We start from the raw sequence: 57,340 nt of genomic DNA on the forward strand, positions 1-57,340 counted from the left end.
GCACGCGCTTGCCTGACGACACGCTCTGTGACTCGTCATCCAGCAACACGTGCACACTGCCCAACGCCTCGCGCACCACACGTCGATCAAACGCCGTGTAAAGGCGCCCGGCCGCGTCGCGAATGGATGCCTCGGGGGTTACCCGCCAACTCAAATACAAGGTGCCGCCAGGCCGCAACAGTTCGCGCAGGCGCCGGGTGGCGGGGGCGATCTGCTCGTCGGGCAGGTGCATGATCACGGTTTCGCACAACACGTTCTGAAAGCTGCCGGCCTGCAAGTTGGCGAGCTCAGGCAAGGCCGCCAGGGCGAAGCGTTGGTCGGGGTGCAGGGTGCGGGCCTGGGTCAGCAGGCCGGTGCTGGCTTCCACGCCCAAGGCCTCGAACCCCTGGGCGGTCAGCCACGCCAGGTCGCGGCCACTGCCGCAGCCCACGTCCACCGTGGGGCCGGGGCTGAAATGGCGCAGCAACAGGGCGTACATGTCGCTGGGCGGCGCCTGGTGGTTCCACTCGCGGGCATAGTCGGGGGCGCGCTGGTCGTAGGCGTCAAGGGTTTTCGGGTCCACGGTGGGTTCCTGGAAAGGCGGCATGCCTTGACTCTAGACACCGTGGCAGCACCCAGCGTTCGCGGCCATTCAGGCCGTCAATGCCCAGCCCGATTCCAGCGGTGGCAGGCCGTGGTGCGCACGGGCGCGATCACAGTTTTCGTTGTGCTCGCCGTTCTCCCACGACGCCTCGAACTCGCGGCAGGTGCTGGAGCGCTGTTCATACATGGTGCAGCCCACCGAGCAGCCAATCTCGCCCGCCAGGCTGGTGCAGCGTGCCGGCTTGCGGTCGGTGCCGATCATGGCCACATGGTTGTGGCTGACCTGCACCGTCAATTCATCAGGTACCAGCCCGCCCACCGAGACACATTCGCCCCAATAGAAAGACACACGAAAAAACGCGCAGCAGGCGCCGCAACTCACGCAAGGGTTGTTATCAGACATGATTGAGGATGAATTCGATACGGGCGGCGACCTCAGGACGAGGACCACAACCGAGCGCCTATTCTAGGCATCGCCGCGCCGTTGAGAAGGGGGTAGGCGGGGGGTTGAGCAAATATAATTGTGTGGCTTTATGACCGATTTTGTGGGTGGCAGGGCGACAAATTGCCGCCCCTTGGAGCCCGGCGCTTCAGCGGCTGGCGGCGAGGCGTTGACGCTTGAGGTCACGCTCGGTCAACCAGCCGAAAATCAGCCCCAGCGAACCCCACATCACCAACTGGATGCCCAGTGTGGCCAGGCGGAACTGCCACAGCTGTTCGGCAGGGAAGCTGTCGGGCACCTCGTTCACCGGCGGGAACACCGAACCGCCCAGGTTCATCACCAGCACGTACAGGGCGATGCCTACCAGCGCCGCCGTCCAGGCGCCATGGCGGGGCAGCAGGTTACGGGCGAAATTGATCGCGATCACCATGGCCACCACGGACAGGGCTACCATCAGCAGGAACAGGTGGGTGCGCTCACGCAACGTGTCCAGGCTGCCGACCGACGGTGGGTTGGCGGGGTACTTCAATTCCGGCACCACAATCACGGCCACAAATGCCGCCAGCGCCAGCAACGCCGCAAGGCCCCGCGGGCCCAGGCGGCTGCGGCCCAGGCAGTTGGCGAACGCCAGGGCGAACAGCGCGCCCATGCCGGCGCTGTACACCAGCACACCGCTGATCAGGCTGATGCCGCTCTGCACCTCTCGGCCCACCAACTCCGGTGCCGGGCCTTGATCCAGTTGCTCTTCAAAGGCAAAAGCCTGGTCAACCTGGGGCTCGCCCACGTACTTTGCGAAGCTGAAGGCAAGAAAGCCGGCGACGATACCGACGAACATGCCGCGCAGGAGCAGGGATCCGATCATGAAGGTGCTCGTGTGGTGAAGAGGGTGTCCGCGAGTGTAAACCGGCATTGAGTCATTGCGTGGGGGCTGAGTTTTTTGTCATAAAGCCCGTAGGCCTGGCTTGAGATCACTGTTGAAGAAGCATCTAGCGGAGGTAACCCATGTACACCCACATCCAACTAGGCGCCCGCGACCTGCCGCGTCTGGCGGCCTTCTACGACGCGGTGCTCCATGAACTGGGCCTGGAGCGCATGCCCGACGAGGACGACGGCGGCCCGCCCGGCGCCGGGTGGCAGGTGCCAGGCCGGCGCTGGCCGCAGTTTTTCGTGCAGGAACCCATCAACGGCCTGCCGGCCACCTGGGGCAATGGCGTGCAGGTGAGTTTCGCCGCCGCCAGCCCCGCCCAGGTTGATGCGGCCTGGCACACGGCCCTGCAGATGGGCGGCCACGACGAAGGCCCGCCGGGGCCACGGCCGCAGTATTCAGCGGACTACTACGGGGCCTACTGCCGCGACCCGGAAGGCAACAAACTCTGCTTCGTTCACGCCGACGGCCTGTAGCCGCCACTGTTTTGCGTCAGATTTTGCAGGCGCTGCCGCCTGGCTGCGAAAAGGTCTGCAGGGCCTTCGGCGGTGGCTTGTGGATCGCGGGCCCGCAGTGCGCGCCTTCACAGCCTGGCGGCAGCTCCGGCATCCGAATGGTGTGGGAGATGGCCAGGCTGTAAAGCCGAGGTGTTAAGGCGTGTTGCTCACGCCCCGGTGCAGGTCGGCGGTCATGCGTTCGCCGGCATAGGCCTGGGCCTGCGCCGATTTCTCCACCAGCGGCCCCAGGCCAAAAAACTCATGGGTCACGCCGCTGTACACCCGGCGTTCCACGTTGACCCCGGCTGCCTTGAGCGCCGTTTCCATCAACGCACCATCGTCACGCAGGGGGTCGATTTCGGCGTTGATCAGGGTCACCGGCGGCAACCCCTGAAGGTTGGCGTGCAACACATCCAGGCGCGGATCCTGCTTCTGCGAAGGGTCACTGAGCAACTGGTTGAGGAACCACGGCATCATCGCCGCGTTCAGCGGCTTGGCATGTGCGTATTTGCTGTAGGACTCGGTGTCGCTGCCGGTCTGTGTGACCGGGTAGATGGCCAGCACGTGCTTGGGCGCTGCCAGGCCTTGCTCATGGGCGGCAATGGCGGTGGCCAGGGCCAGGTTACCGCCGGCGCTTTCACCGGCCAGGCCCAGGTGCTGCGGGTCGCCGCCCACGGCCCTGGCGTAATGGGTCAGCCAGCGGTACACCGCCACACCGTCATCGACGGCGGCAGGGAAGCGGTCTTCCGGCGCGCGGCGATAGTCGATGGACACCACCACCGCATCGGTCAGTTTCGCCAGGCTGCGTGCGCTGCTGTCGTAAGCCTTGCGGTCGGCCAGCACCCAGCCACCGCCGTGGAAGTACAGAATCACCGGTTTGTAGGTGCCCCCTTCGGGGGTATAGACCGTGGCCGGGATTTGCCCGGCGGCGCCCGGCACGGTGCGGTCATAGGCGGTGACGCCCGGCACCCACGTGGCCGGGTCAGTGTCCCGGCCCTGGTCGGCCAGCACGGCCTTGGCGGCGTCTGCCAGGGTGGGCTGCAGGCGGGCCGTGTCGACGTCGAGGTTTTCGATCGGTTGCGGGTTGAGGCTGGCCAGTTTGTCCAGCACCAGGCCCATGTCGGCGTCCGGGCGCAGGTTGGCGGCTTCGGCCTGGGCCAACTGCTCCGGGGTCAGGGCGGGAGGTGAGCTTGCACACGCGGCCAATACCAGTGGCAACAGCAGGACGAGAGGTTTAATCATTGGATCGGGCCTGAAAAAGTGAGTGGTTCCACTATAGGCCAGATTTCCGGTGGTTATTATGCAGCGCACGCCGTTGCGCGCTTGTTGGTTTGCTGGCCGCCCCTTGAACAGGATGACCGTCATGACCACAGAACCCGCTTTCATTCACCCCAATACTCGCTTCGTATCCCAACGCCTGCCCAATTGGCTGGCCGCGCTGGACGAGCCGGCCATCAACGCCATGGGGGCCAGCCTGCTCAGTGAGCAGTACACCGGCGCAAGTACCCAGGCAGCCTGGTTTACCCGCGCCAGTGCCGACCAGCAGCAGGCATTGCTGGCCAGCCAGCAGGCCCGGGCCACTGCCCGGCTGGCGTTGGCAGAGGTGTTCAAGGATTTCCAGGGCGTGCTGGCCTTCGCCGAGCCCCGGCTCAAGGCGCACCTCAAGCAACAGATGAACCAGGACCTGGATGTGCACGGCACGGTGCTGGCCCACGTGGTGGAGCACACCTCTTGGCTGGGTTTGCAGCGTCGGTACACGCCAGTCAACCGCACGTTGTTGATGGCAGCCCTGCATAACTTCAACGCTGACCAGGCCTTCGGCATCAACAGCGGCGTGGCTGAACGAGGCAGCGTAGCCGTTGACTACGTGCCGCGCGCCGAGGCAGACCTGCAGCGGCCGCTGAACAGCGACGGCAGCACGTTGGACGCCAACGAGTTGGCGCCGATTGACGATGACTACCCACTGCTGCGCTTCCAGCGGGGGAAAACACTGGCCATCCGCCCGCAGGACTTTGCCCGCGAGTGCCGCACCCTGGACCTGGGCGGCCAATACCAGCGTTACTTGCACGACCGGTTACTGTCGCCGGTCAATAAAACCCGGGTGCGCGATGCGCTGATGGCCGCCCGCCAGGCCGAGCTGCGCTGCCTGCGCCAGGTTGCGCTGCTCAAGGGCGACATCGATGCGGCCACGTTCGCCATGATCGGCCAGTTGCTGGATGACCAGCCATTGACCCTGGCGGGCCAGCCGATGCAGGCCGTGACCCTGGAAATGTTGTACGCCGTGCCCCATGAGGTGGTGCTGTTCGTGCCCACGTCCTCTGCGGACCCACAGCAGCCCTGTATCGCCTGGATAGCCGGCGACAGCCATGCACCGCTGTGCCAGTACCGCCATCGTGGCGCGTTCATGGCCAGCCTGGTGACGCGCCTGCGCGTGCCGGCCTACTGCAACGAGTTCATGGATCGCATCAGCCTGGCCGAGCGCCAGGACTTCCATGCACGGCTCACCGCCCAGCTGGCGCTGGACACTCCGGCCATGATGGCCAACACCCGGGCCATGGGCGCTCAGGTGCTGGCGCACTTGCACGCGCGTCACATTGGCTGGCTGCAAAGCCAGGCCCTGTGCGTGGCCATCTCAACCGAGCAGGTCGACCGGCTGGCCACCCTCGATCGGTGGTTGGGGCTGCTGGACACCGGGGTCAACCTGCTGAATCTTGCCGCGATGTTCATTCCGGCGCTGGGGCCGGTAATGTTGCCCATTATCACCGCCCAGGCCATGAATGAGCTTTACCATGGCCTGGCCGACCTGGCCGACCACCAGGTGGAGGCCGCCTGGTCGCACCTGGGCGGGCTGGCGTTGAACATCGTGCTGGGCGTGGTGGCCCACCAGAGCCTGAAAGCGTATGGCAGCGTCGACCCCTTTGTCGACGACCTGCTGCAAGTGCAGATGCCGGATGGCCAGCCCCGCCTCTGGCACGCGGACATCACGGCGTATGCGGCTGACCTGGCGCTTGACCCTGCCTGGCGCGCCGACGCCCAGGGCCTGTATGACGTTCAGGGCAGCCACTACGTGGCCTTGGATGGCAAGCTGTACCTGACGCGAGTGGATGCGCTGAGTGCAGAGCGGGTGATTGTGCGGCCCGACGGCCCCGCAGGCTTTGCGCCGGCGTTGCGCAGCAATGGTCGTGGAAGTTGGTTGCATCAGGGCGAACAACCCCTGACCTGGCCGCGCAACCGCCTGTTGCGGCGCCTCTCGCCCGCAGCATCAGGCTTGAGCGACGCTGCCATGGAACACGTGCTCGACATCGCCGGCATAGACGAAGCGGTGGTGCGCCAGGCCGTCAGCGACCTGGTGCCAGCGCCACTGGAACTGACCGACACCCTGGCGCGGCTGGGGGATGCACAGCAGCTGGAGCGCTTGATCGCCAGTGTACGCAGGGGCGAGCGTTGGGCCGAAGCGTGGCCGATGCCGGTCGAGCAATGGGTGGAACACCCGCGGTGGCCGCCGTCACTGGTGCTTGAGGTGTTCGAGGGCGCCGAACCCTGGGGCGTGTCCACGGTGTACGGCGACCGGGCCCAGGCGGGCGCGCGCTGGGTGGCCGTGGTGCGCGCCGACCTGGCCAGTGCCGACCGCATGGGGCAGGTCCTCGACGCCATTGGTGAGCGCGCGTGCGATGAACTCACAGGCGGCCCGGCCGCCAGTGGGCGTGCAGCGCGGGTGGAGAGCCTGCAGCAGGTATTTGCCGATCACTTGCACAGCCGTCGCGCGGTGGTGTTCCAACAAGCGACTCACCTGTCCGCGATGCCCCTCCCTGCGCAGGCGGCAGCGTTGCCTCGCGACTTCCCCAGCCTGGACGGCGCCCAAGTGCGTACGTTGCTTGAGGGCGCCACCGGCGAAGAGCTCGAACGCCTGAGCGCGGGGCGCGTGCCGTTGCGCATGGCTGAGGAGGCCCGCGTACTTCTGCGTACGCGGCGCATCAACCGTGCCATTGCCGGCTTGTATCAACCGGCGCTGGCCAATGCCGACAGCGAAAAACTGCGGACGGTGTGGGGGCATGCGCCGGCATCGGTGCTCGTCGATCGAGAGCAGGCGGCGGCGCTCCTTGGCATCAAGATCCCTGCCCGGCCTGGGTTTCACAGCCCAGTGCGGGTGGGCCAGCGCATCGGTTACCCGCTCAGTGGCCGAGGGGCGACGCAAGCGTTTACCGACAAGCTGGTGTTTGAGGTGAGGTTGCTGTTCCCAACGCTCGATCTGGTAGAGATTGAGCAACTGGTGCAGGACATGAACCTGGCCGAGGGCGGTGTGCGCAAATGGTTGAGCGAACGGCTGCAGGAGCAACAGGCGCAACGCAAGCGCCTGGATCAATGGGTTGCCGCTGGGGACAAGCAGTACGGCCGGGGCACGGCCAATGCGCAGAACCGCCGCAGCGTGCGCGAGGCCATCAAGCACGCCTTGCGACGGGTATCTGCCCGCGTCACAACCCATGACGGCCAGCGCATAGGTTTCGAGCTGGACTTGAGTGGCTTGCGCTTGGACGATCTCCCTGACTTGAGCGCCGACTTCAGCCATGTGAAAAGCCTCAGGCTGAACCTCACCGACCTTGCGCAGGCCCCGGAAGCATTCCTCAGCAACTTCCACGCCTTGCGCCACTTGGACATGAGTAACAACCGCCTCACTGCGCTACCCGAGGCGCTTGCGCACATGAAGGGCCTGACACGGCTGCGCATGGCCAACAACCGTATCGTCTGGGGCCCTGCCTGCGCACGGGTGCTGGAACAGCTGACCAGCCTGCGTGAGTTGCGCTTGAGCTTCAACCCGTTGGGCACTGCACCAGAGGTCGGGCACTTGCAGCACCTGCACGGCATTGTGCTGAACCATGCGCAACTGCAGCATTACCCACAAAGCGTGTTGAGCCTGCCCGCGCTGGAAGTGCTGGACCTGCGCAACAATGCCATCGTGGCGCTGCCCGCTGCCGTGCTGGAGCCTGGGGGAGACAACGCGGCGATTGTCGAACGCATCAACCGTGATACCCACCTTGAAGGCAACCCATTGTCGGCCGAGACGCTGGCGGCACTGCGCACACATCGCAGGGTGTATGGCAACGCCTTTGGCGTTGGCCCGTTGCTTGACGGTGTGGTGAGTACGCCGGGCAGCGAAGGGGCCGTACGCTGGTTGCAGCAACTGGCTGCGGGCCGTCGTGACGGCCTGCTGGTGAGCTGGAACGCCTTGCAGGCTGAGCCTGGTTCGCAGGCGTTTTTCGACGTGATTGAGCAACTGCGCAATGCTCGCGACTTTCAAACGGCGGCCGCCTATCCTGAACTGCGCGAGCGTGTGTGGAACATGGTCGAGGCCGCATCTGAGCACAGTCAACTGCGCGAGGAGTTGTTCGACGCGGCCGCCCACGACATGACCTGTTCGGACGGGGCAACGTTGATGTTCAGCCAATTGCAGGTGCGTACCCTGGTATTCCAGGCGTCCGGGGCCGCGGCGGGCCCGGCGCGACAAGCATCGCTGCTGGCGTTGGCGAAAGGCCTTTTCCGCCTGGACGAGGTGGAGAAGGCGGCCTTTGCCAACGTCGCCTCGCGGCCTGCTGGCGTCGACATTGCCGAAGTGCAGCTGATCTATCGAACCCGCCTGGCCACTGTGTTGGAGTTGCCCGGGCAACCCCGTGGCATGCGCTTTGCGCCAACCGCCGGTGTCAGCGAGCAACGCCTGAAGGCCACGGAGCAAACGATTCTGGCCATGGAGGGCAGCCAGGCCATGATCGAATCGGTGGCCAGCCGTGATTTCTGGATCAACCACCTGCGCCAGGACCCCGCCAACCGGGCACGGTTCGACGCTCACGACGCCACTTACTACAACCTGCTCGCCGCCTTGGAGGCCGATGGCGCCAGCGGTGCGTTCAACAGTGCCGCCTATGCGCGCAAGCTTGAGCAGTTGACCACCCGGCGCAGGGCCGCCGAACGGCGGTTGGTGATGGCATTGACCCAGGCGGTGTTCCGCGCCGAGGTGGAGGTGACCGAACTCTGAGGCAGAAAACAAAACACCCCGCCGAGGCGGGGTGTCTTGTGGTTCACGCGGCAATCAACCGATCAGTTGAAAGCCGGCGTGTTGCACCAGGTCCAGCAACGGCTGCGGGTACACGCCCAGGGCGAACGCCAGGATGGCGATGGCCAGCAGCATCACGCCGCCGGTGCGCTGTTCCCAGTTGAACGGCGCATCGTGACGACGCAGGGTTGGCTCGATCAGGTACAGGGTGACCATTACGCGCAGGTAGTAGAACACGCCGATGGCGCTGCCGATCACCAGGGCGCCGGTCAGCCACCACAGTTGCGACTGCACGCCGGTGGCGATGATGTAGAACTTGCCGATGAAGCCCGCCGTCAGCGGGATACCGGCCAGCGACAGCATCATCACGGTCAGTACTGCGGTGAGGTACGGACGGCGCCAGAACAGGCCACGGTATTCGTACAGGGCGTCGGCGTCGCGGCCGTTGTAGGGCGACGACATCAGGGTGATCACACCAAAGGCACCTAGGCTGGTGATCACGTAGGTCACCAGGTACACGCCGATGGCTTCCAGCGCCAGGCCCTTGCTGGCCACCAGGGCGATCAGCAGGTAACCGAAGTGGGCGATGGAGCTGAAACCCAGCAGGCGCTTGAGGTTGGTCTGGGTCACTGCCAACAGGTTGCCAATCAGTATCGACGCCACCGCAATCACTTCCAGCACGGTGGTCAGCACGCCGCTGCTGGCCGCAGGGGAGAGCTGGAACAGACGCACCACCACCGCAAACACCGCCACCTTGCTGGCCGTGGCCAGGAAGGCCGCCACCGGCGCCGGGGCGCCTTCGTAGACGTCCGGGGTCCACAGGTGGAAAGGCACCAGCGACAGTTTGAACGCCAGGCCCACGAACATCATGCCCAGGCCCAGCGAGGCCAGGCTGCTCGGCTTGCCGGTGGCGGCCAGGGCGCGGCCGATTTCAGCGAACTGCAAGCTACCGGCATCGGCGTACAGCAAGGCCATGCCGAACAGCAGGAAGGCGGAACCGGCGGCCGACAGCACCATGTACTTGATGCCGGCTTCCAGCGACCGCTTGTTGAAGAACGCGTAGGCGATCAGCCCGTAGGTGGGTACCGACAGCAGTTCCAGGCCAATGAACAGGCTCGACAGATGCTGCGCAGCCACCAGGACCATGCCGCCGGCGGCGGCCATCAGGATCAGCAGGTACAGCTCTTCGCGGTTGCCCGGGTAGCCCGAGCCGCCGTCACCCAGGTAGGCGTGAGCCAAGGTCACGCAGGCCAGCGTGGCCACCAGGATCAAGGCAATGTACAGGCAGGCGAAGTGGTCGATCTGCAACAGGGAGGTGACGCTGATGGGCGACACCTTGAGGGCCGGCAACACCGACAGCAGGGCAATGTTAAGCCCGGCTACCGACAGCAGGAAGGTTTGCGAGTGATTGCGCCGCCAGGCGATCGCCAGCATCACCACCACAACGGTGAGGCTGGTGATCAGCAGCGGTGCAAGCGCGATAAAGTGTTGAAGGGTCAGGTCCATAGCGCTCTTACCGGGCCGAAGCGAGTTGAGTGAAAGCGGTGCCGAACCACTGCTGCACACCGGCCATGGTAGCGGCCGAGGTGTCCAGGAAGGGTTGCGGGTAGACGCCAAGCAGGATGATCAGGACCGCCAGGCCCAGCACCATGATCAGTTCGCGGTTGTCCATGCCGGCCAGTACCGCGTCGGACTTGGACGGGCCGAAGTAGGCACGGTGGATCATGATCAGCGAGTACACCGAACCGAACACCAGGCCTGAGGTGGCGATGATGATCACCACCGGCGCCACGGGGAAGCTGCCCAGCAGGATCAGGAACTCGCCGACGAAGTTGCCGGTGCCTGGCAGGCCCAGGGAGGCGGCTGCGAAGAACAGGCTGATGGCTGGCAGGTAGGCGATGCGCGACCACAGGCCGCCCATCTCGCGCATGTCACGGGTGTGCAGGCGCTCGTACAACTGGCCGCTGAGGATAAACAGGGCCGCCGCCGACAGGCCGTGGGCCAGCATCTGGATCACCGCGCCTTGCAGCGCCTGTTGCGAACCTGAGTAGATGCCGATTAGCACAAAGCCCATGTGCGAGACGCTGGAGAACGCGATCAGGCGCTTGATGTCGGTCTGCGCGAAGGCCAGGAAGGCGCCGTAGAAGATACCCACCAGGCCCAGGGTCATGGCAATCGGCGCGAACTCGGCCGAGGCATGGGGAAACAGTGGCAGGGCGAAACGCAGCAGGCCATAGGCCGCCGTCTTCAACAGGATACCGGCCAGGTCCACGGAACCGGCGGTTGGCGCCTGGGCGTGGGCGTCGGGCAGCCAGGAGTGGAATGGCACCACCGGCAGCTTCACCGCGAAGGCGATGAAGAAGCCCAGCATCAGGATGTATTCAACCCCGTGCGGCAGCTTGGCTTTGAGCAGGTCGGCGTAGTTGAAGGTCAGCACGCCGGTGTTGTTGTAGTTGAACAACACCAGGCCCAGGATCGCCACCAGCATGATCAGGCCGCTGGCCTGGGTGAAGATGAAGAACTTGGTCGCCGCGTAGATCCGGGTCTTCTTGCCGTCTGCCGAGCTGTGACCCCAGAGCGCGATGAGGAAGTACATCGGCACCAGCATCATTTCCCAGAAGAAGAAGAACAGGAACAGGTCCAGGGACAGGAACACCCCGACCACGCCGCCCAGGATCCACATCAGGTTGAGGTGGAAGAAGCCGACGTGGCGCTGGATCTCTTTCCAGGAACACAGTACCGAGAGCACACCGAGCAGGCCGGTGAGCAAGATCATCAGCAAACTCAGGCCGTCCAGGCCCAGGTGCACGCTGATGCCGAAGCGCTCGATCCACTGGACCTTGAACTCGTAGGCCCACACCGGGGTGGAACCCGGGGCAGGGGACAGGTGGTAGTCGCCGTGGGCCCACAGCCAAAGGCCGATGGCAAGTTCCAGGGACATGGTCAGCAACGCGATCCAGCGTGGCAGGGTGGCGCCGTGACGCTCACCCAGCCAGCACAGAAGGCCGCCGATAAAGGGGATCAGGATCAGCCAGGGCAAAATCATGACGGGCTCAATTCCTTTCGCAAAGTCGCAAGGTTCATAGTCAGACCGACGCCATCACAACGGCGCCCAGTACCAGTACGGCACCGGCGGCGATGGAGGCGGCATACCAGCGCAGCTGGCCCGTTTCGGTGCGGCTCATGGCGCTGTTGCCGCCTTTTGCCAAGCGCGGGATCAGGCCAATGGTCTGGTCCACCGGGTCCTTGCGCAGCATATGGCTGATGGCAAGGTACGGTTTGACGAACAGTTTGTCGTAGATCCAGTCGAAGCCCCAGGCGGCGAACCACCAGGCCGACAGCACGCGGCCAGGGCCGCTGTTGGCAATGGCGGTGGCCACGCGGCGCTTGCCCAGGAACAGCAGGGCCGCCAGCAGGATACCGGCCAGGGCAATGGCGCCCGAGGCAATTTCCAGGCTGTGCTTGGCTTCGCCGCCGGCATGGCCCACGCTTTCCGGCAGCACGCCGGCCAGTGGTGGGTGAATCCAGGCGCCAACGAAAGTCGACAGCACGATCAGCACGCTCAGCGGCAGCCAGTGGGAGATCCCGTGACCAGGGTGGGCGTCGGTCTTGGCTTCACCGTGGAAGGCGATGAAAATCAGGCGGAAGGTGTAGATCGAGGTCATGAACGCGCCCACCAGGCCTGCGTACAGCAGGTAGGTGTGGCCGCTGGCGAAGGCTTCCCAGAGGATCTCGTCCTTGGAGTAGAAGCCCACGGTCAGGATCGGCAGGGCGGACAGCGCCGCGCCGCCGACGATGAAGCAGGCGTAGGCCAGCGGCAGCTTCTTCCACAGGCCGCCCATCTTGAAGATGTTCTGCTCGTGGTGGCAGCCCACGATCACCGCACCCGAGGCCAGGAACAGCAGGGCCTTGAAGAAGGCGTGGGTCATCAGGTGAAAGATCGCGCCTTCCCAGGCGCCTACGCCCAAGGCCAGGAACATGTAGCCGATCTGGCTCATGGTGGAGTAGGCGAGGATACGCTTGATGTCGGTCTGCACCAGCGCGGCGAACCCGGCCAGTACCAGGGTCACGCCGCCGACGATGCCTACCAGGTGCAGGATGTCCGGCGCCAGGGCGAACAGGCCGTGGGTTCGGGCAATCAGGTACACACCGGCGGTTACCATGGTGGCGGCGTGGATCAGTGCCGATACCGGGGTAGGGCCGGCCATGGCGTCTGCCAGCCAGGTTTGCAGCGGCAGCTGGGCCGATTTACCGACCGCGCCGCCCAGCAGCATCAGGGTGGCGGCAACGATCCAGAAGTCGCCGGCCTTGAAGTGCTCGGGTGCACGCACCATCAGTTCCTGGATGTTCAACGTACCCAGTTGCTGGAACAGGATGAACAGGCCGATGGCCATGAACACGTCGCCGATGCGGGTGACAATGAAGGCTTTCAGGGCCGCGTTGCCGTTGTTGCGGTTGCTGTAGTAGAAACCGATCAACAGGTAGCTGCACAGGCCCACGCCTTCCCAGCCGAAGTACAGGAACAACAGGTTATCGGCCAGTACCAGGAACAGCATGCTGGCGATGAACAGGTTGGTGTACGAGAAGAAGCGCGAGTAGCCTTCTTCACCGCGCATGTACCAGGACGCGAACAGGTGGATCAGGAAGCCCACGCCTACCACCACGCCCAGCATGGTCACGGACAGGCCGTCCACGTACAGGGCGAAGTTGGGTTCAAAGCCGTCCACCGACATCCAGCGCCACAGCACCAGGGTGTAGTGGCCCGCTTCAGGTGGCGAGACGTTGAACTGCCAGATGACCCAGGCGGCGACAATGGCCGACAGGCCAATGGAGCCGACGCCGATCAGGGCCGAGAGGTTTTCGGAAAAGCGCCCGCGCGAGAACGACAGCAGCAGGAAGCCGATCAGGGGAAATACGAAGGTCAGGAAGATTAGGTTCATCCGCGCATCTCACTGGCAGCGTCGATATCAAGCGTGTGGAAGCGGCGGTACAGCTGCAGCAGAATCGCCAGGCCAATGCTGGCCTCGGCGGCTGCCAGGGTGATGACCAGGATGAACATGATCTGTCCATCCGGCTGCGCCCAGCGTGCACCGGCCACGACGAAGGCCAGCGCAGTGGCGTTCATCATGATTTCCAGGCTCATCAATACGAAGAGAATGTTGCGGCGTACCAGCACGCCCATCAGGCCCAGGCAGAACAGCACACCGGCGACTGCGAGACCATGTTCCAGGGGAATCGATGACATGAGTTACTCCTTCGCCTCGTTGCGGCCCAGGTGGAAGGCGGTGACCACGGCTGCCAGCAGCAGCATGGAGGCCAGTTCGACCACCAGCAGGTAAGGGCCGAACAGGCTCACGCCCACGGCCTTGGCGTCCACGGTGTGCAGGCCGATGGCCGCGCCTGAAGGCTCGCTGAACAACACATACAACAGTTCGAACAGCAGCATGCCGGCCAGGAAGATAGGGCCGGCCCAGATGCCCGGCTTGAACCAGCCGCGCTCTTGCAGCACCGAGGCCGGGCCCAGGTTGAGCATCATCACCACGAACACGAACAGCACCATGATGGCGCCGGCGTAGACGATCACTTCCAGCACCCCGGCGAACGGCGCGCCGAGGCTGAAGAAGGTCATGGACACGGCGATCAGCGAAATGATCAGGTAAAGCAGCGCGTGCACGGGGTTGGTATTGGTGATCACCCTGAAGGTGGACACCACGGCAACTCCGGCTGCGAAATAGAAAGCGAATTCCATCTTTCTTCCTTAAGGGAGCAAGCTCTTCACGTTGATCGGCTCGGCTTCGTTTTGCGCGGCGCCTTTCGGCTTGCCGGCAACGGCCATCCCTGCAACGCGATAGAAGTTGTAATCAGGGTTCTTGCCGGGGCCGGAGATCAGCAGATCTTCTTTCTCGTACACCAGGTCCTGACGTTTGAACTCGGCCATTTCGAAATCCGGGGTCAGCTGGATCGCGGTGGTCGGGCAGGCTTCCTCGCAGAGGCCGCAGAATATGCAGCGCGAGAAGTTGATGCGGAAGAAGTCCGGGTACCAGCGACCGTCTTCGGTTTCGGCTTTCTGCAGCGAGATGCAGCCTACCGGGCACGCCACGGCGCACAGGTTGCAGGCCACGCAGCGTTCTTCGCCATCGGGGTCGCGGGTCAGCACGATGCGGCCGCGGTAGCGCGGCGGCAGGTACACGGCTTCTTCGGGGTATTGCAGGGTGTCACGCTTGCGGAAGCCATGGCCGAAAACCATCACCAGGCTGCGCAGCTGGGTACCAGTACCCTTAATGACGTCACCAATATATTTGAACATGGGTCAAATCCTCACTGGGCCGCAACAGCTGGCGTGTTCAACAACACGATCGCAGCGGTCACCAGCAAATTGATCAGGGTCAGCGGCAAGCAGAATTTCCAGCTGAAATCCATCACCTGGTCATACCGTGGGCGCGGGATAGAGGCGCGCAGCAGGATGAAGAGCATGATGAAGAACGCGGTCTTCAGGGCAAACCACAGGAACGACAGTTGCGGCAGGATGTTGAACGGGCCATGCCAGCCACCGAAGAACAGGGTTACCAGCAGCGCCGAGATCATGATGATGCCGATGTACTCGCCCACGAAGAACATGCCCCATTTCATGCCGGCGTATTCAATGTGGTAGCCGTCGGCCAGTTCCTGTTCCGCTTCTGGCTGGTCGAAGGGGTGACGGTGAGTCACGGCCACGCCGGCGACGAAGAAGGTGCAGAAGCCGAAGAACTGCGGAATGATGAACCACAGGTGCTGGGACTGGTATTCAACGATGTCGCGCATGTTGAACGAGCCCACCTGCACCACGATGCCCATCAGCGCCAGGCCCATGAACACTTCGTACGACACGGTCTGCGCCGACGCCCGCAGGCTGCCCAGCAGGGCGTACTTGTTGTTCGACGACCAGCCGGCGAACAGCACCGCATACACCGACAGGCCGGCCATGGCAAAGAAGAACAGCAGGCCGATGTTAAGGTCGGCGATGCCCCAGGTCGGGGTGATCGGGATGATCGCGAAGGCGATCAGCAAGGCACTCATGGCCACCACAGGCGCCAGGGTAAAGATCACCCGGTCGACGAAAGGCGGGTTCCAGTCTTCCTTGAAAAACATCTTCAGCATGTCGGCGGCGATCTGGAACATGCCGAACGGGCCGACACGGTTCGGACCGTAGCGGTCCTGCCACCAGCCCAGCAGGCGACGTTCCACGAAGCTGAGCAACGCGCCGCACACCACCACGGCCAGCATGATCACCAAGGCCTTCACGACAGCAATGATGATGTCGATCACTTCAGGGGTGAACCAGGTCATTGTGCTGCCTCCTGCAGGCCGTCAACGGTGGCGCCAGCGAAAGCGGGCGGAATGCCGGCCAGGCCGGCGGGCAGGGCAACCAGGCCCGCACCCAGTTCATCGTTGATGCGCAGCGGCAGGCGCAGGGCCACGCCGGCCACGTTCAGGCTCAGCAGCGCGCCGTCGTTGACGCCCAGGCGGTCGGCTTCCGACTTGGCCACGCTGACGTAGGCGGCCGGGATGCGCTCCTGTACGGGAGCGGCACGCGAGGAGTTTTCCTCGGAGCCGAACAGGTGGTGCACAGGCACGGCGGTCCAGGTGCCACGGGCCGGGGCGAAGGCGCCCGGGATGGCGCTGAACCAGTTCAGGCTGTCACCCTGGGTTTCGATCAGGCGGGTGCCCGGGTCGCCTGCGCGCAGGTGACCGCCCACTTCGTCCTGGAACTTGTTCCAGGCCTGTGGCGAGTTCCAGCCCGGCGACCAGGCGAACGGCACCTGTTGGCGCGGTTCGACGGAGCCCGAGTAACCTTCCATGGAGAAGGCAAACGCGGTGTCCTTGTCCTGGGAAGTACGTGGCTCGTGCACGCTGATGTTGGCGCGCATGGCGGTACGGCCGCTGTAACGCAGCGGTTCACGGGCAAGCTTGAGGCCTTTGACGCGGAAGGTTGCCGACGGCGCGGCGTCAACGATGCGCGCCAGGGCCGGCTTGCTGTTGGCCACGGCCTGGGTCACCTGGTCCAGCTGAGTGTAATCGACCTGTCGGTCCAAAAGCGTGCTGCGCAGGGCATGCAACCAGCGCCAGCCTTCGTGGATGATGTTGCTGGCCTCAAGGTAGGCCGGGTCGAACACCTGGAAGAAGCGCTGGGCGCGGCCTTCCTGGCTGACCAGGGTGCCGTCGCCTTCGGCGAAGCTGGCCGCTGGCAGTACCAGGTGGGCGCGCTCGGCGGTGGCGGTCATCTGGTGGTCGGCGACGATCACCACCTTGGCGGCGGCCAGGGCCGCATCGACCTTGGCGGCTGGCAGGCGGGTGTACAGGTCGTTTTCCAGGATCACCAGGGCGTCGGCGCGGCCGTCGATCACCGCGTCCAGGGCCGCGTCCACCGATTCGCCACCGAGCATGGCCAGGCCCAGGCTGTTGGCCTCGGGCACGATCAGGCTCAGGGAGCCTTGCTTGCCGGCCAGGGCCAGGGCCTTGGCGATGTTGCCGGCGGCTTCGATCAGGGCGTTGCTGCCCAGCGAGGTGCCGGACACGATCAGCGGGCGCTTGGCCTTGAGCAAGGCGTCGGCGATGCGCTGGGCCAGCTCCAGGGCTTCGGCGTCCAGCCCGACAACGGCCGGGGCGCTGGCGTCCAGGGCGTGAGCCACGGCAAAGCCGATGCGCGCCAGGTCTTCAGGCGCTGCGTGCACGCACTCTTGGGCCACGTCATCGAGCTTGGTGTCGGTGAGGCTGGCGATGAACAACGGGTGCAGCGCGTGCTGACCGATGTTCTTCACTGCGGCGTCCAGCCATGGCTGCACGCGCATGCCGTCGGCCATTTCCTCGGCCTTGCCCTTGACCGACTGGCGCAAGGCCAGGGCCATGCGTGCGGCGGTTTGGGTCAAGTCCTCGCCCAACACGAACACGGCGTCGTGGTCTTCCACGTCGCGCAGGCTCGGGATTGGCAGTGGGCTGTTTTTCAGCACGTCCAGCACCCGGCGGATACGGCCCAGCTCGGCGGCTTCGATACCGCTGTAGAAGTGCTCGCCACCCACCAATTCAAGGAGCGCGAAGTTGCTTTCCAGGCTGGCGCGCGGCGAACCGATGCCGACGATGTTGCGCCCGCGCAGCAGTTCGGCGGCCTTGTCCAAGGCAGCGTCCAGGCCCAGCTTCTGCTGGCCCAGCAATGGCTGGCGAGGGCGGTCCTTGCGGTTCACGTAGCCGTAGCCGAAACGGCCGCGGTCACACAGGAAGTAGTGGTTCACCGAACCGTTGTAGCGGTTCTCTACGCGGCGCAGTTCGCCGTAGCGTTCGCCGGGGCTGATGTTGCAACCGCTGCTGCAACCGTGGCAGATGCTGGGGGCGAACTGCATGTCCCACTTGCGGTTGTAGCGCTCGGAGTGGGTCTTGTCGGTGAACACCCCGGTAGGGCAGACCTCGGTGAGGTTGCCCGAGAACTCGCTTTCCAGCACGCCGTCTTCAACGCGACCGAAGTACACGTTGTCGTGGGCGCCGTACACGCCCAGGTCAGTGCCGCCGGCGTAGTCCTTATAGAAACGTACGCAGCGGTAGCAGGCGATGCAGCGGTTCATCTCGTGTGCGATGAACGGGCCCAGCTCCTGGTTCTGGTGCGTGCGCTTGGTGAAGCGGTAGCGACGCTCGTTGTGACCGGTCATCACGGTCATGTCCTGCAGGTGGCAGTGACCGCCTTCCTCGCACACGGGGCAGTCGTGCGGGTGGTTGGTCATCAGCCATTCGACGACGCTGGCGCGGAACGCCTTGGACTCTTCGTCTTCGATGGAGATCCAGGTGTTGTCGGTGGCTGGGGTCATGCACGACATGACGATGCGACCGCGGGTGTCGTTCTCGTCGGTGTATTGCTTCACCGCGCACTGGCGACAGGCACCGACGCTACCGAGTGCGGGGTGCCAGCAGAAGTAAGGGATGTCGAGGCCAAGCGACAGACAGGCCTGTAACAGGTTGTCTGCGCCATCGACTTCGAGCGCTTTGCCGTCTACGTGGATAGTGGCCATGGTTCAAAGTTCTTCGTTGGCCCGCGTGGGCGGGCGTGGCTAATGGAAAGCTGTGTGCTGGCCGGACGCTCGTCACAGGCGGACCTGTGGCAGGGCAAGGGGCTAGCGGCCGGTGGCACGGACCACCGGCTGTTGAATCTTGTCAGGCGCCGACGGTGATCGGGCGCGCCAGGTCCGGGCGCAGGCCACTGCTGTTGGCAGCGATACCGGCCTCGAATTCCGGGCGGAAATACTTGATCGCGCTGCCCAAGGGCTCCACGGCACCGGGTGCGTGGGCACAGAAGGTCTTGCCTGGGCCGAGGAAACCCACCAGGCCCAGCAGCGTCTCGATGTCGCCTTGCTGGCCCTGGCCATTTTCCAGGGCGCGCAGCAGCTTCACGCTCCACGGCAGGCCGTCGCGGCACGGGGTGCAGAAGCCGCACGATTCGCGGGAAAAGAACTCTTCCATGTTGCGCAGCAGCGACACCATGTTGACCTTGTCGTCCACGGCCATGGCCAGGCCCGTACCCATGCGGGTGCCGACCTTGCCGATGCCGCCGGCGTACATTTGCGCGTCCAGGTGCTCGGGCAGCAGGAAGCCGGTACCGGCGCCGCCAGGCTGCCAGCACTTGAGCGTGAAGCCGTCGCGCATGCCGCCGGCGTAGTCTTCGAACAGCTCGCGGGCCTGGATGCCGAACGGCAGCTCCCACAGGCCCGGGTTCTTGACCTTGCCGCTGAAGCCCATCAGCTTGGTGCCGTGGTCTTCGCTGCCTTCACGGGCCAGGGACTTGTACCAGTCCACGCCGTTGCCGACGATGGCCGGCACGTTGCACAGGGTCTCGACGTTGTTCACGCAGGTAGGCTTGCCCCACACGCCCACGGCGGCCGGGAACGGCGGCTTGGAGCGCGGGTTGGCGCGGCGGCCTTCCAGGGAGTTGATCAGCGCGGTTTCTTCACCGCAGATGTAGCGGCCGGCACCGGTGTGCACGAACAGCTCGAAATCAAAGCCTGTGCCCAGGATGTTCTTGCCCAAGAGGCCTGCGGCCTTGGCTTCCTGCACGGCACGGTTGAGGTGCTTGGCGGCGGTGACGTACTCGCCGCGCAGGAAGATGTAGCCGCGGTAGGCTTTCAGCGCGCGCGCACTGATGAGCATGCCTTCGATCAGCAGATGGGGCAGTTGCTCCATCAGCATGCGGTCTTTCCAGGTGTTGGGCTCCATTTCATCCGCGTTGCACAGCAGGTAGCGGATGTTCATGGATTCGTCTTTGGGCATCAGGCCCCATTTGACGCCGGTGGGGAAACCCGCACCGCCACGACCCTTGAGGCCGGAGTCTTTCACGGTCTGGACGATGTCGTCCTGGGACAGGTCGGCGAAGGCTTTTTTCGCCGCCGCATAGCCGTCCTTGGCCACGTACTCGTCGAACCATACCGGCTCGCCATCGTCACGCAGGCGCCAGGTCAGCGGGTGGGTCTCTGCGGTGCGCGCGATGCGGTTGGCAGGCCCGAAGGAAGTCAGGGTCATACGTAGCCCTCCAGCAGTGTGGCAACGCCGGCTGGCTGTACGTCACCAAAGGTGTCGTCGTCGATCATCAGCGCCGGGGCCTTGTCGCAGTTACCCAGGCAGCACACCGGCAAAAGGGTGAAACGCCCGTCCGCGGTGGTCTGGCCCAGGCCGATGCCCAGTTTGCTCTGGATCTCGCTGACCACCGACTCGTGGCCACCGATGTAGCAGACCATGCTGTCGCACACGCGAATAATGTGGCGGCCCACGGGCTGGCGGAAGATCTGGCTGTAGAAGGTGGCCACGCCTTCGACGTCGCTGGCCGGAATGCCGAGCATCTCGCCAATGGCGTACAGGGCGCCGTCGGGCACCCAGCCACGTTCCTTCTGGACGATCTTCAGGGCTTCGATGGACGCCGCGCGCGGGTCCTCGTAGTGGTGCAGCTCGTGCTCGATGGCCGAGCGCTCGGTTTCGCTCAGGGCGAAACGGTCAGTCTGGATAAGCGTGCTGTTCATGCTTAGCGGTCCACGTCGGCCATAACGAAGTCGATACTACCCAGGTACGCGATCAAGTCCGCGACCATGCTGCCTTTGATCACCGAAGGGATCTGCTGCAGGTGCGGGTAGCTTGGGGTGCGAATCCGGGTACGGTAGCTCATGGTGCCGCCGTCGCTCGTCAGGTAATAGCTGTTGATGCCCTTGGTCGCTTCGATCATCTGGAAGGATTCGTTGGCCGGCATCACCGGGCCCCACGAAACCTGCAGGAAGTGCGTGATCAAGGTTTCGATGTGCTGCAGCGTGCGCTCTTTAGGCGGCGGCGTGGTCAGCGGGTGATCCGCCTTGTACGGGCCTTCGGGCATGTTGCGCATGCACTGGTCGATGATCTTGATGCTCTGGCGCATTTCTTCCACGCGCACCATGCAGCGGTCGTAGGCATCGCCGTTGTGAGCCAGCGGCACTTCGAACTCGAAGTTCTCGTAGCCCGAGTACGGGCGCGCCTTGCGCAGGTCGAAGTCGCAACCGGTGGAACGCAGGCCGGCACCGGTGACACCCCATTCCAGGGCTTCCTTGGTGTTGTAGGCGGCCACGCCCACGGTACGGCCCTTGAGGATGCTGTTCTGCAGGGCGGCCTTGGTGTATTCGTCCAGGCGCTTGGGCAGCCATTCGACGAAGTCCTTGACCAGCTTGTCCCAGCCGCGTGGCAGGTCGTGGGCCACGCCACCAATGCGGTACCAGGCCGGGTGCAGGCGGAAACCGGTGATGGCTTCAATCACCGTGTAGGCCTTCTGGCGGTCGGTGAAGGTGAAGAACACCGGGGTCATGGCGCCCACGTCCTGGATGTAGGTGCCCAGGAACAGCAGGTGGCTGGTGATACGGAAGAACTCGGCCATCATGATGCGGATGGTGTCGACCTTCTGCGGCACCTTGATGCCGGCCAGCTTCTCTACAGCCAGCACGTAGGGCAGGTTGTTCATCACCCCGCCCAGGTAGTCGATGCGGTCGGTGTAGGGGATGAAGCTGTGCCACGACTGGCGCTCGGCCATCTTCTCGGCACCACGGTGGTGGTAGCCGATGTCAGGCACGCAGTCGACGATCTCTTCACCGTCCAGCTGCAGGATGATGCGGAACGCACCGTGGGCCGAAGGGTGGTTGGGGCCCAGGTTGAGGAACATGTAGTCCTCGTTGGTGCCCGAACGTTTCATGCCCCAGTCTTCCGGCTTGAAGCGCGCGGACTCTTCTTCCAGCTGCTGCTTGGCCAGGGTCAGGCTGAACGGGTCGAACTCGGTGGCGCGCGCCGGGTAGTCCTTGCGCAGCGGGTGACCCTCCCAGGTGGGCGGCATCATGATGCGCGACAGGTGTGGGTGGCCCTGGAAGGTGATGCCGAACATGTCCCAGACTTCACGCTCGTACCAGTTGGCGTTGGGCCAGATACCGGTGATGGTGGGCAGGTTCAGGTCGCCTTCGTGCAGCGCCACCTTGATCATCACGTCGCTGTTCCGCTCCACCGACATCAGGTGGTAGAACACGGTGAAATCGGCGCCCGGCAAGCCGCGGCGCTGGGTGCGCAGGCGCTCGTCCACGCCATGCAGGTCATACAGCATGGAATAAGGCTTGGGCACGTTGCGCAGGAAGCTCATCACTTCCTTGAGCTTGGCGCGTTCGATCCACAGCACCGGCATGCCGGTGCGGGTTTCCTGGGCCACGAAGGCCTCGGGACCGAAGCGCTGGTTCAGTTCAACGACCACGTCCTGGTCGTCAGCCTTGTAAGGCGGGATATATAGAGCGGTGTCCGCTGTCATGGTCTCGGTCGCTATTCGTCAACGTACAGAATGAAGCCAGGGTTCTTTGTGGCGGTGCTGCCGGGTAAAGAGCTGGATCAGACTTCGTCGGGGCTGCGCAGGTTGGTCACGGCAATGCGTTGCTCGCGGCGCTGTTCCTTTTGCGACGGCATCTCGGCGCGGTAAACGCCTTGATCACCGACCACCCAGGACAACGGGCGACGCTCTTGGCCAATCGATTCCTGCAACAGCATCAGGCCTTGCAGGAAGGCCTCTGGGCGCGGCGGGCAGCCGGGCACGTAAACGTCCACGGGGAGGAATTTATCGACCCCCTGAACGACCGAGTAAATGTCGTACATGCCACCGGAGTTGGCGCACGAGCCCATGGAGATCACCCACTTGGGTTCCAGCATCTGCTCATACAGGCGCTGGATGATCGGCGCCATCTTGATGAAGCAGGTGCCGGCGATGACCATGAAGTCGGCCTGGCGTGGCGATGCCCGGATCACTTCCGCGCCAAAGCGGGCGATGTCGTGGGGCGCGGTGAAGGCGGTGGTCATTTCCACGTAGCAGCACGACAGACCGAAGTTGTACGGCCACAGGGAGTTTTTACGCCCCCAATTGACTGCACCGCTCAGTACGTCTTCGAGCTTGCCCATGAAAATGTTTTTGTGGACCTGATCCTCTAGCGGATCGGAAACGGTTTCCCGTTCGCCGATAGGATATTGGTCGTTGGGTGCATCCGGGTCGATTCTGGTGAGATTGTATTGCATTGCCAAAGCCTCATTGTTTCAGCTTCGCTTGCCGCTTACGGCGACCTTCGGGAGCCCAATCGAGCGCCCCTACTCGCCAAAGGTAGACAAGACCTGCCAACAGAATTGCTATGAAAACGAGTGCTTCGACGAATCCGGCCCAGCCGCTTTCGCGTACCGACACAGACCATGCAAAGAGAAAGAGGGCTTCGATATCGAAGATCACGAACAGCATCGCGACCAGATAGAATTTGGCGGAAAGGCGCAGGCGGGCGCTGCCGACCGGCAGCATGCCGGATTCGAATGGTTCGTTCTTGCTGCGGCCCCAGGCCTTGCTGCCCAGCAGGGCTGACAGCCCCAGCATGAAGGCACAGAGCCCGGCGACACCCAAAAGGAAGATGGCAAAGCCCCAGTTGTGGGCCATGAGTCCTGTCGAATCGGGCATGCTGGAATCCTTAACGGAGAGCAAATGTCTCGGTACTTGAAAAGTAGTAAAGCAGTGACGATATGTCGCAGCTGAATCTATCGCGCTGATTTTATGGGTAAAGCGTTGGCAAGTAAATTTTCTGCTGCAAATTTATTCGTAGGATTAAGCACATACACTCCTTGCAGGTACCTGCGGGGCCCATGGGGCGGGGGTTTCAGGGTGTTTTATTTATAACGTTGTTACACCCGTTTGGAGGTTCTTTTAATGTGTAATGATAATTAATATCATTTAAAGGGTTCCAATTCGTGTCAACCCTGTGGTGCGCGTTAACCAACTCGTACGTTCTACGCTATTTTCCCTCTATATAAGTTGGCGTGGATCAAGACTTTGGTTGTAGAAGCGTAGTCGATGTGGGGCGGGGTGGAGGGGTGATTGGGATTGAGGTGGGGGTGGGAGGTGCATGCCGTTGTTTTTTTGGTGCTCTTGAGATCGAGCGCCGCCCGCGCGGCGCTTCGCGGGCAGAGCCCACTCCCACGTTTGTTTCGGGCCAGTTATTCCTGTGCCATCACCTGGTCCGCCTTGATTGTCCACTGCAGATCTGTGCTGGTGCGACCAGGCGCACCACCAATCTACAGCGGGGCACGTTGCAACCAACGTGGGAGCGGGCTCTGCCCGCGAAGCGCCGCGCGGGCGGCGCGCGATCTCAAGAGCGCCAGAAAACTCAAGGCGGGCGCATCTGAATCCCCTCGGTCACCCTCATGGCACACAAAAAGGCCACCTGCGTGGGGTGGCCTTTTTCATTACCGCGTCTGCCTCACATCAATGAAACTGCTCTTCCTCGGTCGAACCCGTCAGCGCCGTCACCGACGAGCTGCCGCCCTGAATCACAGTAGTCATGTCGTCGAAGTAGCCGGTGCCCACTTCCTGCTGGTGCGCCACGAAGGTGTAGCCCTTGGCGGCGTCGGCAAATTCCTGCTCCTGCAGTTTCACGTAGGCGGTCATGTCGTTGCGGGCGTAGTCGTGCGCCAGGTTGAACATGCTGTGCCACATGTTGTGGATGCCCGCCAGGGTGATGAACTGGTGCTTGTAGCCCATGGCCGACAGTTCGCGCTGGAACTTGGCGATGGTGGCGTCGTCCAGGTTCTTCTTCCAGTTGAAGGACGGCGAGCAGTTGTACGACAGCAGCTGATCCGGGTATTCCTTCTTGATGGCCTCGGCGAAGCGGCGAGCCTCATCCAGGTCCGGCTTGGCGGTTTCACACCAGATCAGGTCGGCGTACGGCGCGTAGGCCAGGCCGCGAGCGATGGCTTGGTCCAGGCCGGCGCGCACCTTGTAGAAGCCTTCCTGGGTGCGGGTGCCGGTCACGAACGGCTGGTCGTACGGGTCGCAGTCCGAGGTCAGCAGGTCGGCGGCGTTGGCGTCGGTGCGGGCCAGGATGATGGTCGGCACACCGGCAACGTCAGCGGCCAGGCGAGCAGCGGTCAGCTTCTGCACGGCTTCCTGGGTCGGCACCAGTACCTTGCCACCCATGTGGCCGCATTTCTTCACCGAGGCCAGCTGGTCTTCGAAGTGAACGCCAGCGGCACCGGCCTCGATCATGCTTTTCATCAGCTCGTAGGCGTTGAGCACGCCGCCGAAACCGGCTTCAGCGTCGGCCACGATCGGTGCGAAGTAGTCGATGTAGCCATCGTCGCCCGGGTTCTTGCCGGCTTTCCACTGGATCTGGTCGGCGCGGCGGAACGAGTTGTTGATGCGCTTGACCACGGTAGGCACCGAGTCCACCGGGTACAGCGACTGGTCAGGGTACATGGATTCGGCCGAGTTGTTGTCGGCGGCAACCTGCCAGCCCGACAGGTAAATGGCCTGAATGCCAGCCTTGACCTGTTGCACGGCCTGGCCGCCGGTGAGGGCACCCATGCAGTTGACGAAGTCCTTGTCCGGACGGAAGGACGGCTTGGCGCCCTGGGTCACCAGGTTCCAGAGCTTCTCGGCGCCCTGGCGGGCGAAGGTGTGCTCAGGCTGGACCGAACCACGCAGACGTACAACGTCGGCAGCGGAGTAGTTGCGGGTTACACCTTTCCAGCGCGGGTTTTCTGCCCAGTCTTTTTCAAGGGCAGCAATTTGTTGTTCGCGTGTCAGTGCCATGGAGATAAACCTCGTCGCATAGGTTTGGATGAAAAATTCTCGCTCCGCCGGCGCTGTCCTTAGAGAAACACCTTTGTGGCGCTCGCAGATCAGAAGCTTAGAAGGCCTGTAACGGGCTTGGCGGAGAAGGCGACGATCGAACGGTTGTTCGAAGGAGGGAGTGGCAGGTTGGCCAGGCATGGCCTGGGCGCGAACACCCACCGATCGTGGCGGTGGTGCGAGCGTACAGGGGGTGCCGTGTTGCCAGATGCGCTTCCGTCCCTCGGGACAACTTCTTCGTTCCAGTCGCAATCTCGTCAGGCTGCCTTGTGGGCGTTACAGACACGAATCGGCTCAGGTGGGTAGGTTAGAGTCCGGTCCGAAGGCCCTTTCCAGGGCCCCTGATTAGCGGGAGCGAGGCCATCATGCCTCGACGAAATTGTGTCGTCAAATGTTTTGTAGTGCTTTTTTCTATCACTACATATTTGATCGATAGCGACTCATCAGTCAGTTTCAGGGGCTTTGGTCGACGACTTGCGAGTCGGTTTTACGACTGCCAGGTCAGTCGTTCAGTCCAGGGGGTCCACTTTTACTCGCAACGTCATGTCGCTACGCCCCTGAGTGGACCAATTACGGGTGTATCCGTTCTGATTGAGCTGGGTTTGCTCGTTGGTGCCGGCCAAAGTGATCCATTCGCCCAGCCGCCCACTGACCTGTGTGTCGGTGCTTTGCACGTTCACTACATCCTGACGTTCCTGGCTGATCCGGTCATTGTTTGTACTGATGCTCAGGTGAACGGTTTCACCGGTGACGCTGGCGGTCACGTAGAAGCCCTGCGTGACGTTCTTGTACTGGGTTTGGGTTTGCAGGCCGCCGTAGCTGTCGGTCTGGGCGCTGGTGAAGGGCACGCTCTGACCGACCTGGATCAGCGCGGGGGTGCCTTCGGTGGCTTGCACCTGCTGGACGCCGCCGGTGCGGTTGGTGGTGCCGTAGGTGATGACACGGGTCTGGGCGCCGCCGTTGCTGCCATTCATGGTGTAGCCGCCGGCGTCACCGTTGTTGCTGTCACTGGTGTCGACGCTGATCATCAGGCGGCGAGCGGCCACGTCGAGCTGGGTGATCAGGGCACGCAGTTGCTGGATCTTGTCGGGGTCGGCATTGACGATCAACTGGTTGCCGTAGGCGCTGACCTTGCCGTCGCGGCCGATGAAGTTCTGCGCCACGGGCAGCAGGTCATCGCTGGTGCGGTTGTTCAGCTGGACGATTTCAGTGGCGGCACTGGCGGTGAAGGATGCCAGCAGGGTGAGGGCGGCGAGCAGGGGGCGTAACGGCATGTCCGGGGTCTCCATCATTGGAGTGGACATTATGGCGCAGGATGGCACCAGATGGATCTATACCACCTTCTTCGCGGGCAGAGCCCGCTCCCACCATGGTGTGTCGATCACCGGTGGGAGCGGGCTTTGCCCGCGAAAAGGTAGAGCAAATGTCAGCTTGAGCGCACCATGTCCACGTGCGGGATGCCTGCTTCGAGGAATTCTTCGCTCACCACCTTGAAGCCGTGGCGCTCGTAGAACGCTGTGGCGTGCACCTGTGCGCTCAGGCTTTGCTGCTTGACGTCTTGATGCTCGGCCTGCGCGATGGCGGCTTGCAGCAGGGCGTCGCCCACTTTCAGGCCGCGCCAGTCCTTGAGCACCGACACCCGGCCAATCTGCCCGTCGGGCAGCAGGCGGGCGGTGCCGATGGCGTAGTCGCCCTCGCAGGCCAGGAAGTGCACGGCGTCGTGGTCGTCGGCATCGAACTCAAGCTCCGGGGGTACCGATTGCTCGGCAATGAACACGGCCTCGCGGATACGTCGAATGTCGGCGATGTCCTTGTGCCAATCTGCAACGCGTACGCGAATCTTATTCATCGTCGGCAAACCCCAGACTTCCCTGTTTCACCAGCTCGCAGATCAGTGTACGACCTTGTTCGTCGATCATCCATGGGCCCAGGTTTTCGATGTGCAGGGCGTCGGCCGAGCAGATCAGCTTCAGCAGGTCGCGCATCTCGCCCGGCAACAGGCGGCTCTGGCCGCTGGCGAACAGCAGCAGGTCATCGCCCACTTCCGACCAGGCCATACGCGCGCTGGGGTTGCGGATCAGGATAACGCCGTCTTCCAGGCCGCCCAGCAGGTCGTCTTCTTCCAGATCTTCGCCCGCCACCAGTTCCGGGTAGCGCGGCTCGGTCATGAACTGACCGAACCAGGTCAGCAGCAGGCGCTCGTCGTTCATGTGCTCGTTGAGCAGCTTTTTCAGACGGTCCAGGGCATCGTGCTGGATCTGGTTGGGGTCGCTGACCGGCTGGGCGTCGGCGTCGGTGTAACGCTCTTCGTCGGGCAGGAACTGGGTGAGGAAGTCGGTGAAGTGGGTCAGCACTTCAGCGGCGCTTGGCGCGCGGAAGCCTACCGAGTAGGTCATGCACTCGTCCACGGCCACGCCGTAGTGGGCCAGGCGCGGCGGCAGGTAGAGCATGTCGCCCGGCTCCAGGGTCCACTCGTCGGTTTGTTCGAAGTTGGCCAGGATGCGCAGGTCGGCGTGTTCGATCAGCGGGCTGTCGGAGTCACACATCTGACCCACTTTCCAGTTGCGCTGGCCGTGGCCTTGCAGCAGGAACACGTCGTAGTTGTCGAAGTGCGCGCCCACGCTGCCGCCTGGGGCTGCGTAGCTGATCATCACGTCATCGATGCGCCAGCTGGGCAGGAAGCGGAAGTGTTGCAGCAGGTCGGCCACTTCCGGCACGAACTGGTCCACGGCCTGTACCAGCAGGGTCCAGTCTTGCGCGGGCAGTTGGCTGAACGCGTCCTCTTCGAACGGGCCGCGGCGCATTTCCCATGGGCGCTCGCCATTCTCGATGACGATGCGCGATTCAACTTCTTCTTCCAGCGCCAGGCCAGCCAGCTCGTCGGGGCTGATCGGGTTGTCGAAATCGGTGAAGGCCTGACGGACCAGCAGGGGCTTTTTCTGCCAGTAGTCGCGTAGGAATTCGCGTGCAGTCAAGCCGCCCAGAAGTTGAAGAGGAGTATCAGGATTCATGTGTAACCTATTGAATGGTTGCGCTTTTATGTCACGAATAAAAACGCCCGGCTGAGCCGGGCGTCAGAGCGACGGGCTAGGCGTCAGACGCGCTTGGCCTGGGCTGCGGCGTTACCGATGTAGGAAGCCGGGGTCAGCTTCTTCAGTTCCGCGCGGGCCTCGGCCGGCATGTCCAGGCCGTCGATGAAAGTTTGCAGCGCTTCTGGGCTGATGCCCTTGCCGCGAGTCAACTCTTTCAGTTTTTCATACGGGTTTTCGATGTTGTAGCGACGCATCACGGTCTGGATCGGCTCAGCCAGGACTTCCCAGCAGGCGTTCAGGTCGTCGGCGATGCGCACCTCGTTCAACTCCAGCTTGCTGATGCCCTTCAGGCTCGCCTCGTAGGCGATCACGCTGTGGGCGAAACCAACGCCCAGGTTGCGCAGCACGGTGGAGTCGGTGAGGTCACGCTGCCAGCGCGAAACCGGCAGTTTGCTGGCCAGGTGCTGGAACAGTGCGTTGGCGATGCCCAGGTTGCCTTCGGAGTTTTCGAAGTCGATTGGGTTGACCTTGTGCGGCATGGTCGAGGAACCGATTTCGCCGGCAATGGTGCGCTGCTTGAAGTAGCCCAGCGAGATGTAGCCCCAGATATCGCGATCGAAGTCGATCAGGATGGTGTTGAAGCGGGCGATGGCGTCGAACAGCTCGGCAATGTAGTCGTGCGGCTCGATCTGGGTGGTGTAGGGGTTGAAGCCCAGGCCCAGTTCGTCTTCGATGAAGGCGCGGGCGTTCTCTTCCCAGTCGATGTCGGCATAGGCGGACAGGTGGGCGTTGTAGTTGCCCACGGCGCCGTTGATCTTGCCCAGCAACGGCACGGCGGCTACTTGGGCGATCTGACGCTCCAGACGGTAGACGACGTTGGCCAGTTCCTTGCCCAGGGTGGTCGGCGATGCCGGCTGGCCGTGGGTGCGCGACAGCATCGGCACGTCGGCGAAGCGGTGGGCCAGTTCACGGATGTTCTCGGCGATCTGGCGCATCAGCGGCAGCAGCACCGTGTCACGGCCTTCGCGCAGCATCAGGGCGTGGGACAGGTTGTTGATGTCCTCGCTGGTGCAGGCGAAGTGGATGAACTCGCTGACCTTGGCCAGTTCTGGCAGCTTGGCAGCCTGCTCTTTGAGCAGGTACTCGATGGCCTTGACGTCGTGGTTGGTGGTGCGCTCGATCTCTTTCACACGCTCGGCGTGTTCCAGGGCGAAGTCATCAGCCAGGGCGTTGAGGATAGCGTTGGCTTGGGCGGAAAACGCCGGCACTTCGCCGATTTGCGGGTGAGCAGCCAGGCGCTGGAGCCAGCGCACCTCGACCAGGGCGCGGAAACGGATCAGGCCGTATTCGCTGAAAATAGGGCGCAGGGCCTGGGTTTTGCCGGCGTAGCGGCCGTCAACAGGGGAAACCGCAGTGAGCGAAGAAAGCTGCATGGGGTGTTCTCGGACAGTCGGGCAACGAAATGGGGCGCGTATCATACATGAAAATTCACTGCAGGTCGGCAGCCCAGCGCCGACCGCGCCCGTGAGGTGACGAGCGTTAACCGCGCATCATCGGATAAAGTTCCTTGAGCAGCTTGCGCCGGCTGAAAACCAGTTGCCAGCGGTGACCGCCCAATTGCCGCCATAAGCGCGCCGAACGGATGCCGGCCAGCAGCAACGCGCGTATTTTCGCGGCATTGCTGGGTTGCTGCAGGTTGCGCATGTCGCCCTGCACCTGGATACGCTGGCGCAAGGTGCTCAGGGTGTCCTGGTACAGCGCGCCACTGGCGGCGATAACGTTCTCGTGGGTAATGCCGAAATGTTCTACCTGTGACTGGATTTGCGGCAGGCGCCGACCGATCACGTCCAGCAGGTCGTCGCGCTTGCTCAGTTGGCGTTCCAGGTTGAGCATCGACAGCGCATAGCGCAGCGGTTCGCGCTGCAGGCTGGCCGGGTCGCGCTCCAGGGCGCTGACCATGGCGCGGTAGCCGTCGCGCAGGTTCAGGTCGTCACCGCCGAACACCTCCAGGGTGTCCTTGGGGTCGCGAATCAGCAGGCTGCCGAGCATGCAGCCCATGGCCGCCTCGGCGCTCTGGCCGGTCTTGGCGATGCGGTCTACCAGCACGGCGGCCTGGAACACGCCGCCCAGGGCAATCAATTGCTCCTGAATGGGGTTCATGCAGCGGCGCCTTTGCTGGTCCACGGCTCGGCAATTTCAATGACGCCGCCGCCCAGGCAGATTTCATCGTCATAGAACACCACGGACTGGCCGGGGGTGACGGCGCGCTGTGGTTCGTCGAACACCGCGCGGTAACCGCTGGCGGTCTGTTCCAGGGTGCAGCCCTGGTCGCCTTGGCGGTAACGCACCTTGGCGGTCAGGCGGCGCGGGCTGCTCAGGTCGATGGGGTTGACCCACCAGATTTCCGACGCCAGCAGGGCGCGGGAGAACAACCACGGGTGATCATTGCCCTGGCCCACGACGAGCACATTGCGTTCCAGGTCCTTTTCCAGCACGTACCACGGCTCGTCGCTGGCGTCCTTCAAGCCGCCAATGCCCAGGCCCTGGCGCTGTCCGATGGTGTGGTACATCAGGCCATGGTGACGGCCGATGACTTCGCCTTCGGTGGTCTGGATCTCGCCGGGCTGGGCGGGCAGGTACTGCTTGAGGAAGTCGCTGAAACGGCGCTCGCCAATGAAGCAGATACCGGTGGAATCCTTCTTCTTGGCGGTGGCCAGGCCGTGTTTCTCGGCGATGGCGCGCACTTCCGGCTTTTCCAGCTCGCCCACCGGGAACAGGGTGCGGGCAATCTGTTCACCGCCCACGGCGTGCAGGAAGTAGCTCTGGTCTTTGTTCGGGTCCAGGCCCTTGAGCAGTTCGGTGCGGTTGTGGATGTCGCGGCGGCGCACGTAATGGCCGGTGGCGATCAGGTCAGCACCCAGCGACAGGGCGTAGTCCAGGAAGGCCTTGAACTTGATTTCACGGTTGCAGAGGATGTCCGGGTTCGGCGTGCGGCCGGCCTTGTACTCTTCCAGGAAATGTTCGAAGACGTTGTCCCAGTATTCGGCGGCGAAGTTGGCCGTATGCAGCTTGATGCCGATGCGGTCGCACACGGCCTGGGCGTCGGCCAGGTCTTCGCGGGCGGTGCAGTAGTCGGTGCCGTCGTCTTCTTCCCAGTTCTTCATGAACAGGCCTTCCACCTGGTACCCCTGTTCGAGCAGCAGGAGGGCGGACACGGAAGAGTCAACGCCGCCGGACATGCCGACGATAACGCGCTGGGTTTCAGGGGCAGCAGCTGAATCACGCATAGGAATTGAGTGTGTGTCTGGGAAAAGCACGGGATTCTACCACCAAGCGCCACGCCGCGCTCGCCGATTGGTTGCGCGGTGCCTGCGACGCAGCGCCGGGGGGCGTAGGTAGTCGTCAGGCTGCGTCCGGCCGTTACGCGCGTTTTCAGTTGCGAATCAGGGAAAGGCTGTGCAGCGGGTGTTCGAGGTAATCATCGATGCATTGCAGCAGTAGCTCACTGCGCCAGCGGCCTTTCTGCTCGATGATCTCGTCACGCGTGAGCCATTGCGGCCCGATGATGCCGTGGTCCAGTGTGCGCTCCGGGTCGTGGTGCAGCGGTTTGCCGGCGAAGCACACCCTCTGATAGGTCACGCCGTTGCTCGGCGCGGTGTACAGGTAGATGCCGATCACGCCGGTCAGCTCGACGTCATAGCCGGTTTCTTCCAGGGTTTCGCGGATCGCGGCTTCGATCAGGCTTTCGTCGGGTTCCAGGTGCCCGGCGGGCTGGTTGAGCACGGCGCGGCCGCCCTTGAGTTCTTCTACCAGCAGGAAGCGGCCGTTGTCTTCGATGACCGTGGCGACGGTGACGTGGGGGATCCAGGGGCGCATGGGCCCTCCTTTTAGTCGGGAGCTTTGAGCGGCAGCTTGTAGCTTACAGCTTGCCGCTAAAAAAAAGCCCCAGCATAGGCTGGGGGCTTTTTTTGGCTTCCAGGCTTACTTCAGCGACGCGATCGCGGCGTTCAAGGTAGCGCTTGGGCGCATGACCTTGGCGGCCAGTTCGGCGTTGGCGTGGTAGTAGCCAGCAATGTCCACTGGCTTGCCTTGCACGGCGTTCAGTTCGGCGACGATGGTCGCTTCCTGTTCGGTCAGTACGGCGGCCAGCGGGGCGAAGCGGGCTTGCAGGGCCGAGTCATCGGTCTGCGCGGCCAGGGCCTGGGCCCAGTACAGTGCCAAGTAGAAGTGGCTGCCGCGGTTGTCGATGTTGCCGACTTTGCGCGATGGCGACTTGTTGTTGTCCAGGAACTGGCCGGTGGCCTGGTCCAGGGTGGCAGCCAGTACCTTGGCCTTGGCGTTCTGGGTGGTGACGCCCAGGTGCTCCAGCGAGGCGGCCAGGGCCAGGAATTCACCCAGCGAGTCCCAGCGCAGGAAGTTTTCTTCCACCAGCTGCTGCACGTGCTTGGGCGCCGAACCGCCGGCGCCGGTTTCGAACAGGCCACCGCCGTTCATCAGCGGCACGATGGACAGCATCTTGGCGCTGGTACCCAGTTCCATGATCGGGAACAGGTCGGTCAGGTAGTCGCGCAGCACGTTGCCGGTCACCGAAATGGTGTCCTGGCCCTTGCGGATGCGCTCCAGGGAGAACTTCATGGCGTCGACAGGCGACATGATGCGGATGTCCAGGCCCGAGGTGTCGTGGTCTTTCAGGTAAACCTGGACCTTCTCGATCATCACGCCGTCGTGGGCGCGAGCCGGGTCCAGCCAGAAGACGGCTGGGGTGCCGGAGGCGCGGGCGCGGTTGACGGCCAGCTTGACCCAGTCCTGGATCGGCGCGTCCTTGGTCTGGCACATGCGGAAGATGTCGCCGGCGTCGACTTTCTGCTCCAGCAGGGTACGGCCCTTGCCGTCGACAACGCGAACAACGCCGTCAGCCTTGATGTGGAACGTCTTGTCGTGCGAGCCGTACTCTTCGGCTTTCTGCGCCATCAGGCCAACGTTTGGCACGCTGCCCATGGTGGTCGGATCGAAGGCGCCGTGTTTCTTGCAGTCTTCGATGGCGGCCTGGTAGATGGTGGCGTAGCAACGGTCCGGGATCACCGCCTTGGTGTCCTGCAGGTTGCCTTGGGTGTTCCACATCTTGCCCGAGTCGCGGATCATGGCCGGCATCGAGGCGTCGACGATCACGTCGCTTGGCACGTGCAGGTTGGTGATGCCCTTGTCGGAGTTGACCATGGCCAGCGCCGGACGGGTGGCGTACACGGCCTGGATGTCAGCTTCGATCTGCGCTTTCTGCTCGGCAGGCAGCGACTGGATGCGGGCGTACAGGTCGCCGATGCCGTTATTCAGGTTGAAGCCGATCTGCTCCAGCACAGTGGCGTGCTTGGCCAGTGCTTCTTTATAGAACTCGGCAACCACCTGGCCGAACATGATGGGGTCGGACACCTTCATCATGGTGGCTTTGAGGTGCAGGGACAGCAGCACGCCCTTGGCCTTGGCGTCTTCGATTTCGGCAGCGATGAAGGCGCGCAGGGCCTTTTTGCTCATCACGGCGCAGTCGATGATTTCGCCGGCTTTGACCGAGGTCTTTTCCTTCAGCACGCTGACGGTGCCATCAGCGGCCAGCAGTTCGATGCGCACGGCGTCGGCGGCTTCGATCAGGGCGGCCTTTTCACTGCCGTAGAAGTCGCCGTTGCTCATGTGGGCCACGTGGGACTTGGAGTCGGCAGCCCAGGCGCCCATTTTGTGGGGGTGCTTACGGGCGTAGTTCTTCACCGACAACGGCGCGCGACGGTCGGAGTTGCCTTCGCGCAGTACCGGGTTCACCGCGCTGCCCTTGATTTTGTCGTAACGCGACTTGGCTTCTTTCTCGGCGTCGGTGGCCGGGTTTTCCGGGTAGTCCGGAATGTTGAAGCCCTGTGCCTGCAGCTCGATGATGGCCGCTTTCAGTTGCGGCACCGAGGCGCTGATGTTCGGCAGCTTGATGATGTTGGCTTCCGGCGTGGTGGCCAGGGCGCCCAGCTCGGCGAGGTCGTCAGCGATGACCTGGTCGGCTTTCAGTTGCTCAGGGAAGCTCGACAGGATGCGGCCGGCCAGGGAGATGTCCCGGGTTTCCACGGCAATATCAGCCGAGGCGGTGAAGGCCTCTACGATAGGGAGCAGGGAATAGGTGGCGAGGGCGGGAGCTTCGTCGGTGAAGGTGTAGATGATCTTTGAGCGGGTGGGCATATCGGATTAACTCTCTTCTTTGCTAAGCGTGCACAGAATCTCGAGATGCGCAGGGTAGGCGCTTTCGTTCAAAGTGATCAATGAGCCGAAAGTCGAGGATTCGTCGCGATGATGTTGGGTGCATCAGTAGAGCGTCAAGCGACCTGACTGCGGTACAGCTCGGTCTTTTAAAGCTTTTTCAAGGGTTTGGCGCCGGGTTTTGAACGCCTTTGCCCTGGGTGACTCGATGGTCACTGCGACAGTATACCACTGGTCATGGTCTATAAATGATGCTCTTCGGCAGATTCACCTCTCAAACAGGTGGTTGCGGTCCCGGGCAGGTGGTTTACGCTCAGGGGTAGCCAGGATGTTCAACCCACAAAAACGGAGTCCAGCATGGGATACCAGAAGATTCAGGTGCCAGGTGTCGGTGAGAAAATCACCGTCAACGCAGACCATTCTCTCAATGTTCCAGACCAACCGATCATTCCGTATATCGAAGGCGATGGCATCGGCGTCGACGTGACGCCTGTCATGATCAAAGTGGTGGATGCGGCCGTGGCCAAGGCCTACGGCGGCAAGCGCACGATCTCGTGGATGGAAGTGTACGCGGGTGAGAAGGCCACCCAAGTGTATGACCAGGACACTTGGCTGCCGCAGGAAACCCTGGAGGCGGTGAAAGACTACGTGGTGTCCATCAAGGGGCCGCTGACCACGCCGGTGGGTGGCGGTATCCGTTCGCTGAACGTAGCCCTGCGCCAGCAGCTCGACCTTTATGTGTGCCTGCGCCCGGTGGTGTGGTTCGAAGGCGTGCCCAGCCCGGTGAAAAAGCCTGGCGACGTGGACATGGTGATCTTTCGCGAGAACTCCGAGGATATCTACGCCGGCATCGAGTGGAAGGCCGGCTCGCCCGAGGCGCAGAAGGTCATCAAGTTCCTCAAGGAGGAAATGGGCGTCACCAAGATCCGTTTCGACCAGGACTGCGGCATCGGCATCAAGCCGGTGTCCAGGGAAGGCACCCAGCGCCTGGTGCGCAAGGCCCTGCAATACGTGGTGGACAATGACCGCAAGTCGCTGACCCTGGTGCACAAGGGCAACATCATGAAATTTACCGAGGGCGCCTTCAAGGACTGGGGCTACGAGATTGCCCGCGACGAATTCGGCGCCACCCTGCTGGACGGCGGCCCGTGGATGCAGTTCAAGAACCCGAAAACCGGGCGCAACGTGATCGTCAAGGACGCCATCGCCGACGCCATGCTGCAACAGATACTGCTGCGGCCGGCCGAATATGACGTGATCGCCACCCTCAACCTCAACGGTGACTACCTGTCGGATGCCCTGGCGGCAGAAGTGGGCGGCATCGGCATTGCCCCGGGTGCCAACCTGTCCGACACGGTGGCGATGTTCGAGGCGACGCACGGCACCGCGCCCAAGTACGCGGGCAAGGACCAGGTCAACCCGGGCTCGGTGATTCTGTCGGCGGAAATGATGCTGCGCCACCTGGGGTGGACCGAGGCGGCTGACCTGATCATCAAAGGCACCAACGGCGCCATTGGCGCAAAAACCGTTACGTATGATTTCGAGCGACTGATGGACGGTGCCACGCTGGTGACCAGTTCGGGGTTCGGTGAGGCGATCATCAAGCATATGTAACGTCTGGCAACAAAAAAACCGGTCTTCTTGGCCGGTTTTTTCATACCTGCAGCTATTTAGCCGCTGCCGCAGGCCACGCTGGCCCTATGCCCCACCGAAGGCCTCCGGCGGGCAAGCGGGCCAGCGCAGCCTGCGGCAGGGGCTGTGCGGTGGTCAGGCAGTGACGGACTGCTGCGCAGGCTGGGTGGCAGCATGCTGGGCAGGGCTGTCGGTGGCAGCGGAAATCTCAACGGCGTGCAGGCCCTTGGGGCCCTGGATAATCTCGAATTTGACGGGCTGGCCGGCCTTGAGGGTCTTGTAGCCATCCATCTTGATGGCCGAGTAGTGGGCGAACAGGTCTTCGCTCTTGCCCTCTTCAACGATGAAGCCATAGCCTTTGGCGTTGTTGAACCACTTGACCTTACCGTTTGCCATGCTCATATCCCTCTGCAAAGGACTCCATCTCTGGAGTATCATCCACTTCATCCGGCGTTCGGACCGATCAAAAAATTTGGTTGACTGCGCGGACCTTTATTCCCCAATGTGGGTTCTATTGTTTGTAACACCGTTTTGCCGATAGTCAAGGTCATGCGGCGGCCGAGCTTACAGTCGGTCACAAGGTCAACACACAACCCTATTCGCTCAACCATGAACCTTCTTTCCATGCATGCAATCAGCCAGATTCGACTAACATTCAATCAGGATCACCCGCCATCGCATGAGGACGATTCCGCGGGCTTGGCCGTACAGGAAGCCAAACCGGCCCTGAAGGCGCCACCCATGTATAAGGTGGTTTTATTTAACGATGACTACACGCCGATGGATTTCGTCGTCGAAGTGCTCGAGGTGTTTTTTAACCTGAACCGCGAGCTGGCGACCAAGGTCATGCTCGCCGTACACACGGAAGGGCGAGCCGTATGTGGATTGTTCACCCGCGACATCGCCGAGACAAAGGCCATGCAGGTCAATCAGTACGCCAGGGAAAGCCAGCATCCGCTACTCTGTGAAATCGAGAAGGACGGTTAATCGCCGACCACTTGGGTATGAGGTGAAGCTATGTTAAACCGCGAGCTCGAAGTCACCCTCAATCTCGCCTTCAAGGAGGCGCGTTCCAAACGTCATGAGTTCATGACCGTGGAACACCTCCTGTTGGCATTATTGGATAATGAGGCCGCCGCCACCGTTTTGCGCGCTTGTGGCGCAAACCTCGACAAACTCAAACACGACTTGCAGGAGTTCATCGACTCCACCACGCCGCTGATCCCCGTCCACGACGAAGATCGCGAAACCCAGCCAACCCTGGGCTTCCAGCGTGTGTTGCAACGTGCCGTCTTCCACGTACAGAGCTCGGGCAAGCGCGAAGTCACCGGCGCCAACGTACTGGTTGCCATCTTCAGCGAACAGGAAAGCCAGGCCGTGTTCCTGCTCAAGCAGCAGAGCGTGGCGCGCATCGATGTGGTCAACTACATCGCCCACGGTATCTCCAAGGTGCCAGGGCACGGCGATCATTCCGAAGGTGAGCAGGACATGCAGGACGACGAAGGCGGTGAGTCTTCTTCTTCAGGCAACCCGCTCGACGCCTACGCCAGCAACCTCAACGAACTCGCGCGCCAGGGCCGTATCGACCCGCTGGTAGGCCGCGAGAACGAAGTGGAGCGCGTGGCGCAGATCCTGGCTCGCCGCCGCAAGAACAACCCGTTGCTGGTGGGTGAGGCCGGTGTGGGCAAGACGGCCATCGCCGAAGGCCTGGCCAAGCGCATCGTCGACAGCCAGGTGCCGGACCTGCTGGCCAATAGCGTCGTCTATTCGCTGGACCTGGGCGCCTTGCTGGCCGGTACCAAGTACCGCGGTGACTTCGAGAAGCGCTTCAAGGCGCTGCTCGGCGAGCTGAAAAAGCGCCCGCAGGCCATCCTGTTCATCGACGAAATTCACACCATCATCGGTGCGGGTGCTGCGTCGGGTGGCGTGATGGATGCGTCCAACCTGCTCAAGCCGTTGTTGTCATCGGGCGACATCCGCTGCATCGGCAGCACCACGTTCCAGGAATTCCGCGGCATCTTCGAGAAGGACCGTGCCCTGGCGCGTCGCTTCCAGAAAGTGGATGTCAGCGAGCCGTCGGTGGAAGACACCATCGGTATCCTGCGCGGGCTGAAAGGCCGTTTCGAGCAGCACCACAACATCGAGTACAGCGATGAAGCGCTGCGTGCAGCGGCCGAGCTGGCCTCGCGCTACATCAACGACCGTCACATGCCCGACAAGGCCATCGACGTCATTGACGAAGCCGGCGCCTATCAGCGCCTGCAACCGGTGGAAAACCGCGTCAAGCGCATCGAAGTGCCACAGGTCGAGGACATTGTCGCCAAGATCGCGCGCATTCCGCCAAAACACGTCACCAGTTCCGACAAGGAGCTGCTGCGTAACCTGGAGCGCGACCTGAAGCTGACCGTGTTCGGCCAGGACGCTGCCATCGACTCGCTGGCCACGGCCATCAAGTTGTCGCGTGCGGGGCTCAAATCGCCGGACAAGCCTGTGGGTTCGTTCCTGTTCGCCGGCCCTACCGGCGTGGGCAAGACCGAAGCCGCTCGTCAGTTGGCCAAGGCCCTGGGCGTTGAACTGGTGCGGTTCGACATGTCGGAATACATGGAGCGCCACACTGTGTCCCGTCTGATCGGCGCGCCGCCGGGCTACGTCGGTTTCGACCAGGGCGGCCTGCTGACCGAGGCCATCACCAAGCAACCGCACTGCGTGCTGCTGCTCGATGAAATCGAAAAGGCCCACCCGGAAGTCTTCAACCTGCTGTTGCAGGTGATGGACCACGGTACCCTGACCGACAACAACGGCCGCAAGGCGGACTTCCGCAACGTGATCCTGATCATGACCACCAACGCCGGTGCCGAAACCGCCGCGCGTGCGTCCATTGGCTTCACGCACCAGGACCATTCGTCCGATGCCATGGAAGTCATCAAGAAAAGCTTCACGCCGGAGTTCAGAAACCGCCTGGACACCATCATCCAGTTTGGTCGCCTCAGCCACGAGACGATCAAGAGCGTGGTCGACAAGTTCCTCACCGAACTGCAGGCCCAGCTGGAAGACAAGCGTGTGCTGCTGGAAGTCACGGATGCGGCGCGCAGTTGGCTGGCAGCCGGTGGCTATGACGCCACCATGGGTGCCCGGCCGATGGCACGGCTTATCCAGGACAAGATCAAGCGGCCGTTGGCGGAGGAGATCCTGTTCGGCGAGCTGGCCGAGCACGGCGGCGTGGTGCACATCGACGTGAAGGACGGCGAAATGACCTTCGACTTCGAAACCACGGCCGAAATGGCCTAGGGGCAGCTACAGGCTGCAAGTGGAAAGCTGCAAGCGAAAGCAAAGCAGTGTTCCGCTTGCAGCTCGTAGCTCCTATCGTGCAGCTGCTTTTGGAGCGCCCACACAAAAACGCCCGGCACATGCCGGGCGTTTTCGTTTGTGTCGCTTAGCGAGCGCGGTAGGTAATGCGCCCTTTGCTCAAATCGTAGGGCGTCAATTCAACGCGCACCTTGTCGCCGGTCAGAATACGAATGTAGTTCTTGCGCATCTTACCGGAGATATGCGCGGTTACGACGTGCCCATTTTCCAACTCCACGCGAAACATGGTGTTTGGCAGGGTGTCGACGACAGTGCCTTCCATTTCGAAGCTGTCTTCTTTCGACATGCAGTAAAGCCCTCGGTGTCCAGTTAATGGCCCGGTGCAACTGCGCCAGGCAAAAGCGGCGTGCATTGTGCCTGAAAAAGGGGCGTTACGCCAAGGCCCTTCAATTAAGAGTGACCCAACGTTGATTGATGAGCAGCTCGATAGGGCGATATTGGGTTTTGTAATTCATCTTTTTGCAGTTTTTGATCCAGTACCCCAGGTACACCGCGTCCAGTTGCAAGCGCAGCGCCTCGCCGATCTGCCACAAGATGGCAAAGCGCCCCAGGCTGCGTCGCTCCTCGGAAGGCTCGTAGAAGGTGTACACCGCCGACAGGCCGTTGGGCAGCAGGTCGGTGACGGCTACGGCCAGCAATTGGCCTTCGCGGCGGAATTCGTAGAAGCGCGAAAACGGCAAGTCGCGCACCAGGAACGTGGAGAACTGCTCACGGCTGGGCGGGAACATGTCGCCGTCGGCGTGGCGCTGTTCGATGTAGCGTTGGTACAGGTCGAAGTATTCCTCGCTGAACGCGGGCTTGGTGGCGGTCACTTCAATGTCGGCGTTGCGCTTGACTATGCGCTTCTGCTGACGGTTGGGGCTGAACCCGGCCGCCGGGATGCGCGCCGGCACGCACGCGTTGCAGCGTTGGCAGTGGGGGCGGTAAAGGTGATCGCCGCTGCGCCGGAAACCCATCTCCGACAGGTCGGCGTACACATGCACGTCCATCGGCTGGCTGGGGTCCAGGAACAGGGTAGTGGCCTGCTCCTCGGGCAGGTAGCTGCACGAGTGGGGTTGAGTGGCATAGAACTTCAATCGCGCCAACTCAGTCATGATCAGCCCTCGGATCGAAACCTTTGAATAAGTGTAAGCCAGCTGTGACGAACTCGCCTAGCAAACCCAGGTTGCCGTGGCCGGTTGGTCGAGATAGGTGCGCAGGTGCCAGGCAAAATCCTCGCGGCTGATGGAGCGTGCGCCCAGGCTGATCAGGTGCTCGGTGGGCATCTGGCAGTCGATCAGGGCAAAGCCTGCGCCGTGCAGGTGCTGCACCAGGGTGGCAAAGCCGACCTTGGAAGCGTTGTCGGCGCGGCTGAACATGGACTCGCCAAAGAACAGCTTACCCATGGCCAGGCCGTACAGGCCGCCCACCATTTCCTCGCCGTCCCACACCTCCACCGAGTGGGCCAGGCCCTGTTCGTGCAGCTTGATGTAGGCGGCCTGCATGTTGTCGGTGATCCAGGTGCCGTCGGCGTAGGCCCGGGGGCCGGCGCAGGCGCGAATCACTGCGGCGAAGTCGCGGTCGAAGCTGACTTGATAGCGCTGCTGGCGAATGACCTTGGCCAGGCTGCGCGACACGTGCAGTTCGGTGGGCAATAGCACGGTGCGCGGGTCTGGCGACCACCACAGAATGGGCTGGCCATCCTGGTACCAGGGAAAGCAGCCATGGCGGTAGGCCTGCACCAGGCGCTCGGCGCTCAGGTCGCCACCGGCGGCCAGCAGGCCGTTGGGGTCGCGCAGGGCCTTGTCCAGGGGCGGGAAGGTCAGGTCGTTCTTCTTGAGCCAGGTCAGCATGGATTCTTTCTGGGGCAGGGGAGGGGAGGGCACCCTCTGTAGATGCCGCCAGGCTGCGCCGGCCCCTGGGCCCACTGAAAATCTCCAGCGAGGCAGAGGGCCAGCGCAGCCTTCGGCAGCGGCTACACAGGCAGTGGCGTTGCATGCAGTGCGGCCAGTATTCAGGATAAAAACCCCGCCCTGCAACTCTACCGCCATGTCGCGGTCGTAAACCTTCGTTAATGTAATTGAAAACCCTGCATAAGCCTTTGTCAGCAAAGACAATGCATGCTCCAATTGATTAGCGTCGCGTGCTCTGGGCTATGCTGTGGCGAACCCGTACAATGCACCGTTCATTTGCATGATTTTTTTAGTCAATCATCAGTTGTTCGCGCCCATGGGCGCAGGAAAAGACTTGTTTTGAAGAAATCCACCGCGATACCTACCCCAGCCGTGCCCCTGTGGCGTCAGCAAATGCACTACCGGCTCAAGGAAGGTGCCCTGATTGCCATGGGTGCCCTGTGCCTGTACCTGTGGATGGCGCTGCTCACCTACGACCAGGCCGACCCGGGCTGGAGCCACACCAGCACTGCCCACGACGTGCAGAACGCCGCCGGCCGTGCCGGAGCCTTCGCCGCCGATATCCTGTTCATGGTGCTGGGCTATTTCGCCTACATCTTCCCGCTGCTGCTGGCCGTCAAGACCTGGCAGATCTTTCGCGAGCGTCACCAGCCGTGGCAGTGGAGCGGCTGGCTGTTTTCCTGGCGACTGATCGGTCTGGTGTTCCTGGTGCTGTCCGGCGCGGCCCTTGCGCATATTCATTTCCATTCCACGCCCAACCTGCCGGCCTCGGCCGGTGGTGCCCTGGGTGAAAGCCTGGGCGACCTGGCGCGCAACGCCCTGAACACCCAGGGCAGCACTTTGCTGTTCATCGCCCTGTTCCTGTTCGGCCTGACCGTGTTCACCGACCTGTCGTGGTTCAAGGTCATGGACCTGACCGGCAAGATCACCCTCGACCTGCTGGAACTGGTGCAAGGCGCCGCCGGCCGCTGGTGGGCGGCGCGCAACGAACGTCGCCAACTGGAAGCGCAACTGCGCGAGGTGGACGTGCGTGTGCACGACGTGGTGGCACCCACTACCCCTGACCGTCGCGAGCAGGCCAAGGCCCGCGAACGCATCATCGAACGCGACCAGTCGCTGGCCAAGCACGTCACCGAGCGCGAGAAGCAGGCGCCACCGGTGATCATGCCGGCCCCGGCCATGGCCAAGCCGCCCGAGCCAAGCAAGCGCGTGCAGAAGGAAAAACAGGTGCCGCTGTTCGTCGACAGCGCCGTGGAAGGCACCTTGCCGCCCATTTCCATCCTCGACCCTGCGGAAAAGAAGAAGGTCAACTACTCGCCCGAATCCCTGGCGGGCGTGGGCCATCTGCTGGAAATAAAGCTCAAGGAATTCGGCGTCGAGGTGTCGGTGGACTCCATCCACCCCGGCCCGGTCATCACCCGTTACGAAATTCAGCCAGCGGCCGGTGTCAAGGTCAGCCGCATTTCCAACCTGGCCAAGGACCTGGCGCGTTCGCTGGCCGTGACCAGCGTGCGCGTGGTGGAAGTCATTCCGGGCAAGACCACCGTGGGCATCGAGATTCCCAACGAAGACCGCCAGATCGTGCGCTTCTCGGAAGTGCTGTCGTCGCCGCAGTATGACGAGGCCAAGTCACCGGTCACCATGGCCCTGGGCCACGACATTGGCGGCAAGCCAGTCATCACCGACCTTGCGAAAATGCCGCACCTGCTGGTGGCCGGTACCACCGGTTCCGGTAAGTCGGTGGGCGTGAACGCCATGATCCTGTCGATCCTGTTCAAGTCCAGCCCCGAAGACGCCAAGCTGATCATGATCGACCCGAAAATGCTCGAGCTGTCGATCTACGAAGGCATTCCGCACCTGCTGTGCCCGGTGGTCACCGACATGAAGGACGCCGCCAACGCCCTGCGCTGGAGCGTGGCGGAGATGGAGCGCCGCTACAAGCTGATGGCGGCCATGGGCGTGCGTAACCTGGCCGGCTTCAACCGCAAGGTCAAGGACGCGCAGGAGGAGGGCACGCCGCTCACCGACCCGCTGTACCGTCGCGAAAGCATGGAAGACGAAGCACCGCTGCTGAAAACGCTGCCTACCATCGTGGTTATCGTCGACGAATTCGCCGACATGATGATGATCGTCGGCAAGAAGGTCGAAGAGCTGATCGCCCGTATTGCCCAGAAGGCCCGTGCCGCCGGTATCCACCTGATCCTGGCCACCCAGCGGCCGTCGGTGGACGTGATCACCGGCCTGATCAAGGCCAACATCCCCACCCGCATGGCGTTCCAGGTGTCGAGCAAGATCGACTCGCGTACCATCATCGACCAGGGTGGCGCGGAGCAACTGCTGGGTCACGGTGACATGCTGTACATGCCGCCCGGCACCAGCCTGCCGATCCGTGTGCACGGTGCGTTCGTGTCCGACGAAGAAGTGCACCGCGTGGTGGAAGCCTGGAAACTGCGTGGCGTGCCGGACTACAACGAAGACATCCTGGCCGGCGTCGAAGAGGCCGGCAGCGGCTTCGAAGGCGGCAGTGGCGGTGGTGACGAGGACAGCGAATCCGATGCGCTCTACGACGAGGCGGTCAACTTCGTTCTGGAAAGCCGTCGGGCGTCCATTTCCGCGGTGCAGCGCAAGCTGAAGATTGGCTACAACCGCGCCGCTCGCATGATCGAGGCGATGGAAATGGCCGGCGTGGTCACCCCCATGAACACCAACGGTTCGCGCGAAGTCATCGCGCCGGGCCCAATGCGCGACTGATCGACACAACGGGTCGCTGATGAACAGCGACCAGTCCTATTCTTTTGTACGAGGATTCCCATGCGCCTGATTCGCATGCTGTTGGTTTCTGCTCTGGCCTTCTCCACGATCCCGGCCCACGCCGACGACGCCTCGGTGAAAAGCCTGACCCAGTTGCTGGAAAAGTCCAACACCCTGGCCGCGCACTTCTCGCAACTGACCCTGGACGGCAGCGGTACCCAGTTGCAGGAAACCGCCGGTGAAATGACCCTGCAGCGCCCGGGCCTGTTCTATTGGCACACCGACGCGCCGAACGAGCAGACCATGGTTTCGGATGGCCAGAAGGTCTCGCTGTACGACCCGGACCTGCAACAGGTGACCATCAAGAAGCTGGACCAGCGCCTGACCCAGACCCCGGCCCTGCTGCTGTCCGGTGACATCTCCAAGATCAGCCAGAGCTTCGACATCACCTCCAAGGAAGCGGGCGACGTGATTGACTTCATGCTCAAGCCCAAGACCAAGGACACCCTGTTTGACTCCCTGCGCCTGTCGTTCCGCAAGGGCCTGATCAATGACATGCAATTGATCGACAGCGTGGGCCAGCGCACCAACATCCTGTTCACCGGCGTCAAGGCCAATGATCCGGTCGACAAGAGCAAGTTCACCTTCGTCGCGCCCAAGGGCACCGACGTGATCCAGGAATAAGAGGACCGCACGCCCGTCATGGACCTGTTTCGCAGTGAGCCCATCGCCCAGCCCCTGGCTGCCCGCCTGCGGGCCCGCAACCTGGACGAATACGTGGGCCAGGAACACCTGCTGGCGCGCGGCAAGCCGCTGCGCGAAGCGCTGGAGCAGGGTGCGCTGCATTCCATGATCTTCTGGGGCCCACCGGGGGTGGGCAAGACCACCCTGGCGCGGCTGCTGGCAGAAGTCTCGGACGCCCACTTCGAAACCGTTTCCGCGGTGCTGGCGGGGGTCAAGGAGATTCGCCAGGCGGTCGAGGTGGCCAAGCAGCAGGCCGGCCAGTACGGCCGCCGCACCATCCTGTTCGTCGACGAAGTGCACCGCTTCAACAAGTCCCAGCAGGACGCCTTCCTGCCCTACGTGGAAGACGGCACGCTGATTTTCATCGGTGCCACCACCGAAAACCCTTCGTTCGAACTCAACAACGCGTTGCTGTCGCGGGCACGGGTGTACGTGCTCAAGAGCCTGGACGAAGCGGCGCTGCGCCGCCTGGTGTACCGCGCCCTGAACGAAGAGCGCGGCCTGGGCAAGCGTCAGCTGCGCCTGGGCGACGAGGCGTTCGGCATGTTGCTGGCCGCCGCCGACGGCGATGGCCGGCGCATCCTCAACCTGCTGGAAAACGCCTCGGACCTGGCCGAAGACGGCGAAGAAATCGGCAGCGACCTGCTGCAAAGCCTGCTGGGCGACACCCGCCGCCGTTTCGACAAGGGCGGTGAAGCCTTCTACGACCAGATATCGGCGCTGCACAAGTCCGTGCGTGGCTCCAACCCCGACGGCGCGCTGTACTGGTACGCGCGCATGATGGACGGCGGCTGCGACCCGTTGTACGTGGCCCGCCGCGTGGTGCGCATGGCCAGCGAAGACATCGGCAACGCTGACCCGCGCGCGCTGAGCCTGTGCCTGGCGGCGTGGGATGTGCAGGAGCGCCTGGGCAGCCCCGAAGGCGAATTGGCGGTGGCCCAGGCCATCGTCTACCTGGCTTGCGCGCCGAAGAGCAACGCCGTGTACATGGGCTTCAAGCAGGCCATGCGTGAAGCCGCCGAGCACGGCTCGCTGGAAGTGCCGCTGCACCTGCGCAACGCGCCGACCAAGTTGATGAAGCAGTTGGGGTACGGTGAAGAGTACCGCTACGCCCACGACGAACCCGACGCCTACGCCGCCGGCGAGGACTACTTCCCCGACCAGTTGGACCCACGCCCGTACTACCAGCCAGTGCCTCGCGGCCTGGAGCTGAAAATCGGCGAAAAGCTCAAGCACCTGGCCCAACTGGATCGCCTGAGCCCACGCCAACGCCGCAAGCCCTGAAGCCGAACCCCAAGGCGGACAACGCCGATCTACCAGGCCATGGCACGTTGCAACCAACGTGGGAGCGGGCTCTGCCCGCGAAGCGCCGCGCGGGCGGCGCGCGATCTCAAGACCGCCACATCACTTAAGGCATGCACCCAGCAGCCACACCAAACTCCCCGTAGCCGCTGCCGCAGGCTGCGCTGGCCCTCAGCCTCACTCGATATCTCCAGGGTTCACACCGGCCAGCGCAGCCTGGCGGCAGCGGCTACGCGGATCGCATTATGGCTGCCAGGGGCTAGTCGATGTTTTTGCAGCGCTCTTGAGATCGAGCGCCGCCCGCGCGGCGCATCGCCGCCTAGCGGCAGCTCCTACATTTGTTGCAACGTGCCATGGCCTGATGGATCGGCGTTGTCAGCCCCGTTTGCCCGCTTTCGATGAACGGGTTCTGGAAACAACCCTTCTATCCCGGTACGCTGGCCGTTAATATGGTCGGCTGCCCGGTGTCCTGCCCGCAACAAGGGCTGACCACGACTTAATTTGATAACGAGAGACCGACATGCTCGATCCCCTGATTCTGCGTACCAAACTCCAGGAAACAGCCGATCGCCTCGCAGCACGTGGCTACAGCCTGGACGTGGTGCGCCTGGAAGCGCTGGAAGCCCAGCGCAAGACCGTGCAGACCCGCACCGAGCAACTGCAGGCCGAGCGTAACGCCCGCTCCAAGTCCATCGGCCAGGCCAAGCAGCGCGGCGAAGACATCGCGCCGTTGATGGCTGACGTCGACCGCATGGCCGGCGAGCTGGCCGAAGGCAAGGCCGAGCTGGACAAGCTGCAGGCTGAGCTGGACTCCATCGTGCTGGGCATTCCCAACCTGCCGCACGAGTCGGTACCGGTGGGTGAAGACGAAGACGGCAATGTCGAAGTACGCCGCTGGGGCACCCCGGCCGACTTCGGCTTCGCGGTTCAGGACCACGTGGCCCTGGGCGAGAAATTCGGCTGGCTGGACTTCGAGACCGCCGCCAAGCTGTCGGGCGCCCGCTTTGCCCTGCTGCGCGGCCCTATCGCACGCCTGCACCGCGCCCTGGCGCAGTTCATGATCAACCTGCACGTCACCGAGCACGGTTACGAGGAGTGCTACACCCCGTACCTGGTGCAGGCTCCGGCGCTCAAAGGCACCGGCCAACTGCCCAAGTTCGAGGAAGACCTGTTCAAGATCAGCCGCGAAGGCGAAGCTGATCTGTACCTGATCCCGACGGCTGAAGTGTCGCTGACCAACATCGTCGCTGGCGAGATTCTCGACGCCAAGCAACTGCCGCTGAAACTGGTCGCTCACACCCCGTGCTTCCGCAGCGAAGCCGGCGCGTCGGGCCGTGACACCCGCGGCATGATCCGCCAGCACCAGTTCGACAAGGTCGAGATGGTGCAGGTAGTGGAGCCGTCGAAGTCCATGGAAGCCCTGGAAAGCCTGACCGCTAACGCCGAGCGCGTGCTTCGGGCCCTGGAACTGCCGTACCGCGTGCTGGCCTTGTGCACCGGTGACATGGGCTTCAGCGCCGTGAAGACCTACGACCTGGAAGTGTGGATCCCGAGCCAGGACAAGTACCGCGAAATCTCTTCGTGCTCCAACACCGGTGATTTCCAGGCCCGCCGCATGCAGGCGCGTTTCCGCAACCCGGAAACCGGCAAGCCGGAACTGCTGCACACCCTCAACGGTTCGGGCCTGGCCGTGGGCCGTACCCTGGTGGCCGTGCTGGAAAACTACCAGCAGGCCGACGGTTCCATCCGCGTGCCGGACGTGCTCAAGCCGTACATGGGCGGCATCGAGGTTATCGGCTAAATGGAGTTTCTGCCGCTGTTTCACAAGCTCAAGGGCAGCCGTGTGCTGGTCGTGGGCGGGGGCGAAATCGCCTTGCGCAAGTCGCGTTTGCTGGCCGATGCCGGCGCGCTGCTGCGCGTGGTGGCCCCGGCCATCGAAACCCAGCTCGGCGAGCTGCTACACAGCAGCGGCGGTGAAGCCTTGCTGCGCGGTTATCAGGAAAGCGACCTGGACGGTTGCCAGCTGATCATTGCCGCCACCGATGACGAAGCGCTCAACGCCCAGGTGTCCACCGACGCCAAGCGCCGATGCGTGCCGGTCAACGTGGTGGACGCGCCGGCCCTGTGCAGTGTGATCTTTCCGGCTATTGTTGACCGTTCACCCCTGGTGGTTGCGGTCTCCAGTGGCGGTGACGCCCCGGTACTGGCGCGGTTGATCCGCGCCAAGATGGAGGCCTGGATTCCGGCCGCCTATGGCGAATTGGCCGGGTTGGCCGCGCGCTTTCGTGCCCAGGTGAAGAACCTCTACCCCGACGTGCAGCAACGCCGTGCGTTTTGGGAAGAAGTGTTCCAGGGCCCGATTGCCGATCGTCAACTGGCCGGGCAGGGCGCCGAAGCGGAAAAGATGCTGGTGGAAAAGATCAACGGGCAGCCGCCCCACGCACCCGGTGAGGTTTACCTGGTGGGGGCCGGCCCCGGTGATCCCGACCTGCTGACCTTTAAGGCCCTGCGCCTGATGCAGCAAGCTGACGTGGTGCTGTACGACCGTTTGGTAGCCCCGGCCATCATTGAGTTGTGCCGCCGCGACGCCGAGCGCATTTACGTGGGCAAGCGCCGCGCAGAACATGCCGTGCCGCAGGAACAGATCAACCAGCAACTGGTGACCCTGGCCAAGCAAGGCAAGCGCGTGGTGCGGCTCAAGGGTGGCGATCCGTTCATCTTTGGCCGTGGTGGCGAGGAAATCGAAGAGCTGGCGGCCCACGGCATCCCGTTCCAGGTGGTACCGGGCATAACCGCGGCCAGTGGTTGCGCGGCCTACGCCGGCATCCCGCTGACCCACCGCGACTACGCTCAGTCGGTGCGCTTCATCACCGGCCACCTCAAGGACGGTACCAGTGACCTGCCGTGGGCTGACCTGGTAGCGCCGGCCCAGACCCTGGTGTTCTATATGGGCCTGGTGGGCTTGCCGATCATCTGCGAACAACTGATCGCCCATGGTCGCGCCGCCTCCACGCCGGCTGCCTTGATCCAGCAGGGCACCACCACCAATCAGCGTGTCTTCACCGGCACCCTGGCTGACCTGCCGCGCCTGGTGGCGGAGCATGAGGTGCATGCCCCGACGCTGGTCATCGTGGGTGAAGTGGTGCAACTGCGCGAAAAACTGGCGTGGTTCGAAGGCGCCCAGCAAAGCGTCTGATCTTTTCGCTGCGCCGTCACTGTAGCCGCTGCCACCAGGCTGCGCTGGCCCTATTGTTCACTGGAGATTTTCAGCGACCACAAGGGGTAGCGCAGTCTGGCGGCAGCAACTGCATGGCATATCCTTATACCCATTGGTTAGTTGCCCGCGCCCGGCTTTTCCTTTCAACTGGCGGTTTTCGCCTGAAAGGGAGTTGCAGGTGCAGCGATATCAAGCATTGGTCATCGGCCTGGGTGCCATGGGCGCCGCCACGGTCTATCAACTGGCCAAGGCCGGGGTCACAGTTGCCGGCATCGACCGACACCATCCTCCGCATACCTTCGGCTCCAGCCACGGCGATACACGCATCACCCGGCTTTCGGTAGGCGAGGGCGCGCAGTACGTGCCCATCGTGCGCGAGTCACACCGCATCTGGCGGGAGCTGGAAGCTGAGTCGGGAGAATCCTTGTTTGAACAATCGGGCGTGTTGGTATTGACCTCCAGCCCCGACTTCGACCCGCACGACGCGTCCGACTTCACCCTGCGCACCCTCAAGCTGGCCCAGACCTACGGTATCGAGCACACACTGCTGAACGCCACACAGATCCGCCAGCGCTTTCCACAATTCGCCCACGTACTCGACAGCGCCATTGGCTACTTCGAGCCCGAAGGCGGCTTCCTGCGCCCCGAGCGCTGCATAGACGTGCAGCTGCGGCTCGCAGAGCAGCGCGGCGCCACCCTGTTCAAGGGTGAGACCGTCACCGGGATCAGCTCGGACGAGCAGGGCGTGACTGTCACCACCAACCTGCGCACGCTACAAGCCGACAAACTGGTGATCAGCGCGGGGAATTGGGCGGGCGACCTGTTGGGCAGCCCGTTCGACCAGCTGCTCAGCGTCTACCGCCAGCAGCTGTTCTGGTTCGAGGCCGATGCCGAACTGGTCGGCGCTTCGCCCACCTTCATCCTCACTCACGGCGCGGGTGACAGCAACGTCAACTACGGCTTTGCGGCGCTGCCGGGCGAAGGCAGCCTGAAAGTGGCCACCGCCCAATACCACACCGTCTCGACCCCCGACACGCTGGACCGAACCGTCTCCCCGGCGCAAGGGCAGGCCATGTACGAGCAACAGGTTCAAGGCCGCCTCGCCGGCGTCGGCCCCACAGTGGTCAAGTCCGCCGTGTGTGCCTATACCGTCACCCCGGACCACCACTTCATCATCGACGAACACCCCGCGTTGCAGCACACCCTGGTGGCGTCCCCCTGTTCGGGCCACGGCTTCAAGCACTCAGCGGCGCTGGGCAAGGCGTTCGCGCAATGGTGCCAGCACGGCAGCAGCGAGTTGGACCTATCATCGTTCTCGCTGCAGCGCTTCGCCATCCCCAGCACGTAAACCATTGTAGGCCCTGCCTTCAGGCTGCGAAGGCCCGCGTGAACCCTGAAGATCCCCAGCGAGCCCATCACTGGCCCCGCTGAATCCCCTTGCCACTCAACCGATCCCGATCATGCGCCACCCCGAAATCCTGCAACGGCCCCTTCGGTACTATCCCGGTCGGGTTGATGGTGGCGTGGCTGGCGTAGTAGTGGTGCTTGATATGCTCGAAGTCCACCGTCTGCGCCACCCCCGGCCACTGATACAGCTCGCGCAGCCAGTTCGACAAATTCGGATAATCGGCAATACGGCGCATGTTGCACTTGAAGTGCCCGTGGTACACCGCATCAAAGCGAATGACGGTGGTAAACAGACGCACATCCGCCTCGGTCAGGTATTCACCCGCCAGGTACCGCTTCTCGCCCAGCAACGCTTCCAGCCGATCCAACTCGGCAAACACCTCGTCGAATGCCTGCTCATACGCCGCCTGCGACGTGGCAAACCCGGCGCGATACACGCCGTTGTTCACCGCTGGGTAGATGGCATCGTTCAGCGCATCGATGGTGGGGCGCAGCGAGTGCGGGTAAAGATCCAGCGTATTCCCGGTCAGCTCATTGAACGCGCTGTTGAACATGCGGATGATCTCCGCCGATTCATTGCTGACAATCCGCTTGAGCTGCTTGTCCCACAGCACGGGCACGGTCACACGGCCGGTGTAGTCCGGGGTTTCCGAGGTGTAGCGCTGGTGCATGAATTCGAGGCCGTCGAGCTTATCGCCCGTCGAGCCCAAGGCGGTGTCGAAGGTCCAGCCGTTTTCACGCATCAGCCAGCTCACCACCGACACGTCGATCAGGCTTTCCAGGCCTTTGAGCTGACGCACGATCAATGTGCGGTGCGCCCAAGGGCAGGCCAGCGACACATACAGGTGATAGCGGCCTGCCTCGGCCTGGAAGCCTCCTTCGCCGCTGGGGCCCGGGCGGCCGTCGGCGGTCACCCAGTGGCGGCGCTGGGCGTTTTCGCGCTGAAAGGCGCCGTCTTTGCTGCTTTCATACCACTGGTCGTGCCAGCGCCCTTCAATCAGCAGGCCCATGTCCTGAACTCCTCGCACACTCGATATGCATTGGAGTCCAGTGTACGAGCATCAGTTCGAATGAAAAGCGCAAAACCCCGGCACTATCTATCGGTTAAATCGATCTGTTGCGTGCGTCCCAGTATTGTCGGGCCAAGGTAAAGGCCTCCTCCCGGGTTTTGCCCAAACCGCGCAGCGCCAGGGCCATGGTCGACAGCACCGCCATCTCGCCATAGCTGTCGATGGCCTCACCGCGCCACACGGCCAGCAACCGGGCAGGTTCCAGGCTGGCCGGCTTCACGTGGCGTTGGGCCGACAACTGCGGCCATTCCTCGTCCCAGCTCTGGCCACCGGTGGTGCCATACAGATGGCTAGGGCTGTCGGGGTTGACCTCGATTTCACCGCCATCGCCTTTGATCACAATGGCGTGATCGCCCAGCAGCCCGCTGGCGTCGCGGTGCACCGCCTGATAACCGGGGTGGAAAATGCTCTGCAGGCCGCAGCGGGCGCCCAGCGGGTTGAGGATGCGCGCCAGCGAGTGGATCGGCGAACGCAACCCCAAGGTGTTACGCAAATCGATCATTCGCTGCAACTGCGGCGCCCAGTCCACCAGCGGCGCGAACGCCAGGCCATGGGTATCCAGCGCCTCACCCACCGCATCCCAGGTGCGCGCCAGCGCAATGCCCACAGTGCCCAGCAACTGCTCGGTGTACATCCGCCCGGCCGTGTGCGCGCCGCCGCCATGCATCAGGATGCGCACGCCATTCGCCGCCAGGCACTTGCCTGCCAGCAAATACCAGGGCAAATGACGCTTCTTGCCAGCGTAGCTCGGCCAGTCGATGTCCACCGCCAACGCCGGCGCCTTCAGGCGCGCACGCAGGGCCTCGGTAAACCCGGCCAGCTCCTCGGCGCTTTCCTCTTTATGGCGCAGCAGCATCAGGAAGGCGCCCAACTGGGCCTCTTCCACCTGCTCGTCCAGCAGCATACCCATGGCCTCGCGCGCTTCCTCACGGGTCAGGTTGCGCGCGCCACGCTTGCCCTTGCCCAAGGCGCGGACGAACTGGGCGAAAGGGTGTTCGGCTGGGGTTTCCAGCAGCAGGGCAGGATGGTCGGTCATATGCAATTGGTCGGCTTGGGCAGGCCCGCCAGCTTGGCGGCGAGTTTGGCGGGAGTGCCGTTGAACAGGCGGTTCAGGTGCGGGCTGTTGCCTTTCTCGGCGCCCAGCTTCAGCGCCGTGTACTTGATCAGCGGCCGGGTGGCCGGGGACAGCTGGAACTCCTGGTAGAACTGGCGCAACACCTCCAGCACCTCCCAGTGGTCGGGCGTCAGGGCAATACTTTCGCGCGCGGCCAGGGCCTCGGCGACGGGCCTGGACCACTCGGTCAAATCTTCCAGAAAGCCGTTCTGGTCCAGCCCAATGCGGCGGCCTTCGACAATCAGTTCGCTCATAGCCAGGTGTTGACCTTGTCAAAATCGATGGAGAGCTGCACGAAGCCGGGGTAGTCGACCACCGTCGCGTCGGTGCTGATGCCCCGTGCCTGCACGTCCTCGGCCAGCGCATACACGCGCCCCTGAAGGTGCGCCAGGCTGTCGTTGAGCAGCGCGTACACCGCGTCGCCGGTCAGCAGCAGGCCATCGTCCTTGCCCAGCAGGCGCAGGCAACTGGCCAGGCGCTGGTCGGTAAAAGGCGAGTGAGACAACACATGCAAAGTAGCCATCAGAGGGTAATCACCTGATCAAAACGGTCAACAAGGGCGGCCAGGGCGTCGTCCTCCAGCACCTGGGCTTCCAGGTTCAAGGACGCTGCGCCCACACCACGCTCGCGCAGGCTACTGGCGGCCACGAACAGTTCCTCCACGCCGAACATCGGCAGCGCCTGCACGTTGGCCGTCAGGTCTTTCTGCTGCACTTGCGCCGGTGCCTGGCCTGGCGTCAGCTGAAACACGCCATCATCCAGAAACAGCATGCCCAACGGCAGATCAAAGGCGCCGCCGGCCAGGGCGATGTCCAGCGCTTCCCGCGGGCCCAGGCCCGACCACGGCGCCTGGCGGCTGATGATCAACACAGACTTGGCCATTTCACTGCCCTCCAAAGGTCACGAGGCGGTCGGCCAGCTGCGTGGCTTCATGCAATTGCCCCAGCCCGGACAGATCCCACGGCGCCGGCAGGTTTGCCGCCGGGCGGCGCCAGCGCTGAGCTTCTGCTTCATTCAGCACGCCACGGCGCAGGGCAGCAGCAATGCACACCACCGCGTCCAGACCGTGCTCGGTAATCAAGGTGCGCCACTGGGCGGCCACGTCCACTTCGTCCTGGGGGGCAACCACATTGCCCGAGGCGCTGTGCACCCCGTCCTGATAGAAGAACAGACGAACGATTTCGTGGCCGCCCGCCAGCGCCGCCTCGGCAAACCGCAGGGCGCGGCGCGAGGAGGGCGCATGGGCGGGGGAAAATACAGCGATGGCGAACTTCATGGCGCGGCTCTATCAGCAAATCTGCCGGAATGATAAAGCCTGAGCGCCAAAAAAGCCCGCTGCACGCACCTCAGCGGGCGTTGTCGTGCAACTCGGGCAGGAACCAGTTCAGCACCAGCGCACAGATACCACCCGTGGCCACGCCCGACTCCAGCACATTGCGCAGCGCCGACGGCATGTGCGCCAGGAACTCCGGCACCTGCGCCACGCCCAGGCCCAGGGCCAGCGACACGGCAATGATCAGCAGCGCACGACGGTCCAGGTGAATGCTGGCCAGGATATTGATACCCGACGCCGCCACCGCGCCAAACATCACCATGGCCGCGCCACCCAGCACCGGCTCCGGCACCGCCTGAATCACCCCCGCCACCGACGGGAACAGCCCCAGAATCACCAGCATGCCGGCAATCCATACACCAATATGGCGGCTGGCAATGCCCGTCAGCTGAATCACGCCATTGTTCTGGGCAAAGATCGAGCTAGGAAAGGTATTGAACACACCCGCCAGCAACGAGTTGGCGCCGTTCACCAACACGCCACCCTTGATGCGCTGCATCCACACCGGGCCCTCCACTGGCTGCTTCGACACCTTGCTAGTGGCCGTCACGTCACCGATGGACTCCAGCGACGTCACCAGGTAAATCACCAGCATCGGAATGAACAATGCCCACGAAAAACCGAGGCCAAAGTGCAGCGGCACGGGCACCTGAAACACCGCTGCCTCATGCATGCCGGTAAAATTCAAACGGCCCATGTACCCAGCCAGCGCATAACCCACCGCCAGCGCGATGACGATGGCGCAACTGCGCATCCACACCACCGGCATGCGGTTCAGCACCACGATAATCGCCAGCACCACGCCCGACAGCAGCAGGTTATCGCCATTGGCGAAGCTGCCGTTGGCCATGGCCGAGAACCCGCCGCCCATGCTGATCAGGCCAACCTTGATCAGCGTCAGGCCAATCATCAGCACCACAATGCCCGTCACCAGGGGCGTGATCAGCCGCTTCACGAACGGCAGAATGCGCGAAATGCCCATCTCCACGAACGACCCGGCAATCACCACGCCAAAAATCGCCGCCATCACGCCTTCCACCGGCGTGCCTTGCTTCACCATCAAGGCGCCACCGGCAATCAGCGGCCCCACAAAGTTGAAACTGGTGCCCTGCACAATCAACAGCCCTGCGCCAAACGGCCCGAAACGCTTGCACTGCACAAAGGTAGCAATACCGGAAATCACCAACGACATGGACACGATCAGGTTCGTGTCATGGGGCAACACCCCCAACGCCTGGCAGATCAACAGCCCCGGCGTCACAATCGGAACAATGATCGCCAGCAAATGCTGCAACGCAGCCAGCATCGCAATCAATGGACGGGGACGGTCTTCCAGGCCCAGCACCAGGTCTTGGCGGTCGGACGGGGAGGGCTGTTGCGGAACAGTCATGGCAGGGCCTTGCGGAAAAAAGAGCGCAATTCTACGTACATGCCCCCCACAAGGCCACTACTGAAACACCGCCAAATCCCCGAAAAACCTGACCCAAAACTCAGCTTTGCGCCGAATCCAGCGTCGAATCCCACCTCACATTCAACACCGAACCAGTCACCGCTGCCGAAGGTTGCGCTGGCCCCCCCTACACTGAAAGTCTCCAGCGAGGCCTAGGGCCAGCGCAGCCTAACGGCCGCCGCTTCAACCGGCGCAACACCGAAAAGCGGCCACAAAAAAGCCCGCCGAAGCGGGCTTTTCCAACTCAACCGCTCAATCAGTCATCACGCCCCATCAGGCCAAACAACTGCAGCAAGCTGACAAACAGGTTGTAGATCGACACATACAGGCTGATGGTCGCCATGATGTAGTTACGCTCGCCACCCTGAATGATCGCGCTGGTCTGGAACAGGATGCACACCGACGAAAACAGCACGAAGCCCGCGCTGATCGCCAGCTGCAACCCGCTGATCTGGAAGAACATGCTGGCAACGGTCGCACCTAGCAGCACAAAGAAGCCTGCGGTAATGAAACCACCCAGGAAGCTCATGTCCTTGCGAGTAATCAGCACGTAAGCCGACAGGCCACCAAACACCAGCGCCGTCATGGCAAACGCCGAGCTCACCACTTCCGCACCGCCCTGCATGTGCAGGTAACGGTTCAGGATAGGGCCCAACAGGTAACCCATGAAACCGGTCAGGGCAAAGGTGGACACCAGGCCCCAGGCCGAATCACGCAGCTTGGTGGTCAGGAAGAACAGACCGTAGAAACCGATCAGCACCACGAAAATGTTCGGGTAGCCCACGTGCATCTGCTGCGACACGTAAGCGGTCACGGCACTGAAGGCCAGGGTCATGGCCAGCAAACCGTAGGTGTTGCGCAGGACCTTGCTGACCTCTAGCTGGTCGGCCTGCTGCCTGCTATTGACTGCGTAATCCTGTTCGCGCATGGCGAGACTCCTTTGGGTTGAAACCGGGTTTGAAACGTTCAGATGCAAAGATCATAACAGACCTGTGCCAAGGGGAAATGAAGAGAGTTTGACAGTGTGTTTCAATCGGGTATTATGCACGCCGCAACAAAGCTGGAAGCGTGGCCGAGTGGTTTAAGGCAACGGTCTTGAAAACCGTCGATGGGCAACTATCCTAGAGTTCGAATCTCTACGCTTCCGCCATACAT

49 protein-coding genes and 1 tRNA gene (1 of these 50 running past the window's edge) are annotated in these 57,340 nt (G+C 62.9%); 12 read left to right on the forward strand and 38 right to left on the reverse strand.

The window, feature by feature from the left end:
* From PMM47T1_RS12145 to PMM47T1_RS12155, 3 genes are all read right to left on the reverse strand, one after another.
* Window positions 1–586, reverse strand: the 5' portion of a protein-coding gene (locus PMM47T1_RS12145) for a class I SAM-dependent methyltransferase (RefSeq protein ID WP_008369043.1). The gene continues 23 nt to the left of window position 1, outside the view; the window shows 586 of its 609 coding nt (coding positions 1–586); its start codon is at window positions 584–586; its stop codon lies off the left edge, out of view.
* Between the two features lie 45 nt (window positions 587–631).
* Window positions 632–985, reverse strand: a complete 354-nt coding sequence (locus PMM47T1_RS12150; RefSeq protein ID WP_043300943.1) for a YkgJ family cysteine cluster protein — start codon at window positions 983–985, stop codon at window positions 632–634.
* Window positions 986–1,172: 187 nt separating this feature from the next.
* The gene (locus PMM47T1_RS12155) at window positions 1,173–1,886 is read right to left on the reverse strand and encodes a CbtA family protein (RefSeq protein WP_008369045.1); all 714 of its coding nucleotides are present in this window, start codon (window positions 1,884–1,886) and stop codon (window positions 1,173–1,175) included.
* 140 nt (window positions 1,887–2,026) lie between these two features.
* Between PMM47T1_RS12155 and PMM47T1_RS12160 the strand changes: the two genes are divergently transcribed.
* A complete protein-coding gene (locus PMM47T1_RS12160) occupies window positions 2,027–2,425 on the forward strand; it encodes a VOC family protein (RefSeq protein WP_008369046.1) in 399 nt (132 codons plus the stop codon).
* Window positions 2,426–2,599: 174 nt separating this feature from the next.
* Here the strand turns inward: PMM47T1_RS12160 and PMM47T1_RS12165 are convergent, their stop codons facing one another.
* Complete coding sequence (locus PMM47T1_RS12165; RefSeq protein ID WP_008369047.1) at window positions 2,600–3,688, reverse strand: alpha/beta hydrolase; 1,089 nt, start codon at window positions 3,686–3,688, stop codon at window positions 2,600–2,602.
* A gap of 121 nt (window positions 3,689–3,809) precedes the next feature.
* Here PMM47T1_RS12165 and PMM47T1_RS12170 point away from each other — a divergent pair, with 121 nt between their 5' ends.
* A complete protein-coding gene (locus tag PMM47T1_RS12170) occupies window positions 3,810–8,474 on the forward strand; it encodes an NEL-type E3 ubiquitin ligase domain-containing protein (protein WP_008369048.1) in 4,665 nt (1,554 codons plus the stop codon).
* 54 nt (window positions 8,475–8,528) lie between these two features.
* Here the strand turns inward: PMM47T1_RS12170 and nuoN are convergent, their stop codons facing one another.
* From nuoN to PMM47T1_RS12280, 22 genes are all read right to left on the reverse strand, one after another.
* Window positions 8,529–9,998 (reverse strand): NADH-quinone oxidoreductase subunit NuoN, encoded by a 1,470-nt coding sequence (nuoN, locus tag PMM47T1_RS12175; protein WP_008369049.1) that lies wholly within the window; start codon window positions 9,996–9,998, stop codon window positions 8,529–8,531.
* Window positions 9,999–10,005: 7 nt separating this feature from the next.
* A complete protein-coding gene (nuoM, locus tag PMM47T1_RS12180; protein ID WP_008369050.1) occupies window positions 10,006–11,538 on the reverse strand; it encodes an NADH-quinone oxidoreductase subunit M in 1,533 nt (510 codons plus the stop codon).
* A 40-nt stretch (window positions 11,539–11,578) separates the two neighbouring features.
* The gene (nuoL, locus tag PMM47T1_RS12185; RefSeq protein WP_008369051.1) at window positions 11,579–13,432 is read right to left on the reverse strand and encodes an NADH-quinone oxidoreductase subunit L; all 1,854 of its coding nucleotides are present in this window, start codon (window positions 13,430–13,432) and stop codon (window positions 11,579–11,581) included.
* Window positions 13,429–13,737 carry an NADH-quinone oxidoreductase subunit NuoK gene (gene nuoK, locus PMM47T1_RS12190; protein ID WP_008369052.1) on the reverse strand — a complete coding sequence of 103 codons (309 nt, stop codon included), beginning with the start codon at window positions 13,735–13,737 and terminating at the stop codon, window positions 13,429–13,431. The genes nuoL and nuoK overlap by 4 nt, the downstream gene beginning before the upstream one ends.
* Before the next feature lie 3 nt (window positions 13,738–13,740).
* Window positions 13,741–14,241 (reverse strand): NADH-quinone oxidoreductase subunit J, encoded by a 501-nt coding sequence (nuoJ, locus tag PMM47T1_RS12195; protein WP_008369053.1) that lies wholly within the window; start codon window positions 14,239–14,241, stop codon window positions 13,741–13,743.
* Between the two features lie 9 nt (window positions 14,242–14,250).
* Window positions 14,251–14,799 carry an NADH-quinone oxidoreductase subunit NuoI gene (nuoI, locus tag PMM47T1_RS12200; protein WP_008369054.1) on the reverse strand — a complete coding sequence of 183 codons (549 nt, stop codon included), beginning with the start codon at window positions 14,797–14,799 and terminating at the stop codon, window positions 14,251–14,253.
* Window positions 14,800–14,810: 11 nt separating this feature from the next.
* Entirely contained in the window at window positions 14,811–15,818 is a 1,008-nt protein-coding gene (gene nuoH, locus PMM47T1_RS12205) for an NADH-quinone oxidoreductase subunit NuoH (protein WP_008369055.1), read from the reverse strand.
* Entirely contained in the window at window positions 15,815–18,526 is a 2,712-nt protein-coding gene (nuoG, locus tag PMM47T1_RS12210) for an NADH-quinone oxidoreductase subunit NuoG (protein WP_008369056.1), read from the reverse strand. The genes nuoH and nuoG overlap by 4 nt, the downstream gene beginning before the upstream one ends.
* 142 nt (window positions 18,527–18,668) lie before the next feature.
* Window positions 18,669–20,027: an NADH-quinone oxidoreductase subunit NuoF gene (gene nuoF / locus PMM47T1_RS12215; RefSeq protein WP_008369057.1), complete on the reverse strand. Its 1,359-nt coding sequence runs from the start codon at window positions 20,025–20,027 to the stop codon at window positions 18,669–18,671.
* Window positions 20,024–20,521 (reverse strand): NADH-quinone oxidoreductase subunit NuoE, encoded by a 498-nt coding sequence (gene nuoE, locus PMM47T1_RS12220; RefSeq protein WP_008369058.1) that lies wholly within the window; start codon window positions 20,519–20,521, stop codon window positions 20,024–20,026. The genes nuoF and nuoE overlap by 4 nt, the downstream gene beginning before the upstream one ends.
* A 2-nt stretch (window positions 20,522–20,523) precedes the next feature.
* Complete coding sequence (gene nuoC, locus PMM47T1_RS12225; protein WP_008369059.1) at window positions 20,524–22,305, reverse strand: NADH-quinone oxidoreductase subunit C/D; 1,782 nt, start codon at window positions 22,303–22,305, stop codon at window positions 20,524–20,526.
* Window positions 22,306–22,382: 77 nt separating this feature from the next.
* Window positions 22,383–23,057, reverse strand: coding sequence for a NuoB/complex I 20 kDa subunit family protein (locus PMM47T1_RS12230; protein ID WP_008369060.1), 675 nt, complete (start codon window positions 23,055–23,057; stop codon window positions 22,383–22,385).
* 10 nt (window positions 23,058–23,067) lie between these two features.
* Window positions 23,068–23,481, reverse strand: a complete 414-nt coding sequence (locus tag PMM47T1_RS12235; protein ID WP_008369061.1) for an NADH-quinone oxidoreductase subunit A — start codon at window positions 23,479–23,481, stop codon at window positions 23,068–23,070.
* Between the two features lie 801 nt (window positions 23,482–24,282).
* Entirely contained in the window at window positions 24,283–25,608 is a 1,326-nt protein-coding gene (gene aceA / locus PMM47T1_RS12240; RefSeq protein ID WP_008369062.1) for an isocitrate lyase, read from the reverse strand.
* Window positions 25,609–26,156: 548 nt separating this feature from the next.
* Entirely contained in the window at window positions 26,157–26,921 is a 765-nt protein-coding gene (locus tag PMM47T1_RS12245) for a secretin N-terminal domain-containing protein (RefSeq protein WP_008369064.1), read from the reverse strand.
* 152 nt (window positions 26,922–27,073) lie between these two features.
* Window positions 27,074–27,496: a GNAT family N-acetyltransferase gene (locus PMM47T1_RS12250; protein WP_008369066.1), complete on the reverse strand. Its 423-nt coding sequence runs from the start codon at window positions 27,494–27,496 to the stop codon at window positions 27,074–27,076.
* The gene (locus PMM47T1_RS12255) at window positions 27,489–28,658 is read right to left on the reverse strand and encodes a ribosomal protein uL16 3-hydroxylase (RefSeq protein WP_008369067.1); all 1,170 of its coding nucleotides are present in this window, start codon (window positions 28,656–28,658) and stop codon (window positions 27,489–27,491) included. Before PMM47T1_RS12255 ends, PMM47T1_RS12250 begins: the two co-directional genes overlap by 8 nt.
* Window positions 28,659–28,741: 83 nt before the next feature.
* Window positions 28,742–30,112 (reverse strand): adenylosuccinate lyase, encoded by a 1,371-nt coding sequence (purB, locus tag PMM47T1_RS12260; protein WP_008369068.1) that lies wholly within the window; start codon window positions 30,110–30,112, stop codon window positions 28,742–28,744.
* 106 nt (window positions 30,113–30,218) lie between these two features.
* Window positions 30,219–30,839, reverse strand: coding sequence for a high frequency lysogenization protein HflD (gene hflD, locus PMM47T1_RS12265; RefSeq protein ID WP_008369069.1), 621 nt, complete (start codon window positions 30,837–30,839; stop codon window positions 30,219–30,221).
* A complete protein-coding gene (gene mnmA / locus PMM47T1_RS12270; RefSeq protein WP_043300944.1) occupies window positions 30,836–31,966 on the reverse strand; it encodes a tRNA 2-thiouridine(34) synthase MnmA in 1,131 nt (376 codons plus the stop codon). Before mnmA ends, hflD begins: the two co-directional genes overlap by 4 nt.
* Window positions 31,967–32,111: 145 nt before the next feature.
* Complete coding sequence (locus tag PMM47T1_RS12275) at window positions 32,112–32,555, reverse strand: NUDIX hydrolase (RefSeq protein WP_008369071.1); 444 nt, start codon at window positions 32,553–32,555, stop codon at window positions 32,112–32,114.
* A 105-nt stretch (window positions 32,556–32,660) separates the two neighbouring features.
* Window positions 32,661–34,889, reverse strand: a complete 2,229-nt coding sequence (locus PMM47T1_RS12280) for an NADP-dependent isocitrate dehydrogenase (protein WP_008369073.1) — start codon at window positions 34,887–34,889, stop codon at window positions 32,661–32,663.
* A gap of 375 nt (window positions 34,890–35,264) precedes the next feature.
* On the opposite strand from PMM47T1_RS12280, the gene icd reads away from it, so the two are divergent.
* Window positions 35,265–36,521 carry an NADP-dependent isocitrate dehydrogenase gene (icd, locus tag PMM47T1_RS12285; RefSeq protein ID WP_008369075.1) on the forward strand — a complete coding sequence of 419 codons (1,257 nt, stop codon included), beginning with the start codon at window positions 35,265–35,267 and terminating at the stop codon, window positions 36,519–36,521.
* A 153-nt stretch (window positions 36,522–36,674) separates the two neighbouring features.
* On the opposite strand, the gene cspD is transcribed toward icd, so the two are convergent.
* Window positions 36,675–36,935, reverse strand: a complete 261-nt coding sequence (cspD, locus tag PMM47T1_RS12290) for a cold shock domain-containing protein CspD (protein ID WP_043300959.1) — start codon at window positions 36,933–36,935, stop codon at window positions 36,675–36,677.
* A 228-nt stretch (window positions 36,936–37,163) separates the two neighbouring features.
* Between cspD and clpS the strand changes: the two genes are divergently transcribed.
* On the forward strand, window positions 37,164–37,526 hold the full coding sequence (gene clpS / locus PMM47T1_RS12295) for an ATP-dependent Clp protease adapter ClpS (protein WP_008369080.1): 363 nt from the start codon (window positions 37,164–37,166) through the stop codon (window positions 37,524–37,526).
* Between the two features lie 30 nt (window positions 37,527–37,556).
* Window positions 37,557–39,827 carry an ATP-dependent Clp protease ATP-binding subunit ClpA gene (gene clpA, locus PMM47T1_RS12300; RefSeq protein ID WP_008369082.1) on the forward strand — a complete coding sequence of 757 codons (2,271 nt, stop codon included), beginning with the start codon at window positions 37,557–37,559 and terminating at the stop codon, window positions 39,825–39,827.
* 145 nt (window positions 39,828–39,972) lie between these two features.
* Here the strand turns inward: clpA and infA are convergent, their stop codons facing one another.
* From infA to aat, 3 genes are all read right to left on the reverse strand, one after another.
* Window positions 39,973–40,191 (reverse strand): translation initiation factor IF-1, encoded by a 219-nt coding sequence (gene infA, locus PMM47T1_RS12305; RefSeq protein ID WP_002553999.1) that lies wholly within the window; start codon window positions 40,189–40,191, stop codon window positions 39,973–39,975.
* A 100-nt stretch (window positions 40,192–40,291) separates the two neighbouring features.
* Window positions 40,292–40,999, reverse strand: a complete 708-nt coding sequence (locus PMM47T1_RS12310; RefSeq protein ID WP_008369087.1) for an arginyltransferase — start codon at window positions 40,997–40,999, stop codon at window positions 40,292–40,294.
* A gap of 57 nt (window positions 41,000–41,056) precedes the next feature.
* On the reverse strand, window positions 41,057–41,737 hold the full coding sequence (gene aat / locus PMM47T1_RS12315; protein ID WP_008369089.1) for a leucyl/phenylalanyl-tRNA--protein transferase: 681 nt from the start codon (window positions 41,735–41,737) through the stop codon (window positions 41,057–41,059).
* Between the two features lie 399 nt (window positions 41,738–42,136).
* Between aat and ftsK the strand changes: the two genes are divergently transcribed.
* The 6 genes from ftsK to solA all read left to right on the forward strand — a co-directional run bounded on the left by ftsK (window position 42,137) and on the right by solA (window position 51,159).
* On the forward strand, window positions 42,137–44,548 hold the full coding sequence (ftsK, locus tag PMM47T1_RS12320; RefSeq protein WP_043300945.1) for a DNA translocase FtsK: 2,412 nt from the start codon (window positions 42,137–42,139) through the stop codon (window positions 44,546–44,548).
* 60 nt (window positions 44,549–44,608) lie between these two features.
* The gene (gene lolA / locus PMM47T1_RS12325) at window positions 44,609–45,232 is read left to right on the forward strand and encodes an outer membrane lipoprotein chaperone LolA (RefSeq protein ID WP_008369094.1); all 624 of its coding nucleotides are present in this window, start codon (window positions 44,609–44,611) and stop codon (window positions 45,230–45,232) included.
* An 18-nt stretch (window positions 45,233–45,250) separates the two neighbouring features.
* The gene (locus tag PMM47T1_RS12330; RefSeq protein WP_008369095.1) at window positions 45,251–46,576 is read left to right on the forward strand and encodes a replication-associated recombination protein A; all 1,326 of its coding nucleotides are present in this window, start codon (window positions 45,251–45,253) and stop codon (window positions 46,574–46,576) included.
* Between the two features lie 538 nt (window positions 46,577–47,114).
* The gene (gene serS, locus PMM47T1_RS12335; RefSeq protein WP_008369097.1) at window positions 47,115–48,395 is read left to right on the forward strand and encodes a serine--tRNA ligase; all 1,281 of its coding nucleotides are present in this window, start codon (window positions 47,115–47,117) and stop codon (window positions 48,393–48,395) included.
* Window positions 48,396–49,790: a siroheme synthase CysG gene (gene cysG, locus PMM47T1_RS12340; RefSeq protein ID WP_008369099.1), complete on the forward strand. Its 1,395-nt coding sequence runs from the start codon at window positions 48,396–48,398 to the stop codon at window positions 49,788–49,790. It begins immediately after the preceding gene.
* A 199-nt stretch (window positions 49,791–49,989) separates the two neighbouring features.
* Window positions 49,990–51,159: an N-methyl-L-tryptophan oxidase gene (gene solA / locus PMM47T1_RS12345; RefSeq protein ID WP_043300960.1), complete on the forward strand. Its 1,170-nt coding sequence runs from the start codon at window positions 49,990–49,992 to the stop codon at window positions 51,157–51,159.
* Between the two features lie 67 nt (window positions 51,160–51,226).
* Here the strand turns inward: solA and PMM47T1_RS12350 are convergent, their stop codons facing one another.
* From PMM47T1_RS12350 to PMM47T1_RS12385, 8 genes are all read right to left on the reverse strand, one after another.
* Window positions 51,227–52,228 (reverse strand): glutathione S-transferase family protein, encoded by a 1,002-nt coding sequence (locus PMM47T1_RS12350; RefSeq protein WP_008369104.1) that lies wholly within the window; start codon window positions 52,226–52,228, stop codon window positions 51,227–51,229.
* A gap of 94 nt (window positions 52,229–52,322) precedes the next feature.
* Complete coding sequence (locus PMM47T1_RS12355) at window positions 52,323–53,324, reverse strand: glycosyl transferase family protein (protein WP_008369107.1); 1,002 nt, start codon at window positions 53,322–53,324, stop codon at window positions 52,323–52,325.
* A complete protein-coding gene (locus tag PMM47T1_RS12360) occupies window positions 53,321–53,656 on the reverse strand; it encodes a TusE/DsrC/DsvC family sulfur relay protein (RefSeq protein ID WP_008369110.1) in 336 nt (111 codons plus the stop codon). The genes PMM47T1_RS12355 and PMM47T1_RS12360 overlap by 4 nt, the downstream gene beginning before the upstream one ends.
* Window positions 53,653–53,925, reverse strand: coding sequence for a sulfurtransferase complex subunit TusB (gene tusB, locus PMM47T1_RS12365; RefSeq protein WP_008369112.1), 273 nt, complete (start codon window positions 53,923–53,925; stop codon window positions 53,653–53,655). Before tusB ends, PMM47T1_RS12360 begins: the two co-directional genes overlap by 4 nt.
* Window positions 53,925–54,284, reverse strand: coding sequence for a sulfurtransferase complex subunit TusC (gene tusC, locus PMM47T1_RS12370; protein ID WP_008369114.1), 360 nt, complete (start codon window positions 54,282–54,284; stop codon window positions 53,925–53,927). The genes tusB and tusC overlap by 1 nt, the downstream gene beginning before the upstream one ends.
* Window position 54,285: 1 nt before the next feature.
* Window positions 54,286–54,678 (reverse strand): sulfurtransferase complex subunit TusD, encoded by a 393-nt coding sequence (tusD, locus tag PMM47T1_RS12375; protein WP_008369116.1) that lies wholly within the window; start codon window positions 54,676–54,678, stop codon window positions 54,286–54,288.
* A 70-nt stretch (window positions 54,679–54,748) separates the two neighbouring features.
* The gene (locus PMM47T1_RS12380; protein ID WP_008369118.1) at window positions 54,749–56,125 is read right to left on the reverse strand and encodes a nucleobase:cation symporter-2 family protein; all 1,377 of its coding nucleotides are present in this window, start codon (window positions 56,123–56,125) and stop codon (window positions 54,749–54,751) included.
* A 316-nt stretch (window positions 56,126–56,441) separates the two neighbouring features.
* Window positions 56,442–57,113, reverse strand: coding sequence for a Bax inhibitor-1/YccA family protein (locus PMM47T1_RS12385; RefSeq protein ID WP_008369120.1), 672 nt, complete (start codon window positions 57,111–57,113; stop codon window positions 56,442–56,444).
* Window positions 57,114–57,247: 134 nt separating this feature from the next.
* Between PMM47T1_RS12385 and PMM47T1_RS12390 the strand changes: the two genes are divergently transcribed.
* Window positions 57,248–57,335: transfer RNA gene (locus PMM47T1_RS12390), tRNA-Ser, on the forward strand.
* The last annotated feature ends 5 nt before the right edge of the window (window positions 57,336–57,340 follow it).

This window comes from Pseudomonas sp. M47T1 (assembly GCF_000263855.1).
GTDB lineage: Bacteria > Pseudomonadota > Gammaproteobacteria > Pseudomonadales > Pseudomonadaceae > Aquipseudomonas.

Excerpts from the sequence above, each read along its gene's own strand:
- PMM47T1_RS12255 (WP_008369067.1), bottom strand. The coding sequence starts at position 28,658 with ATGAATCCTGATACTCCTCTTCAACTTCTGGGCGGCTTGACTGCACGC.
- purB (WP_008369068.1), bottom strand. The coding sequence starts at position 30,112 with ATGCAGCTTTCTTCGCTCACTGCGGTTTCCCCTGTTGACGGCCGCTAC.
- PMM47T1_RS12275 (WP_008369071.1), bottom strand. The coding sequence starts at position 32,555 with ATGCGCCCCTGGATCCCCCACGTCACCGTCGCCACGGTCATCGAAGAC.
- tusC (WP_008369114.1), bottom strand. The coding sequence starts at position 54,284 with ATGGCCAAGTCTGTGTTGATCATCAGCCGCCAGGCGCCGTGGTCGGGC.
- nuoN (WP_008369049.1), bottom strand. The coding sequence starts at position 9,998 with ATGGACCTGACCCTTCAACACTTTATCGCGCTTGCACCGCTGCTGATC.
- clpS (WP_008369080.1), top strand. The coding sequence starts at position 37,164 with ATGCATGCAATCAGCCAGATTCGACTAACATTCAATCAGGATCACCCG.
- nuoG (WP_008369056.1), bottom strand. The coding sequence starts at position 18,526 with ATGGCCACTATCCACGTAGACGGCAAAGCGCTCGAAGTCGATGGCGCA.
- PMM47T1_RS12250 (WP_008369066.1), bottom strand. The coding sequence starts at position 27,496 with ATGAATAAGATTCGCGTACGCGTTGCAGATTGGCACAAGGACATCGCC.
- PMM47T1_RS12350 (WP_008369104.1), bottom strand. The coding sequence starts at position 52,228 with ATGGGCCTGCTGATTGAAGGGCGCTGGCACGACCAGTGGTATGAAAGC.
- PMM47T1_RS12380 (WP_008369118.1), bottom strand. The coding sequence starts at position 56,125 with ATGACTGTTCCGCAACAGCCCTCCCCGTCCGACCGCCAAGACCTGGTG.
- PMM47T1_RS12170 (WP_008369048.1), top strand. The coding sequence starts at position 3,810 with ATGACCACAGAACCCGCTTTCATTCACCCCAATACTCGCTTCGTATCC.
- tusB (WP_008369112.1), bottom strand. The coding sequence starts at position 53,925 with ATGGCTACTTTGCATGTGTTGTCTCACTCGCCTTTTACCGACCAGCGC.
- aat (WP_008369089.1), bottom strand. The coding sequence starts at position 41,737 with ATGCTGACCTGGCTCAAGAAGAACGACCTGACCTTCCCGCCCCTGGAC.
- nuoE (WP_008369058.1), bottom strand. The coding sequence starts at position 20,521 with ATGAACAGCACGCTTATCCAGACTGACCGTTTCGCCCTGAGCGAAACC.
- nuoH (WP_008369055.1), bottom strand. The coding sequence starts at position 15,818 with ATGACCTGGTTCACCCCTGAAGTGATCGACATCATCATTGCTGTCGTG.
- lolA (WP_008369094.1), top strand. The coding sequence starts at position 44,609 with ATGCGCCTGATTCGCATGCTGTTGGTTTCTGCTCTGGCCTTCTCCACG.
- PMM47T1_RS12245 (WP_008369064.1), bottom strand. The coding sequence starts at position 26,921 with ATGCCGTTACGCCCCCTGCTCGCCGCCCTCACCCTGCTGGCATCCTTC.
- infA (WP_002553999.1), bottom strand. The coding sequence starts at position 40,191 with ATGTCGAAAGAAGACAGCTTCGAAATGGAAGGCACTGTCGTCGACACC.
- PMM47T1_RS12310 (WP_008369087.1), bottom strand. The coding sequence starts at position 40,999 with ATGACTGAGTTGGCGCGATTGAAGTTCTATGCCACTCAACCCCACTCG.
- PMM47T1_RS12160 (WP_008369046.1), top strand. The coding sequence starts at position 2,027 with ATGTACACCCACATCCAACTAGGCGCCCGCGACCTGCCGCGTCTGGCG.
- nuoI (WP_008369054.1), bottom strand. The coding sequence starts at position 14,799 with ATGTTCAAATATATTGGTGACGTCATTAAGGGTACTGGTACCCAGCTG.
- icd (WP_008369075.1), top strand. The coding sequence starts at position 35,265 with ATGGGATACCAGAAGATTCAGGTGCCAGGTGTCGGTGAGAAAATCACC.
- PMM47T1_RS12165 (WP_008369047.1), bottom strand. The coding sequence starts at position 3,688 with ATGATTAAACCTCTCGTCCTGCTGTTGCCACTGGTATTGGCCGCGTGT.
- cspD (WP_043300959.1), bottom strand. The coding sequence starts at position 36,935 with ATGGCAAACGGTAAGGTCAAGTGGTTCAACAACGCCAAAGGCTATGGC.
- nuoM (WP_008369050.1), bottom strand. The coding sequence starts at position 11,538 with ATGATTTTGCCCTGGCTGATCCTGATCCCCTTTATCGGCGGCCTTCTG.
- hflD (WP_008369069.1), bottom strand. The coding sequence starts at position 30,839 with ATGAACCCCATTCAGGAGCAATTGATTGCCCTGGGCGGCGTGTTCCAG.
- nuoK (WP_008369052.1), bottom strand. The coding sequence starts at position 13,737 with ATGTCATCGATTCCCCTGGAACATGGTCTCGCAGTCGCCGGTGTGCTG.
- PMM47T1_RS12360 (WP_008369110.1), bottom strand. The coding sequence starts at position 53,656 with ATGAGCGAACTGATTGTCGAAGGCCGCCGCATTGGGCTGGACCAGAAC.
- nuoF (WP_008369057.1), bottom strand. The coding sequence starts at position 20,027 with ATGACCCTGACTTCCTTCGGGCCTGCCAACCGCATCGCGCGCACCGCA.
- tusD (WP_008369116.1), bottom strand. The coding sequence starts at position 54,678 with ATGAAGTTCGCCATCGCTGTATTTTCCCCCGCCCATGCGCCCTCCTCG.
- cysG (WP_008369099.1), top strand. The coding sequence starts at position 48,396 with ATGGAGTTTCTGCCGCTGTTTCACAAGCTCAAGGGCAGCCGTGTGCTG.
- PMM47T1_RS12280 (WP_008369073.1), bottom strand. The coding sequence starts at position 34,889 with ATGCCCACCCGCTCAAAGATCATCTACACCTTCACCGACGAAGCTCCC.
- PMM47T1_RS12155 (WP_008369045.1), bottom strand. The coding sequence starts at position 1,886 with ATGATCGGATCCCTGCTCCTGCGCGGCATGTTCGTCGGTATCGTCGCC.
- nuoL (WP_008369051.1), bottom strand. The coding sequence starts at position 13,432 with ATGAACCTAATCTTCCTGACCTTCGTATTTCCCCTGATCGGCTTCCTG.
- clpA (WP_008369082.1), top strand. The coding sequence starts at position 37,557 with ATGTTAAACCGCGAGCTCGAAGTCACCCTCAATCTCGCCTTCAAGGAG.
- PMM47T1_RS12150 (WP_043300943.1), bottom strand. The coding sequence starts at position 985 with ATGTCTGATAACAACCCTTGCGTGAGTTGCGGCGCCTGCTGCGCGTTT.
- PMM47T1_RS12230 (WP_008369060.1), bottom strand. The coding sequence starts at position 23,057 with ATGCAATACAATCTCACCAGAATCGACCCGGATGCACCCAACGACCAA.
- nuoC (WP_008369059.1), bottom strand. The coding sequence starts at position 22,305 with ATGACAGCGGACACCGCTCTATATATCCCGCCTTACAAGGCTGACGAC.
- serS (WP_008369097.1), top strand. The coding sequence starts at position 47,115 with ATGCTCGATCCCCTGATTCTGCGTACCAAACTCCAGGAAACAGCCGAT.
- PMM47T1_RS12235 (WP_008369061.1), bottom strand. The coding sequence starts at position 23,481 with ATGCCCGATTCGACAGGACTCATGGCCCACAACTGGGGCTTTGCCATC.
- nuoJ (WP_008369053.1), bottom strand. The coding sequence starts at position 14,241 with ATGGAATTCGCTTTCTATTTCGCAGCCGGAGTTGCCGTGGTGTCCACC.
- aceA (WP_008369062.1), bottom strand. The coding sequence starts at position 25,608 with ATGGCACTGACACGCGAACAACAAATTGCTGCCCTTGAAAAAGACTGG.
- PMM47T1_RS12385 (WP_008369120.1), bottom strand. The coding sequence starts at position 57,113 with ATGCGCGAACAGGATTACGCAGTCAATAGCAGGCAGCAGGCCGACCAG.
- mnmA (WP_043300944.1), bottom strand. The coding sequence starts at position 31,966 with ATGCGTGATTCAGCTGCTGCCCCTGAAACCCAGCGCGTTATCGTCGGC.
- PMM47T1_RS12330 (WP_008369095.1), top strand. The coding sequence starts at position 45,251 with ATGGACCTGTTTCGCAGTGAGCCCATCGCCCAGCCCCTGGCTGCCCGC.
- PMM47T1_RS12355 (WP_008369107.1), bottom strand. The coding sequence starts at position 53,324 with ATGACCGACCATCCTGCCCTGCTGCTGGAAACCCCAGCCGAACACCCT.